This is a genomic window from Loktanella sp. M215 (assembly GCF_021735925.1).
Classification (GTDB): domain Bacteria; phylum Pseudomonadota; class Alphaproteobacteria; order Rhodobacterales; family Rhodobacteraceae; genus Loktanella.
The window spans coordinates 56,564-113,454 of the sequence record NZ_WMEA01000004.1; the positions used below are offsets into that span (position 1 = coordinate 56,564).

Annotated in this window: 57 protein-coding genes and 7 pseudogenes (2 of these 64 running past the window's edge); 32 read left to right on the forward strand and 32 right to left on the reverse strand. The window is 57.5% G+C overall.

The genetic code is table 11. The annotated features are described in order from the left end of the window. The 6 genes and pseudogenes from cydB to GLR48_RS20295 form a co-directional block, all read right to left on the reverse strand. Positions 1–610 carry the 5' portion of a cytochrome d ubiquinol oxidase subunit II gene (gene cydB, locus GLR48_RS20270; RefSeq protein ID WP_237064831.1) on the reverse strand. The gene continues 401 nt to the left of window position 1, outside the view, so the window shows 610 of its 1,011 coding nt (coding positions 1–610); the start codon lies at positions 608–610; its stop codon lies beyond the left edge, outside the window. A 6-nt stretch (positions 611–616) separates the two neighbouring features. Continuing rightward, positions 617–2,023: a cytochrome ubiquinol oxidase subunit I gene (locus tag GLR48_RS20275; RefSeq protein WP_237064833.1), complete on the reverse strand. Its 1,407-nt coding sequence runs from the start codon at positions 2,021–2,023 to the stop codon at positions 617–619. 488 nt (positions 2,024–2,511) lie between these two features. After that, positions 2,512–3,003 (reverse strand): annotated as a pseudogene (locus GLR48_RS20280) (L,D-transpeptidase family protein). A 12-nt stretch (positions 3,004–3,015) separates the two neighbouring features. Further along, a pseudogene (locus GLR48_RS20285) lies at positions 3,016–3,384 on the reverse strand (transposase); the annotation flags it as partial. A gap of 196 nt (positions 3,385–3,580) precedes the next feature. Next, positions 3,581–4,120 (reverse strand): hypothetical protein, encoded by a 540-nt coding sequence (locus tag GLR48_RS20290; protein ID WP_237064834.1) that lies wholly within the window; start codon positions 4,118–4,120, stop codon positions 3,581–3,583. 116 nt (positions 4,121–4,236) lie between these two features. After that, a complete protein-coding gene (locus GLR48_RS20295) occupies positions 4,237–4,527 on the reverse strand; it encodes a PepSY domain-containing protein (RefSeq protein WP_237064836.1) in 291 nt (96 codons plus the stop codon). A 138-nt stretch (positions 4,528–4,665) separates the two neighbouring features. On the opposite strand from GLR48_RS20295, the pseudogene GLR48_RS20300 reads away from it, so the two are divergent. Both GLR48_RS20300 and GLR48_RS20305 read left to right on the forward strand, forming a co-directional pair. Continuing rightward, positions 4,666–5,325 (forward strand): annotated as a pseudogene (locus GLR48_RS20300) (response regulator transcription factor). Further along, positions 5,322–6,692, forward strand: coding sequence for an ATP-binding protein (locus GLR48_RS20305; protein WP_237064838.1), 1,371 nt, complete (start codon positions 5,322–5,324; stop codon positions 6,690–6,692). The pseudogene GLR48_RS20300 and the gene GLR48_RS20305 overlap by 4 nt, the downstream one beginning before the upstream one ends. A 201-nt stretch (positions 6,693–6,893) precedes the next feature. On the opposite strand, the gene GLR48_RS20310 is transcribed toward GLR48_RS20305, so the two are convergent. Beyond that, positions 6,894–7,184 carry a hypothetical protein gene (locus tag GLR48_RS20310; RefSeq protein WP_237064840.1) on the reverse strand — a complete coding sequence of 97 codons (291 nt, stop codon included), beginning with the start codon at positions 7,182–7,184 and terminating at the stop codon, positions 6,894–6,896. A 62-nt stretch (positions 7,185–7,246) separates the two neighbouring features. Between GLR48_RS20310 and GLR48_RS20315 the strand changes: the two genes are divergently transcribed. From GLR48_RS20315 to GLR48_RS20325, 3 genes are read left to right on the forward strand one after another with little or no spacing between them, the layout of a single operon-like run. Next, positions 7,247–7,984 (forward strand): DUF2927 domain-containing protein, encoded by a 738-nt coding sequence (locus tag GLR48_RS20315; protein ID WP_237065803.1) that lies wholly within the window; start codon positions 7,247–7,249, stop codon positions 7,982–7,984. Positions 7,985–7,997: 13 nt separating this feature from the next. Further along, positions 7,998–8,171: a hypothetical protein gene (locus GLR48_RS20320; protein WP_237064842.1), complete on the forward strand. Its 174-nt coding sequence runs from the start codon at positions 7,998–8,000 to the stop codon at positions 8,169–8,171. Further along, a complete protein-coding gene (locus tag GLR48_RS20325) occupies positions 8,172–8,369 on the forward strand; it encodes a hypothetical protein (RefSeq protein ID WP_237065840.1) in 198 nt (65 codons plus the stop codon). It begins immediately after the preceding gene. A 55-nt stretch (positions 8,370–8,424) separates the two neighbouring features. On the opposite strand, the gene GLR48_RS20330 is transcribed toward GLR48_RS20325, so the two are convergent. From GLR48_RS20330 to GLR48_RS20345, 4 genes are all read right to left on the reverse strand, one after another. Beyond that, positions 8,425–8,958, reverse strand: a complete 534-nt coding sequence (locus GLR48_RS20330) for a L,D-transpeptidase family protein (RefSeq protein WP_237064844.1) — start codon at positions 8,956–8,958, stop codon at positions 8,425–8,427. Positions 8,959–9,144: 186 nt separating this feature from the next. Then, positions 9,145–9,591 (reverse strand): hypothetical protein, encoded by a 447-nt coding sequence (locus tag GLR48_RS20335; RefSeq protein WP_237064845.1) that lies wholly within the window; start codon positions 9,589–9,591, stop codon positions 9,145–9,147. Positions 9,592–9,640: 49 nt separating this feature from the next. Next, a complete protein-coding gene (locus tag GLR48_RS20340) occupies positions 9,641–10,585 on the reverse strand; it encodes a cation diffusion facilitator family transporter (RefSeq protein ID WP_237064847.1) in 945 nt (314 codons plus the stop codon). Between the two features lie 33 nt (positions 10,586–10,618). Next, positions 10,619–11,311, reverse strand: a complete 693-nt coding sequence (locus GLR48_RS20345) for a transporter (protein WP_237064849.1) — start codon at positions 11,309–11,311, stop codon at positions 10,619–10,621. Between the two features lie 430 nt (positions 11,312–11,741). On the opposite strand from GLR48_RS20345, the pseudogene GLR48_RS20350 reads away from it, so the two are divergent. Beyond that, positions 11,742–11,986, forward strand: a pseudogene (locus GLR48_RS20350) (transposase); the annotation flags it as partial. A gap of 19 nt (positions 11,987–12,005) precedes the next feature. Here GLR48_RS20350 and GLR48_RS20355 read toward each other — a convergent pair. From GLR48_RS20355 to GLR48_RS20370, 4 genes are all read right to left on the reverse strand, one after another. Further along, entirely contained in the window at positions 12,006–12,470 is a 465-nt protein-coding gene (locus GLR48_RS20355) for a penicillin acylase family protein (RefSeq protein WP_336886661.1), read from the reverse strand. Next, the gene (locus tag GLR48_RS20360) at positions 12,406–13,941 is read right to left on the reverse strand and encodes a penicillin acylase family protein (RefSeq protein ID WP_237064851.1); all 1,536 of its coding nucleotides are present in this window, start codon (positions 13,939–13,941) and stop codon (positions 12,406–12,408) included. Before GLR48_RS20360 ends, GLR48_RS20355 begins: the two co-directional genes overlap by 65 nt. A gap of 190 nt (positions 13,942–14,131) precedes the next feature. Then, entirely contained in the window at positions 14,132–14,479 is a 348-nt protein-coding gene (locus GLR48_RS20365; RefSeq protein WP_442915857.1) for a hypothetical protein, read from the reverse strand. A 348-nt stretch (positions 14,480–14,827) separates the two neighbouring features. Continuing rightward, positions 14,828–15,358, reverse strand: a complete 531-nt coding sequence (locus GLR48_RS20370; RefSeq protein ID WP_237064853.1) for an SH3 domain-containing protein — start codon at positions 15,356–15,358, stop codon at positions 14,828–14,830. Positions 15,359–15,856: 498 nt separating this feature from the next. On the opposite strand from GLR48_RS20370, the gene GLR48_RS20375 reads away from it, so the two are divergent. From GLR48_RS20375 to GLR48_RS20400, 6 genes are all read left to right on the forward strand, one after another. Next, positions 15,857–17,188 (forward strand): MFS transporter, encoded by a 1,332-nt coding sequence (locus GLR48_RS20375; protein WP_237064855.1) that lies wholly within the window; start codon positions 15,857–15,859, stop codon positions 17,186–17,188. 765 nt (positions 17,189–17,953) lie between these two features. Beyond that, on the forward strand, positions 17,954–18,097 hold the full coding sequence (locus GLR48_RS20380; protein ID WP_237064857.1) for a hypothetical protein: 144 nt from the start codon (positions 17,954–17,956) through the stop codon (positions 18,095–18,097). A 289-nt stretch (positions 18,098–18,386) separates the two neighbouring features. Then, positions 18,387–20,711 carry a multicopper oxidase family protein gene (locus tag GLR48_RS20385; RefSeq protein WP_237064858.1) on the forward strand — a complete coding sequence of 775 codons (2,325 nt, stop codon included), beginning with the start codon at positions 18,387–18,389 and terminating at the stop codon, positions 20,709–20,711. Between the two features lie 45 nt (positions 20,712–20,756). Then, positions 20,757–21,818, forward strand: a complete 1,062-nt coding sequence (locus GLR48_RS20390; protein WP_237064860.1) for an SCO family protein — start codon at positions 20,757–20,759, stop codon at positions 21,816–21,818. A 307-nt stretch (positions 21,819–22,125) separates the two neighbouring features. Beyond that, positions 22,126–22,329: a hypothetical protein gene (locus GLR48_RS25770; RefSeq protein ID WP_336886662.1), complete on the forward strand. Its 204-nt coding sequence runs from the start codon at positions 22,126–22,128 to the stop codon at positions 22,327–22,329. A 78-nt stretch (positions 22,330–22,407) separates the two neighbouring features. Then, positions 22,408–22,623 carry a hypothetical protein gene (locus GLR48_RS20400; protein WP_272911664.1) on the forward strand — a complete coding sequence of 72 codons (216 nt, stop codon included), beginning with the start codon at positions 22,408–22,410 and terminating at the stop codon, positions 22,621–22,623. A gap of 166 nt (positions 22,624–22,789) precedes the next feature. Here GLR48_RS20400 and GLR48_RS20405 read toward each other — a convergent pair whose 3' ends face one another. From GLR48_RS20405 to GLR48_RS20415, 3 genes are all read right to left on the reverse strand, one after another. Beyond that, entirely contained in the window at positions 22,790–24,190 is a 1,401-nt protein-coding gene (locus tag GLR48_RS20405) for a DUF4041 domain-containing protein (RefSeq protein WP_237064864.1), read from the reverse strand. Positions 24,191–24,253: 63 nt separating this feature from the next. Beyond that, positions 24,254–24,646 (reverse strand): hypothetical protein, encoded by a 393-nt coding sequence (locus GLR48_RS20410; protein ID WP_237064866.1) that lies wholly within the window; start codon positions 24,644–24,646, stop codon positions 24,254–24,256. A gap of 100 nt (positions 24,647–24,746) precedes the next feature. Next, a complete protein-coding gene (locus GLR48_RS20415; protein ID WP_237064867.1) occupies positions 24,747–25,808 on the reverse strand; it encodes a helix-turn-helix domain-containing protein in 1,062 nt (353 codons plus the stop codon). A gap of 186 nt (positions 25,809–25,994) precedes the next feature. Between GLR48_RS20415 and GLR48_RS20420 the strand changes: the two genes are divergently transcribed. Next, complete coding sequence (locus GLR48_RS20420; protein ID WP_237064869.1) at positions 25,995–26,423, forward strand: AAA family ATPase; 429 nt, start codon at positions 25,995–25,997, stop codon at positions 26,421–26,423. On the opposite strand, the pseudogene GLR48_RS20425 reads toward GLR48_RS20420, so the two are convergent. Beyond that, positions 26,424–27,676 (reverse strand): annotated as a pseudogene (locus GLR48_RS20425) (IS256 family transposase). It lies immediately after the preceding gene. A gap of 110 nt (positions 27,677–27,786) precedes the next feature. On the opposite strand from GLR48_RS20425, the gene GLR48_RS20430 reads away from it, so the two are divergent. Genes GLR48_RS20430 through GLR48_RS20450 form a run of 5 tightly spaced genes read left to right on the forward strand, consistent with a single transcriptional unit; the run spans position 27,787 to position 30,901 of the window. Continuing rightward, positions 27,787–28,287 carry an AAA family ATPase gene (locus tag GLR48_RS20430; RefSeq protein ID WP_336886669.1) on the forward strand — a complete coding sequence of 167 codons (501 nt, stop codon included), beginning with the start codon at positions 27,787–27,789 and terminating at the stop codon, positions 28,285–28,287. Continuing rightward, positions 28,287–28,757 carry a hypothetical protein gene (locus tag GLR48_RS20435; protein WP_237064871.1) on the forward strand — a complete coding sequence of 157 codons (471 nt, stop codon included), beginning with the start codon at positions 28,287–28,289 and terminating at the stop codon, positions 28,755–28,757. Before GLR48_RS20430 ends, GLR48_RS20435 begins: the two co-directional genes overlap by 1 nt. Then, entirely contained in the window at positions 28,754–29,257 is a 504-nt protein-coding gene (locus GLR48_RS20440; RefSeq protein ID WP_237064873.1) for an HORMA domain containing protein, read from the forward strand. The genes GLR48_RS20435 and GLR48_RS20440 overlap by 4 nt, the downstream gene beginning before the upstream one ends. Then, on the forward strand, positions 29,254–30,153 hold the full coding sequence (locus GLR48_RS20445) for a CBASS oligonucleotide cyclase (RefSeq protein WP_237064875.1): 900 nt from the start codon (positions 29,254–29,256) through the stop codon (positions 30,151–30,153). Before GLR48_RS20440 ends, GLR48_RS20445 begins: the two co-directional genes overlap by 4 nt. Positions 30,154–30,178: 25 nt before the next feature. After that, a complete protein-coding gene (locus GLR48_RS20450) occupies positions 30,179–30,901 on the forward strand; it encodes a DUF6602 domain-containing protein (protein ID WP_237064877.1) in 723 nt (240 codons plus the stop codon). A 204-nt stretch (positions 30,902–31,105) separates the two neighbouring features. Here the strand turns inward: GLR48_RS20450 and GLR48_RS20455 are convergent, their stop codons facing one another. Continuing rightward, the gene (locus GLR48_RS20455; RefSeq protein WP_237064879.1) at positions 31,106–31,807 is read right to left on the reverse strand and encodes a cobalamin B12-binding domain-containing protein; all 702 of its coding nucleotides are present in this window, start codon (positions 31,805–31,807) and stop codon (positions 31,106–31,108) included. Between the two features lie 226 nt (positions 31,808–32,033). Further along, positions 32,034–33,106: pseudogene (locus GLR48_RS20460) on the reverse strand (AI-2E family transporter). 336 nt (positions 33,107–33,442) lie between these two features. Here GLR48_RS20460 and GLR48_RS20465 point away from each other — a divergent pair. Beyond that, a pseudogene (locus tag GLR48_RS20465) lies at positions 33,443–33,832 on the forward strand (redoxin domain-containing protein); the annotation flags it as partial. Positions 33,833–33,892: 60 nt separating this feature from the next. On the opposite strand, the gene GLR48_RS20470 reads toward GLR48_RS20465, so the two are convergent. The 5 genes from GLR48_RS20470 to rpsU form a co-directional block, all read right to left on the reverse strand. Beyond that, positions 33,893–34,600 (reverse strand): haloacid dehalogenase type II, encoded by a 708-nt coding sequence (locus tag GLR48_RS20470; RefSeq protein ID WP_237064888.1) that lies wholly within the window; start codon positions 34,598–34,600, stop codon positions 33,893–33,895. A 91-nt stretch (positions 34,601–34,691) separates the two neighbouring features. Next, complete coding sequence (locus GLR48_RS20475) at positions 34,692–35,075, reverse strand: response regulator (RefSeq protein WP_237064890.1); 384 nt, start codon at positions 35,073–35,075, stop codon at positions 34,692–34,694. Between the two features lie 39 nt (positions 35,076–35,114). After that, the gene (locus tag GLR48_RS20480; RefSeq protein ID WP_237064892.1) at positions 35,115–36,575 is read right to left on the reverse strand and encodes a sensor histidine kinase; all 1,461 of its coding nucleotides are present in this window, start codon (positions 36,573–36,575) and stop codon (positions 35,115–35,117) included. Continuing rightward, entirely contained in the window at positions 36,572–38,089 is a 1,518-nt protein-coding gene (locus tag GLR48_RS20485; RefSeq protein ID WP_237064894.1) for an ATPase domain-containing protein, read from the reverse strand. The genes GLR48_RS20480 and GLR48_RS20485 overlap by 4 nt, the downstream gene beginning before the upstream one ends. Positions 38,090–38,316: 227 nt before the next feature. Continuing rightward, the gene (rpsU, locus tag GLR48_RS20490; RefSeq protein ID WP_237064896.1) at positions 38,317–38,523 is read right to left on the reverse strand and encodes a 30S ribosomal protein S21; all 207 of its coding nucleotides are present in this window, start codon (positions 38,521–38,523) and stop codon (positions 38,317–38,319) included. A gap of 211 nt (positions 38,524–38,734) precedes the next feature. Here rpsU and GLR48_RS20495 point away from each other — a divergent pair, with 211 nt between their 5' ends. From GLR48_RS20495 to GLR48_RS20505, 3 genes are all read left to right on the forward strand, one after another. Beyond that, complete coding sequence (locus GLR48_RS20495) at positions 38,735–39,955, forward strand: GAF domain-containing sensor histidine kinase (RefSeq protein ID WP_237064898.1); 1,221 nt, start codon at positions 38,735–38,737, stop codon at positions 39,953–39,955. Next, positions 39,952–40,191, forward strand: coding sequence for a hypothetical protein (locus GLR48_RS20500; RefSeq protein WP_237064900.1), 240 nt, complete (start codon positions 39,952–39,954; stop codon positions 40,189–40,191). Before GLR48_RS20495 ends, GLR48_RS20500 begins: the two co-directional genes overlap by 4 nt. A 372-nt stretch (positions 40,192–40,563) precedes the next feature. After that, positions 40,564–40,767: a DUF2934 domain-containing protein gene (locus GLR48_RS20505; RefSeq protein ID WP_237064902.1), complete on the forward strand. Its 204-nt coding sequence runs from the start codon at positions 40,564–40,566 to the stop codon at positions 40,765–40,767. A 90-nt stretch (positions 40,768–40,857) separates the two neighbouring features. On the opposite strand, the gene GLR48_RS20510 is transcribed toward GLR48_RS20505, so the two are convergent. Continuing rightward, the gene (locus GLR48_RS20510; protein ID WP_237064904.1) at positions 40,858–41,277 is read right to left on the reverse strand and encodes a VOC family protein; all 420 of its coding nucleotides are present in this window, start codon (positions 41,275–41,277) and stop codon (positions 40,858–40,860) included. A 66-nt stretch (positions 41,278–41,343) separates the two neighbouring features. On the opposite strand from GLR48_RS20510, the gene GLR48_RS20515 reads away from it, so the two are divergent. The 5 genes from GLR48_RS20515 (at position 41,344) to GLR48_RS20535 (ending at position 48,386) form a co-directional block, all read left to right on the forward strand. Beyond that, positions 41,344–41,826: a nucleoside deaminase gene (locus GLR48_RS20515; RefSeq protein ID WP_237064906.1), complete on the forward strand. Its 483-nt coding sequence runs from the start codon at positions 41,344–41,346 to the stop codon at positions 41,824–41,826. Positions 41,827–42,028: 202 nt separating this feature from the next. Beyond that, positions 42,029–43,182 (forward strand): IS3 family transposase gene (locus GLR48_RS20520; RefSeq protein WP_237064908.1). Its coding sequence is split into 2 segments (ribosomal slippage): positions 42,029–42,281 and positions 42,281–43,182, totalling 1,155 coding nucleotides; the frame shifts between segments, so codons are not numbered across the junction. Positions 43,183–43,350: 168 nt separating this feature from the next. Continuing rightward, positions 43,351–46,533, forward strand: a complete 3,183-nt coding sequence (locus tag GLR48_RS20525) for a CheR family methyltransferase (RefSeq protein WP_237064910.1) — start codon at positions 43,351–43,353, stop codon at positions 46,531–46,533. After that, the gene (locus tag GLR48_RS20530; RefSeq protein WP_237064912.1) at positions 46,530–46,904 is read left to right on the forward strand and encodes a response regulator; all 375 of its coding nucleotides are present in this window, start codon (positions 46,530–46,532) and stop codon (positions 46,902–46,904) included. Before GLR48_RS20525 ends, GLR48_RS20530 begins: the two co-directional genes overlap by 4 nt. A gap of 117 nt (positions 46,905–47,021) precedes the next feature. Beyond that, positions 47,022–48,386, forward strand: a complete 1,365-nt coding sequence (locus GLR48_RS20535) for an ISNCY family transposase (RefSeq protein ID WP_237064914.1) — start codon at positions 47,022–47,024, stop codon at positions 48,384–48,386. Positions 48,387–48,533: 147 nt separating this feature from the next. Here GLR48_RS20535 and GLR48_RS20540 read toward each other — a convergent pair whose 3' ends face one another. Continuing rightward, on the reverse strand, positions 48,534–49,253 hold the full coding sequence (locus GLR48_RS20540) for a putative quinol monooxygenase (RefSeq protein WP_237064916.1): 720 nt from the start codon (positions 49,251–49,253) through the stop codon (positions 48,534–48,536). A gap of 160 nt (positions 49,254–49,413) precedes the next feature. On the opposite strand from GLR48_RS20540, the gene GLR48_RS20545 reads away from it, so the two are divergent. Continuing rightward, on the forward strand, positions 49,414–50,286 hold the full coding sequence (locus tag GLR48_RS20545; RefSeq protein ID WP_237064918.1) for a LysR family transcriptional regulator: 873 nt from the start codon (positions 49,414–49,416) through the stop codon (positions 50,284–50,286). A 303-nt stretch (positions 50,287–50,589) separates the two neighbouring features. Here GLR48_RS20545 and GLR48_RS20550 read toward each other — a convergent pair whose 3' ends face one another. Beyond that, entirely contained in the window at positions 50,590–51,300 is a 711-nt protein-coding gene (locus tag GLR48_RS20550) for a FadR/GntR family transcriptional regulator (RefSeq protein WP_237064920.1), read from the reverse strand. A 131-nt stretch (positions 51,301–51,431) separates the two neighbouring features. Between GLR48_RS20550 and GLR48_RS20555 the strand changes: the two genes are divergently transcribed. From GLR48_RS20555 to GLR48_RS20570, 4 genes are all read left to right on the forward strand, one after another. After that, on the forward strand, positions 51,432–52,619 hold the full coding sequence (locus GLR48_RS20555) for an HPP family protein (protein WP_237064921.1): 1,188 nt from the start codon (positions 51,432–51,434) through the stop codon (positions 52,617–52,619). Between the two features lie 94 nt (positions 52,620–52,713). Beyond that, positions 52,714–53,148, forward strand: a complete 435-nt coding sequence (locus GLR48_RS20560) for a PACE efflux transporter (protein ID WP_237064923.1) — start codon at positions 52,714–52,716, stop codon at positions 53,146–53,148. Then, positions 53,145–53,798: a 5-formyltetrahydrofolate cyclo-ligase gene (locus tag GLR48_RS20565; RefSeq protein ID WP_237064925.1), complete on the forward strand. Its 654-nt coding sequence runs from the start codon at positions 53,145–53,147 to the stop codon at positions 53,796–53,798. Before GLR48_RS20560 ends, GLR48_RS20565 begins: the two co-directional genes overlap by 4 nt. 38 nt (positions 53,799–53,836) lie before the next feature. Further along, positions 53,837–54,070 carry a hypothetical protein gene (locus GLR48_RS20570; protein WP_237064928.1) on the forward strand — a complete coding sequence of 78 codons (234 nt, stop codon included), beginning with the start codon at positions 53,837–53,839 and terminating at the stop codon, positions 54,068–54,070. A gap of 471 nt (positions 54,071–54,541) precedes the next feature. Here the strand turns inward: GLR48_RS20570 and GLR48_RS20575 are convergent, their stop codons facing one another. The 3 genes from GLR48_RS20575 to hmpA form a co-directional block, all read right to left on the reverse strand. Next, a complete protein-coding gene (locus tag GLR48_RS20575; protein WP_237064930.1) occupies positions 54,542–55,291 on the reverse strand; it encodes a sulfite exporter TauE/SafE family protein in 750 nt (249 codons plus the stop codon). Between the two features lie 194 nt (positions 55,292–55,485). Beyond that, positions 55,486–55,737 carry a DUF6522 family protein gene (locus GLR48_RS20580; RefSeq protein WP_237064932.1) on the reverse strand — a complete coding sequence of 84 codons (252 nt, stop codon included), beginning with the start codon at positions 55,735–55,737 and terminating at the stop codon, positions 55,486–55,488. Between the two features lie 33 nt (positions 55,738–55,770). Next, a protein-coding gene (hmpA, locus tag GLR48_RS20585; protein WP_237064934.1) for an NO-inducible flavohemoprotein crosses the window boundary here: on the reverse strand, positions 55,771–56,891 show its 3' portion. Its footprint extends 79 nt past the window's final position; 1,121 of the gene's 1,200 nt are visible here — the last part of the coding sequence; the start codon falls outside the window, past its right edge — the gene reads right to left on this strand; the stop codon is at positions 55,771–55,773.

Consider the following 56,891-nt stretch of genomic DNA (forward strand, 5'->3'; position numbering starts at 1 on the left):
GCGTGGCGATCGCGAGCGGCTTTGCCAGATCGCGCATCCGGTGGTGGACCGCGCCATCCGTCTTCATCATGACCCAAGTTGCGCCCAGCAGCGCATATCCCACGACGACGGCAACGCCGGTCAGTAGTGTGAACGGCGTCAGCCAGTCCCACCAGCCGCCCGAATAGTGACGCTCGGTGACCTTGATACCCTGCACGAGAGCGCCCAAGGCGATGCCCTGACACAGGGCCGCCATGGTCGATCCGCCAAAAAACGCAATATCCCAGACGCGCTTCCAGCGCTCTGTCTTCCAGCGGTATTCGAACGCCACGCCGCGAAAGACCAGCGCCAGCAGCATCAGGATGATCGGCATGTAAAGCGCCGACATCACGACTGCATAGGCCAGCGGGAAGACGGCGAAAAGGCCGCCGCCGCCCAGCACCAGCCATGTCTCGTTCCCGTCCCAGATGGGGGCGACGGAATTCATCATCGTGTCGCGGTCCTTGCGAGAGTGGGCGAAGGGAAACAGGATGCCCACTCCCAGATCGAAACCGTCCAGCACGACGTAGGTCAGCACGGCGAAGGCGATCAGCCCGGCCCAGATGAACGAGAGTTCGAAAATGACGTCCATGATGCCTTACTCCGCCGGATGTGCGTTGTGCGTCTGCTGCACCGGCGTGATGCCCGCAGCGCGCACCGGACCTTCGCGCAGGCCCAGCCGGGACGTGCCCGGATGCTTGCCCATCATGCGCATGATGTAGAAGGTACCTGCGCCGAAGACGAAGAAGTAGACGACGATGAAGGCGATCAGCGAGGCGGCGACTGCGGGTGCAGCAACAGGACCGAGGCTATCCGAGGTCCGCAGCAGGCCGTAGACGGTGTAGGGCTGACGCCCCACCTCTGTCGTGATCCAGCCCGCCAGCACCGCGACGAAGCCCATCGGTCCCATCACGACGGTCGCCCGGTGCAGCCACGTGCTATCATACAGCCGCCCGCGCCAGCGCTGGATGCCGCCCCACAGGCCGATCCCCAGCATGGCAAAGCCGATGCCGACCATCACGCGAAAGCTGAAGAAGACGATGGCGACAGGGGGTTCCTGATCATCGGGCACCGTATCCAGCCCTTTGAGCGGCGCATTCAGGTCGTGTTCGAGGATCAGGGACGACAGCTTCGGTATCTCGATGGCGTAGTCGATGCGCTTTTCCGCCGGGTTTGGAATGCCGAACAGGATCAGCGGTGCGCCGTCCGGATGGCTTTCATAGTGGCCTTCCATCGCCATGATCTTGACCGGCTGGTGTTCCAGCGTGTTGATCCCGTGCGCATCGCCCGCACCGATCTGCAACGGCGTCACGATCAGTGCCATCCACATCGCCATGGAAAACATGGTCCGTGTGGCGGGGTTGTTGCGATCCTTCAGCAGATGCCAGCCCGCGACACCTGCCACCACGAAGGCCGTCGTCAGGTAGGCGGCCAGCACCATGTGTGTCAGCCGGTAGGGGAAGGACGGGTTGAAGATGATCGCCCACCAGTCCTCCGGCACGAACTGGCCGACGTCGTTCATGGAAAAGCCCGCGGGGGTCTGCATCCAGCTGTTCACTGACAGGATCCACGTGGCCGACATCAGCGTGCCGCCCGCGACCATCGCCGTGGCGAACATGTGCAGCCCGTTGCCCACCTTTTCGCGTCCAAAGAGCATGATGCCGAGAAAGCCCGCTTCGAGGAAGAAGGCGCTCAGCACCTCGTAGGCCATCAGGGGGCCAAGAACCGGGCCGGTCTTGTCGGCATATTCGGACCAGTTGGTGCCGAACTGGTAGGACATGACGATGCCCGAGACGACGCCCATGCCGAAGGCCACGGCAAAGATCTTTTTCCAGTAGTCGAAGACCGTGCGATAGACCGCGTCCCCGGTCCACAGCCACAGGGCATTCAAAACAGCCAGAAAGCTGGCCAGACCGATCGAGAACGCCGGAAAGATGATGTGGAACGACACGGTGAAGGCGAATTGGAAGCGCGCCAATGTCTCTGCTGCAAAGCTGCTGAGCATATCTGTTGTCCTTGGCTGTCACCCGAATGGCGGGGTTAGTCATGCAGATGTCATCTCGAGCACGGAGCTTCCATGAGGCAAACCCGCGCAGACCCTGCAACGGCAAAAAACTCTATTGTGCCTTATCAGTACTGATATCAGTGAGCAAAAAATCACGTGGCGCGGTCGGATTTGCGATGACAAGCCTGCTACCATCTCATTATGCACAGAACCGGCGGGGCCGATCGCCATCGCATTGGCTATCCCTGCGATCCCGACTTTCATGGCTGGGCTGCTGTTCATGTGGTCAGCACAGACGCAGGTTCGGTCAAAAGAGGCATCCCTTCAGCGGGCCTTGGGACTTGAATATCATCGCTATGCAGCCTCGGTACCGCGCTGGATCGGCTTGCGCCGCAAGCGTAACCGGAACGATGCGCAAGCCGGACAGTCATAAAGTCCCCAAACAGCTTAAATGTGCTGGAAGGCACAAGATCAGTTCCAACAGCTCACTACGCACGGAGCCACACCGGAGTCCCGATTTTGAGCATCGCGTAGATATCCTCGCTCTCCTCATCCGTGACCGTGATGCAGCCGGCGGTCTAATCCCACTCCGCAGGCGAGAGAGCGTTCCCCTCGGGTCCACGACCGTGGAACATGATGTCCCCACCCGCGCTGCGGCCGAATTGCGCAGCATAGGCTTTGTCGCGCTCGTTCGGATATGAAATGCCGACCGAGAGGTGATAGCGGCTGCGGGGGTTGAAACGGTCGATGTAATAGAGACCCTCGGGCGTCTTCCCATCTCCCTCGAACTGCTTGGGACCCACGGGCTGATTGCCGAGCCCGAAGTCATACGATTTCAGCACCGTGGTGCCGCTGAGAAGATGCATACGACGCTTCGCCTTGTAGAAGGCCACCTGCGTTACGGGCGGTCCGAAATATCGCTTGAACTGTGGGGCAGGCCTGGCAGGTGGTTTGGATTTTCCACAGGTGTCAAGCGACACCCACTTTTACAGCAGGTTCTCCATTCGCGAGATTGTGGACTGGGAGCACAGCGCCGCACCCGTCTCAAAATGACGTTCCAGCGCGATCTTGAACGACGGATCATGCCGCAGGTCGGCAGCGTCATCGCCATCCTCATACCCCGCCGCAATCATCATTATGCGGAACCGGATGATCTCCTCCAGGCTGTGCCTTACCTTCCCAGGGTCGCGCAGGTCCGTGAGGCAGGATGCCAACAGCCCTGCAAGATCATGGCGGCGTTCGACCTCGCGCAGGAGTGTCAGACCAGCATCAGAACTCATCTCTGCGCCGTCGAAATTGAAGAGGATCGGTTTGCCGTTCACGGGTGACAAAGGCAGACGAGAGGCTGTAAACATATCCATGGTCAGGTGTGGCTCCTGAAACTGCGTTTTTGGCTTTAGCACCATAAAAATACAGCTTTTCAGAAGGTTAAACCACCCTCACCACTTCATCACGAATTATTCGGGTTAAGCGTGTCGACTCGCAGCGGTCGACCAGTACTGACCGTGTAATTGCTGTAGCCACTGTAGGTTCAAGACTAAAATTGGTCGGCAGCTCCTACGTACAGGAACATTGTGTCGTTGAAATCTGGCGCAGCGCTGCCACGTTCACTACGGGTTTGCCGTACCGTTGGCGGTCACCTCCGCTTGAAAATCGCGCTGCCGGTCTGGCCAGGTGCTCTTGATGTAGGCCAGAACGTCCGTCGAGGCCCACGTAGAGGGCAGGGGTAGTGTCACCTGTCGGGTCATTGTCGCGAGATTCCAGTCGGCTGACGATCGTCTTTTGGTCCTTTGCCAACGCCGTGCCTGCGGGGGCCGGATTGGCGAGGCCGGAGCAGGCGGTGCCGGAGCAGGCGGTGCTGCCGTCCTCCTCCTCGCAGTCGTCGTCCTCTTCGCGGTCTCTGGACCGGATCGCGGTGTCGTCGTCATTGTCGTCGTTGCCACTGACGAGGATCAGCTTCGCCTCGCTCGTCCGCGCAGTGAGCGGGGCCGAGAGGCTGTTCGCCGGCGTGTCGGCGCGCATCGCGCTCCACGCGGGAAGGCCGATGCCGGCGGTGATGGCTGTGGTGGCGGCGAGGAACGTGAGGGTCTTTCGCATCGCGGAAACTCCATGCTGGGTGCTGTTTTAAGTCTGGGGGCGGGAGCTGAAGAGGGCCTGACGGTGAGGCAGTTCCTGCGTCAGGCTGCCGTCAGGCTGCCGTCAGGGTGAGGGGGTCAGTCGTTGTCTTCGTCATCGTGATCCTCGTATTCGATCCGGGTCACCTGCAGGGTTGCGGGGTGAAGCGTCACCTCGATCCTCCGGCCCTGCGCGTCGGTGCCGTCGATCTGATAGCAGCCATCGTCGATCTTGATCCGGCGCAGCGTCCAACTGTTCTGCTCCGCAAGCGCGATCACCGCCGCGCGGGGTTGCCACAGGGACATGGGGACAAAGCAGTCATCGCCGGCGAAGGCCGCCCCGGCGGGCAGCAGGATCAGGACGGCCAGCATTGTGAGTGTCTTCGTCATGCGCCAAACTCCGTGATGCGGCCCGTTGCGTGATCCATGCAGGGTGAAGCTGACGGGACGCTGAAGGTCGCGCGTTGATGCCGTCAGCAAGACGTCAGGATGAACCCGCAGATCGGGGTCATCAAGATCGGGGACAGCATGCGTATTCTTATTGTCGAGGACGATCAGGTGTTGGGCGCCGCCGTGCGCGACCAGATCGCCGTCGACGGGCAGTCGGTGGACTGGGTCAAGCGGCTGGACGCGGCGGGGGATGCGATGCGGGGTGCGGCCTATGATCTGGTGCTGCTGGACCTGATGCTGCCGGACGGGCAGGGCATCGGGTTTCTGAAAGCGCTGCGGGCGCGGGGCGATGTGACGCCCGTCATCATCCTGACCGCGCTGGACCAGATCTCGGACCGGATCGCCGGGCTGAACGCCGGGGCCGATGATTATCTGGTGAAGCCATTCGATCTGTCTAAAATGTCGGCGCGGATCGGGTCCGTGGCGCGGCGCTAGTCCGGCAACCCGAACCCGATCATCGTGCATGGGCCGCTGCAGATCGACACCGCGGCCCGCAGCATCCACCTGGCCGGCAAGCCGGTGCAGCTGACCGCGCGGGAATGGGCGCTGTTCGACGCCTTTCTGTCGCGGCCCGGGCAATTGTTGTCCAAGGCGCAGCTGGAAGACAAGCTTTACGCCTTCGGATCCGAGATCGAGAGCAATACGATCGAAGTTCATGTCAGCCGGCTGCGCAAGAAGCTGGGCGCCGGGGTGATCGCGACGGAGCGCGGCATGGGCTACCGGCTGGGCGCGCCATGACGTTGCCGCGCAGTTTGCAGGCGCGTCTCGGGCTGGCGATTGGCGGGCTGATCACGCTGCTGTGGATTGCCGCCGCGGTGGTGACGGCCGTGACCCTGCGGCACGAGATGGACGAGGTTTTCGACTCGGCCTTGCAGGAGGTGGCGCAGCGGCTATTGCCGCTGGCGGTCATGGATATCGTGGAGCGCGAGGAGGAAGGCATCACCCAGCGCCTGGGTGCGGTGGCGGCGCACGACGAGTTCTTTACCTTCGTGGTGCGCGATGCGCAGGGGCGGGTCTTGCTGCAGTCGCATACCGCCGATCCCGCGGTGTTTCCCGACTATGACGGGGCGGGATTCCGGCAGACGCCGCTGTACCGACTGTATAACGAGGATGCCTTGCAGGGCAGTGTGCGGATCACCGTGGCAGAGCCGCTGGCGCACCGGCGACAGGTGTCGCAGGACGCGCAGCTGGCGCTGGGATTGCCTTTGCTGATCGTGCTGCCGGTGACACTGCTGGCAATCGTGCTGGCGGTGCGGGCGGGGCTGGCGCCGCTACGGCGGTTCCGCGAACGGCTGGCCGCGCGGCATGCGCGCGATCTGTCGCAGGTTCTGGCCGATGACCTGCCGCTTGAAATCGCGCCGGTGGCCGCGACGCTAAACACGCTGCTGGGTAGCCTCGACGCGGCCTTTGCCGCAGAGCGCAGTTTTGCTGCCAATGCGGCGCACGAGCTGCGCACGCCACTGGCCGGGGCCATCGCACATGCCCAGCGGTTGCAGTCCGAGACGGCGGACCCGGCCGCCCGCGCGCGGGCTGGCGAGATCGAGGCGACGCTGAAGCGACTGACGCGGCAGTCGGAGCGGCTGATGCAACTGGCCCGCGCCGAAGGCGGGCGGCTGACGGTAGATGTGGCGCACGACCTCAGGCCGGTCGTGCGGATCGTGGTCGATGATCTGAGGCGCAGTCTGGCGCCGGGCCGGGTGACGGTGTCTCTACCAGAACAGCCGGTGATGTCGCACCTGGACCCGGATATCGTTGGTATCCTGTGCCGCAATCTGGTGGAAAACGCGTTGCGGCATGGATCGGAGGAAACGGTCACCGTTAGCATTGCGGCAGATGGACAACTGGTCGTGACGAACGCGGGGCCGGTCGTGCCGCCGGAGGTGCTGGCGGGTCTGACCGACCGCTTTGCCCGTCGCAGCACCACTGCGGCAGGCAGTGGGCTGGGACTGGCGATCGTCGCCGCTGTGATGAACCGCATCGGGTCGGCGCTGACACTGACCTCGCCGCCTGCGGGACAGGACACTGGCTTCGCGGCCAGCGTGGCGATCCCGGTCACAGTCGTGGGGTTGGCGGACACCTCAACTGTCAAAAGCCGCGACCATTGACCTCAACGCTGCTGGCCTGCGTCACATTGGGCACAAACAAAGCACGACATTGCAACCTAAATTGACCTAAGGTTTTTGGCCGTCTACAGGGCGGCAATCCTCGTCAGCGATTTGATCATCTGCGCTGTCACGGAGTCCCAACGTTTTGGAGCGCTTAAATGCCTACGCAGGTGCTGCAAACCAGTCGGCCATTGGAGGAGTTCAGAACGCCCGAAAAGGAGTGCCGAACTTAGCAATCCTTACATACAAAATAGCTTTCGTAAAAAAATAGATCACTCTTACAAATGCCACATAAAACGTGTGTTTTACGGACAGTTGCCGATAGCGCCCGATAAGCCGTCGATTTTCAGAGATGCTGCAACGGGCCGTGCCGCAGGCCGCCTGCTTTGTCGTGCCGCGCGTGCGCAACTGGTCCGAATTACTGTCGATGCGCAAGACCGATGCGGTCGACTGGACAACCCTGAAGGTACCCACCCATGCGACGATCTTCATTCGCCGCCCCGTAGGAAATCCGGGATTGCCCGCACGAGGAACTGGCCCAAGCCCTGGGACCGCTGAACGATCTTTATCGTCTCCCGGATTCCGTCTTCAACGACGACAACATCCATGCCGTGCTGACCGGCTTCGACATGCTCATGCTGCGGGCCACCTATGCGCCGGAACTGCGCAACGGGATCGGACGGGTGCAGGCCGCCGGCATGATCGGGCCGCTGCTGGCGCGCCTTGACCCCCGCGGAGAGCGTGGCGGTCAAGGCAACTTTCCCGATACGTCGCGCGACTGTATCACGGCGATGGAAACCGCGCTGACCAATGGGTCAAGTCCCGGGGCCCGGCGCCAGTCCATCGACCGCACGGTCAGGATCGCGCAGCAGTTCGGCTGGGGCGGCCCGCGCGAGGGATTTTCGTATTACGCGCTGGGACGCTTGCAGGTGGGGTACGACTCGACGGCGGCGTTCAGTCGGGCGGACGCGATCTATTCCGCCTCGCCCTTGATGAAGATTCACAGCGCCCACATCGCCGTGCAAAATGCGGCTTTCACCCTGTCCGCCGGCGACGCCATGAGCACGATCACGCTGGCCGACAAGGCAATTCCGGTGGCAGCGCGACACCAGAACGCCGCCCTCATGGCCACGCTGATGATGTTCAAGGCCGAGGCGCTGGACATGCAGGGCGACAGTGTCGCGGCAGAGGCCGTGCGGGTGGACAGTCTGGGTTGGGCGCGATACGGCTTTGGCAGTGATGCCAATGTGCGCGACCGGCTGGCAGAGATCAGTGGGTTGCGCCCCTACTAGAAGGTGCTGCCCCATGATCCTACCGCTTGGCGGCATCGTCCTTGGCGCACTGATTGGTGCCATCCGTGCCCGGATGCGCGGTGGCAAACTGTTGGACATGCTGCAATGGGGGGCGGCCTTTGCCATTATCCTCGGCATCGTCGGCCTGTTCATCCTCGTCTTCATTCAGCGTACTGCGGTGGCATAGGTGTACCTGCGGTTCTTCCACAGCCTGCGTCACCACGGCGTGCCGGTATCGATCCGCGAGTTTCTGGCCTTTCTGGGCGGGATGCGGGCGGGGCTGGCCTTGGGACTTGAATATCATCGCTATGCAGCCTCGGTACCGCGCTGGATCGGCTTGCGCCGCAAGCGTAACCGGAACGATGCGCAAGCCGGACAGTCATAAAGTCCCCAGACAGCTTAAATGTGCTGGAACGCGCAAGATCAGTTCCAACAGCTCACTACGCATGGAGCCACACCGGAGTCCCGATTTTGAGCATCGCGTAGATATCCTCGCTCTCCTCATCCGTGACCGTGATGCAGCCGGCGGTCCAATCCCACTCCGCAGGCGCGAGAACGTTCCCCTCGGGTCCACGACCGTGGAACATGATGTCCCCACCCGCGCTGCGGCCGAATTGCGCAGCATAGGCTTTGTCGCGCTCGTTCGGATATGAAATGCCGACCGAGAGGTGATAGCGGCTGCGGGGGTTGAAACGGTCGATGTAGTAGAGGCCCTCGGGCGTCTTCCCATCTCCCTCGAACTGCTTCGGACCCACGGGCTGATTGCCGAGCCCGAAGTCGTACGATTTCAGCACCGTGGTGCCGCCGAGAAGATGCATACGACGCTTCGCCTTGTAGACGGCCACCTGCGTTACGGGCGGTCCGAAATATCGCTTGAACTGTGGGGTAGGTCTAGCAGGTGGTTTGGATTTTCCACAAGCAGCCAAAGCAGCCAGTATGGAAAGAGAAGCGAAGCGGCGATCGAATGTCTGCATTTAACGAAAATTTCCTGACTAGACCTTAAAACGTTCCATACCGAACTGCGCGCCCACACCCAACTGACGGAATCGTGAGCGGGCCGCGAACGACACTTGCGGCAGGCAAATGTCGTTCACGACAGCCTCGCAAAGGTTTCTGACGCTCGAATTCAGAAATCTGAGGCACAAGCATAAGTCCATTGCTCATTCATTGCCGTTTTTTGTGACCGTTCCATCCTTATTCAAAGAGAATGCCGCCTCGCTGGCGTCCTTGGTCGCCGGCAAGGAAAGAACAGGCCCTTGCGGCGTAAACATCACCTTCCCGCGGTCGGAACAGTTGCCAAATTGCGGTGATGCTCGCAGGCCTGATTCATCTAATGTGACCCAGGTATAATGCCCTGCACATGCGTGCGTTTGGGAAGACAAAAAGATCAGGAAAGAATTGCCCGAAAATGTTTCCACTCTTGGAAAGTAGGCACTTTCCAGAACCAACTCGTCGGAATCGACCGACAAGACAAGCGGCGAACTTGCTGTCTTCTTCGACATTTGAACAGAGCCGAGCGGCAAGTGAACATCGAAAGTCTCGTCCGCGTAAGCCATTCCAGAAGCAAGCGATGCTACAATGGCAAGTGTTGCAACAGTGAAGCGCAAGATCTAAATTCCTTCATGACGGGTCAGCAAAGACTGGGCGTTTCGGTGCTCAATCTGAATGGCCGTTCTCGCTTTGCAGCGAGCCATGGCCATAAAGAGCAGCATCCCGATGTGCGCGGTCGACGTGTTCGAATTCCAGACTTGAATGAGCGATGCCGAACCGCTCTTTCAATGTCTTTTTAATCGTCGACTTGACCGCTTCGATGTCCGACCAGGCGTCTTCATTCAGAACGACATGGCATTCGAGTCCGATCTCATGCTCCTGCATCTGCCACACGTGGACATGATGAACCTCCGTAACGCCGTCGACGCCGTGCATCGCATCAATGACATCGGAGCAATCAAGGTCAGGTGGACTGCCCAGCATCAGTGTCCGGATGGGGCCGCTGATTTCGGTGAGGGCGAGATACAGGATGTAGAGCGCGATGAGGATCGTAATTGCAGGGTCCACCCAGCGAATATCGTAAAGAATGATGAGTACGCCACCCACGATCACGGCGACCGAGGCAAGGGCATCGCTGAGGTTGTGCAGGAACAGCGCGCGGATATTCACACTGCCCTTCTGCATGGAGTAGGTCATCAAAGCTGTCAGGGTATCGATGAACAATGCAATGCCGCCGAGGATCACGACCCACCATCCGCGGACTTGGGGAGGATCGATCATCCGCATGCCGCCTTCGTAGATCAGGTAAAGGCCAATGACGATGAGCGTGGTGTAGTTGATCAACGCTGCTACGATCTCGATCCGACCGTAACCGAAGGTCATGCGCGCGTCTGCAGGGCGTCGGGCAATCTTGCGGGCAGCAAAGGCAATGACCAGCGACGCCATATCGGAAAAGTTGTGCAGGGCGTCCGCGATCAGCGCGAGGCTCCCCGCAAAGATGCCGCCGGCAATTTGCGCAACGGTCAGAATTCCATTTGCCCAGATGGCAATGGCAACACGTCTGTCGCCTGAGGCCGGATCAAGATGGGCGTGGCCATGATCGTGAGACATATCTTCTCTTTCTCAGAATTTATGGTTTTTTGCTCAGGCCAAAAACTCTTCAAGTGACAAAAGCAGCAGGAAACCGGCAAAAAACATAGCGGTGACCCAGGGGCGGTCCGGTGTTTCATGCGCTTCGACCAGCAGTTCTTCTGTCACCAGATAAAGCAATGCGATCAGTCCGAAGGACAGGAACCCTGTGACGATCGCATCCGGCATCGTTGCAACCGGCGTTGCAAGGACTGCGCCGAACGGCAACAACAGCATGATGGCTGCCGTGATGCCAACGATCGGGATCCGTGTCCAATTCGCTGCGCTTAATTCGGTTACCAGGGCGAGCGCCAGGAATGCGACTTCGAGGGTCAGTGCAACGGTGAGCAGCAGACCCGCCTGTGCCCCCCCGGCGGCAAAAGCAATACCGAGAACCAAGCCATCAACCAGCACGTCGATGCCGATCATCGTCATAAGGCCGACGGGACCCTTTATCAGATTTTCGAGTTGCCGGACCATCAGCATGACAATGACGCCAACCGTGCCGCCAACAAGAGTTGCGACAGGCGACCCGCCATGCATGACGTCAGGCAGAATTTCCCCTGCTGCGGCGGCAAAGACGACACCGGCTGCAAAATGTTGAATTGCGCTGACAATGACAGGTCCAGGACGCAGATTGACTGCGACGATCGCGGCAATCACTGCCATCAGAACCGGGGCAAGGGTATAGATCCAAGCGTTCGACAAATCTGATCACCTTTATTCACGACAAAAACTTATACGTGTCGACCCGCAGCGGTCGACCAATACTGGCCTTGTAATTGCTATAGCTACTGTAGGTTCAAGACAAAAAATTGGCCTGCAGCTCCTAAGCGCCGGAACATCGTGTCGTCGAAATCTAGCGCAGCGCTGCCACGTTCACTACGGGTTTGCCGTATCGTTGACGGTGACCTCCGCTTGAAAATCACGTTGCCGGTCTGGCCAGGTGCTCTTGATGTAGGCCAGAACGTTCGTCGAGGCCCACGTAGAGGGCAGGGGTAGTGTCACCTGTCGGGTCATTGTCGCAAGATTCCAGTCGGCTGGCGATCGTCTTCTGGTCCTCTGCCAACGCCGCGCAGTCGATCGAGTCGCCGTTGCAAATCCTTCGTTAGCACCTGTCGGGCACGGGGCTGCGGCGCTGAAGCGCCGCGGATCACTGAGGATCTGGTTCGATCCCGAGATGAACTGGGATGCCGAACCTTCCGGCAAGAGGGGCAGATCGCGGACCTCCAGTGATGCCGCGATTCAGACTTGCTTGACCATGAAAGTGCTTTTCGGGATGGCGCTGCGTCAGACGACTGGGTTTGTGGAAAGCCTGCTACGGCTGACGGGGCTGAACTGGGGCCTGACTTCAGCGTCCTCTGCCGACGGCAGAGGACGCTTGCGTGGATGAGATACGTGATCATTGGCTCCTATCCTCAATCGTACTCGAGCTGTCCTCTGATTTAGGTGACAGTCGAGATGTTCCTGCAGCGCCACCGCGGGCCAACGATAGATCCGTGCTCATCATTATGTATTCACCGTGCATCCACTTCGGGAAGAGGTTTTCGTAGAACCTTGAGAGAGGGTGCCCGGACTGACCGGCGGGCGTGATAAAATACGAACCGCTTTCGTCCGAAAGCGACATGACCGCCCGAAAGTTGGTACCCGCGTTGGAGACAAATGGCCGATCATCGTCCGATGCAAATACTGTCGACATCAGAGTGAAGGGATCGCCTGGCGTCGGTGCTTCGAGAGAGAACAAGTCGCTCACCATCCCGCCCGGTCTGATCGGCGACCACTGCATGTTCAAAGTATGCGCCTCACCCCAAGGACCAGTCGGAGGGATCGGATCCGTAGCGGTCGACCAGCCAGCCGAGGGCATCATCCAGAGCCGCTCGAACCCGATCTTCGCAGGTTTCTGTGCGTGCGGAAGGGCGGATGTCGCACCAGACTGCGCTCCCGCCCCGACCGGAAAGGACCGCGTAAAGGAAATCGGGATTCGGTCTGGTCCAAACCTCGTTCGCCGCCGGAAATTCGTCCTGAAGAATACGTCGTTGTAAAGCACTAACCCATGCCCAGAACACGAGCGGCTCCTGTGAATAGCGATCCATGTCGCCATTCCATTGCGCAAGCTTGTTCAGTATTTCGCTACGAAGCCTTTCGGAGCGGGTCTCTTCGATGCCGCTTGTGGACCTCGCGAACCAAAGCTCTTTTGCCATCAGAGGCAGAAGGGCGCGTGCGGCTGCGCTGACAGTGTCGCGTTGAACCGCAATCGCGCCCTCAACCGAGAATATCAGCTGTCGATCATCAAGAGCGGCCAGACGGGCGTCTCGAAACGATGCAGGGCGCTCGACCTCCCTTTCGGGCCAGCGGGTCCGGGTTTCACGGTCGATCACTAGAACCTCCATTCCGGCCGATAACATTTCAGAGGATCCGCTAAGGGCGTTGTTCGCATCGGTGGACCTCGCGAGACGGTCAAGCATCATTAGAAAATCGCCAGCACTCTTGCCTGTAGGAGCTTCTGGCTCTTTGACGGCTGTCTGGGGAGTTGATCGGAACGCCCATGCGACGCGCTCGTTGCGGCCGATGACAACGAACGGCACGCCGGGCAATGTGGTGCCAATCGCGGCTCCAGTCGGAAGTTGAAGATCCGCCAGATACCATTCAGAGGGGAGCGACAAAGGGCCAACGATGTCCGCGGCCAGAATTGGTGCCCCTGTGGCCGTTCGGTCGCCGGACAGCGCCCAAGCATTGAGGCTGACTTCGGGAGGGGTAGCAAACAACTCGGTTGTGACGGGGCGATCTGACGGGATCCGCAAATCTGACGAGACTGACAATTCTTGTCGCCTCTTGGGTCGAAGATCGCTCAAAAAAGCATGGGCTATTCTGAGGCTATCGACAGGTCTCCAAGCCGCGATTATTCTCTCGTCAGCGATCAACAGTTCGGGTGAACCCCTGCCGCGCCCGCCTTCGGAAACCAGCCCAAGCCACGCGTTGACACCGGCGGAGTATGCTTCGAGCGCATCGGATGTCGAAGAGTCAATCTCGGTCGTTGGCTCCAGTGGCAACAGGTCTCTCGTCGCACGCCTTGCCCTCAATAACTGACCGAGCCTGTCTTGCGCGTGAACGAAGCCGATCGCGAAATAGACATCCTCGGCGGACCCCGCCGTGATGTGCGGTAAGGCTGAAGAATCCCGCAGGATATCGATCGGGCTATCTATGCCTGCAACGCTGAAGTCCTCGTCATAGTCGGGAACGGAGGCACGCAGCAGAAAGTAGGCGGTACCGGAGACGGCCAATCCCGCTGCGCAGACCGCCATGAAAGTGTAAAGCAATATGTTGAACAGTCGTTTCAATTCGGTGCCGATGCTGAAGGATTTTCAGGACGTGATGCGCAAGAGGATCATCGAGGTGAAAAGGGCGAGGAGGCCGAAGGCAATACCGAAGCTTGTCGCATATTGAAGCATATCCAGGCGGTTTCCTTACCGCCGCACGCCAGATAGCCACCCCAGATCGCACCTCCGACAAAACCCGCGAGTTCCAGCATCACCATTCCTCCATGCTTGAATGCTCCGCATCGAGACGTCGTCGGATCAAGCCGAAAGAATAGACCAGGCTCCAAGACGCAACCATAAGCACCAGTATTGTCCAGTCGCCGAAACGTGCGTAGCGCGTGGGAGCACGCGCGCCGGGCAGGCTGGCGTCAATGACGCCTGTTTCCCCGGTATCGAGACGCGCGACGACATCTCCATTGGCGTCGATGATCGCGGATATCCCGGTGTTGGCCGCGTAAAGACAGGTCCTGGACGCAGATTGACCGCGACGATCGCCGCAACCACTGTCACCAGAACCGGGGCGAGGGTATAAATCCAAGCGTTCGACAAATCTGATCACTTTTATTCACGACAATACTTGTGCATGTCGACTCGCAGCGGTCGACCAACACCGGCCTTGTAATTGCTATAGCTACTGTAGGTTCAAGACCAAAGATTGGTCGGCAGCTCCTACGTGCCGGAACATTGTGTCGTTGACATCTGGCGCAGCGCTGCCACGTTCACTACAGGTTTGCCCTATCGTTGGCGGTCACCTCCGCTTGAAAATCATGCTGCCGGTCGTGTCTCGTTGTCATAAGCAGAAAAGCGCGTCCTGCCCTGAAACAGTGCGGCTGTTCAAGTAACACCCGCACGCTGATTGGGTCCGGCCACGTACTATGTGAACGTAACCAGCACACGTCCGTAAGATTTAGTTTCCAAACGGATCTGGATCGAGACCCCAAAGTGCGGATCTGTGCGCCCAGCCGTTATAGCCGCCTGCAGTTAATTCGCACCATGCGCCTTCACAGTCGCCGAGCCGTGCGATGACATTTTGTTCCAATTCGGCCCTCACGGGCGCGGTGTCTGACGGTTTGGCGCGCAGGACAAGACGATCTTCGTCTACAATCACTGTACGCACGCCTGATAGTAAAACGTAATGCACCCAACCACCTTGGCCGTCGCGGTCGATCACGCGACGCCACTGGTCGTATTCAGCGGTGATCTGCAAAGGCATGTCACGGCGCTGGAACACCCAATCGATCCGGAAGGTCAGACTTGGGCCACGGCGTACATTCGCCTCTTTTGCCTTCAAGCTGACGTAACGGGGTAGCGGCAGGTTGCTTTCCGATCCCACATTCCCGGCTTGAAAGTTAACAGAATTTGAAAGCGCGTCCTGCGCTAACAAGGGTGTACCGACCGCAAGGATCGCCACTAGATACAGGATACGTGAAAGGGTCATGGATGCCGCCTAAATATTCATGGGTACAATGGTTCTCGCGTTCTGTGTCCCCAACGAGTGCTTTGTTACCATGAAAAGGTTGGCTCGAAACATGTCACAGGGACAGATGTTGGGGATGGAATCACTTACGATTATGACGCGGCAACGACTGCGAGGCATATGCCGAAGTGACACAGGGTGGCCAACCTCGCCAAACTGGATAAATCTCGTGGCACCGGAGCACATCTGACACTAAACCCATACCAACGTAAGCATAGCGAAATAAATATACCGCGGTCCTTTTGCATAAGCATAGCGAAATAAATATACCGCGGTCCTTTTGCAAGAGTAACCAAAACGAAAAAAGGAACCAGCGGTTGCTTCATAGCGCCTGCGACCACAATCAGCGGATCGCCTATAGTCGGCAGCCAGCTGCCTAACAGTGACCACCGGCCATAACGACGATAGAGGTGGTCGCCGAATTCAAGGCCATCGTCAAATATCTGTAAGGTCACATTGATGCTTTCCGTCCTCGCAGACCGCACCTATCGCCATCTGTTCCTGGCGCAGATCGTGGCACTGCTGGGAACAGGCATGGCAACCATCGCGCTTGGATTGCTGGCTTACGATCTGGCAGGCGACCGCGCGGCACTCATTCTGGGCACGGTGTTCACGATCAAGATGATTGCGTATGTTGGCATTGCACCCATTGCCGGGGCCTTTGCAAACCGCTGGCCGCGACGCGCCATGCTGGTCAGTCTCGATCTGGTCCGCGCGGTCGTCGCACTTTGCCTGCCGTTCGTCACCGAGATCTGGCAGGTCTATATTCTGATCTTCGTCCTGCAATCTGCCTCTGCGGCGTTCACGCCGACATTCCAGGCGACAATCCCCGACATTCTGCCGGAAGAGGACCGCTACACCCGGGCCCTGTCACTCTCACGGCTGGCCTATGATCTGGAAAACCTGATCAGTCCGACACTGGTCGCGATCCTGCTGGCCTTCGTCAGCTATCAGGTGCTGTTCTATGGCACCGTCATCGGGTTCATCGGCTCGGCACTGCTGGTCGTCTCGGTGCTGCTGCCAAGTCCGCAACCCACCGCGCCCCGCGGCATTTACGATCGGACCACGCGTGGGCTGCGCATCTATCTGGCGACGCCGCGGCTGCGCGGCCTGCTGTCGCTGAACCTCGCCGCCGCTGCCGCCGGAGCGATGGTTCTGGTGAATACGGTCATTCTGGTGAAATCCGATCTGGGGCTGGGCGACCGCCAGGTCGCCATGGCGCTGGCGGCTTTCGGTGGCGGCTCCATGTTGGCCGCCTTGATTCTGCCGCGTCTTCTCGACACCCGGCCGGATCGTCCGGTGATGATCGCTGGCTCGTCAAGTCTGGTCGTCGTGCTGCTGGCTTTGGGTTTGTGGGTTGCCGTCGCTGGTCCGGTCTGGGGCGCCTTGCTTGTAGGCTGGCTCGCCATCGGCATCGGCTATTCCGTCGTGCTGACACCGTCGGGTCGCCTTCTGAAACGATCCGCCCACTCGGAGGATCGGCCAGCGGTTTATGCGGCACAATTCGCGCTGTCGCACGCCTGTTGGCTGCTGACATATCCGCTGTCAGGCTGGCTGATCACGGCCTTCGGTCCCGTTGCCGCGTTCAGCGTTCTGGCGCTGGTAGCAGGTGTGGGGCTTCTGGGCGGAATTCTGCTTTGGTCACATGAGAAGGATGTATCTGTCACTCACACGCACGACGATCTGGCGCAGGACCACCCTCACCTGAATGGTCGTCTGACACATAGGCATCCCATTGTGATTGATGATTATCACCCGCATTGGCCTCGGGCGAATGACGCTCATGGATAAAAATCCACGTTCAAAACCAAGACGGTTGATGAATGGTTTCGGAAGGGCCGACTGCGACTGTCATGCCCACCTCCGTCCCTTCGTCGTTCTGTTGACCGAGGCTTGCCCGTCCTGAATATCGGAATGGTTCGAGATCTGAGAACATCGATCGATCGATCGTTTGCGATCCGCAATTTTTCTGAACTGAGCATGCACAAGGTCTGGATCAAAACCTGCCAGGTCGCAGACCATCCGGAAGTCCCTGCTTGGGTACGTCCCCACCCATCGTCGTGCAGAACTTCGGTTCTGGTGGACATGTTCACTGGACGATTCCAGGTCAGAAAAAACAGCGTAAAGGACGTGCCGCCATAGTTGTCGTTCCGGACTTTCTGACATGAGTGAATTCTCAATTATGGAAAACATTGACTGATCAAGCGGGGAAAATATCGACAGGTTTCCGAAGGTGCATTCGAAGCCACTATCGAACCACGGCTTGATGAAGGATGCCACCAGCTCTGCACCGCCAGCAATGACTATGGACTTGCAGTCGTAAGTGGCGCGAGAAACCGCGCATCTCAATGACCGCTGTCTCCCAGCCAGAGGCCTTGTTCTTCACGACTGACTTTTCTGGTAAAGTGCACCGTCGCAGTCAGTGCAACCGTTGAGGCCGTCGCAATCACCGAATGATGACCGAACAGCTTTACGGACAGAGTTCGAAAATCAAACAAGCGCAAAATCTTGCTATGCCGAGGCCATCCAAGTCGTACGGGGCAGGGGAGGCATGTCGTGACGGTGAACATCTGCATCTGCAACACCTGCGCACCGGCTGCATCTGTGACGGTGTCCAGGCTGCGGCTGATGGCAGCCATCGGTGCTGCAGGTCTGAACGACACCGTGAGCGTGTCGACGGCCGCCTGCCTCGGCGCGTGACCTGCTGAATTTTACCTGCGCGGGCAGCCACGGGTCCTATCCGTTCCACGACCAAAGGATAAAGAATGGTTAAGACCTTGGTCTGAATCCATCGTTCGACCTCTGAATTATCGGCTATGGCGCGGAGCTGCTAACCTTGTTGCATCGGATGATCGGTCATGTCTCGTCCCTTCTGTCGGACCAGACTTAGTGCCACGCCACTGCGTGATGTCCAGCACCCATGCGTCCGCTCATGACGGGTTACGCCCCAGCCGGATGGACCCAGCAACACCATTTGGGGAACGAAGCGATGTATCTGCCTTTCACAGAATCCAAGCGTCGCCAACATGAGGCTCAGAATGCCCGCAACAACCGAGCAGAGATCGTTAAGGCGCTGTCCACCGGTCAGGTGAGCCGCCGTGAGTTGATGAAATGGGGGATATTCACCGCCACCGGCGCGCTGGCCAACATCAACGGCCTCAGCCCCTTCGCCAGCAGTGCCTATGCGCAGACAGAGCCCACGGGCGTGCCGCGTAGTCCGACCTTCGGCGTCCTGCCCTTCACCCAACGGCTGCAGCGGCTGGACCTGCAAGAACCCATACCGCTGACCCCGATACTGCGCGGCGGCGAGATCGACGTGGCCTTTCCCGCTGGATCGGGCGAACTGGCGGGGCGCCGGATGTCCTACCACACAGATTACACGATGTCGGGCGGCCAGTTGTATGGCAACACGCTGACCGGCCGCGGCCCGCTGGAGGGGCGTCCGCCAGGGGCCTATTTCGCGCATCAGCGGTGGGCCGAGTACCTGCCGCAGAAGGCCTACATCATGTCGCTGGTGTCGACCGGTCCGAACTGGGGCTTCCACCCCGGCCTGCCACCGCAATCCGTCAACAAGGTCTGGACCTTTGCAAAGGGGCGTGCCCAAGAGGCAACCACCAAGCCGCCGCTGATCAAGGTCCGCTACGGCGAACCAGTCATGTTTCGGCACTACAACGGCCTGCCACCGGATTACGGGCAGAACGGTGGCTTCGGATCGAACAGCCAGTCCACCCATAACCACAACGCCCACAACGCCTCGGCCAGCGACGGCGCGTCGAACGCACACTTCTTTCCCGGTCAGTTCTACGACTATCACTGGAGCACGACGCTGGCGCGGGCCGACACGATCAATAAGACCATGACCGACCGGCGGGCCTCCGGCCCCGATGGCAACGGCGGTCTTGTTCATGTAAAGGGCGACTACCGCGAGTTGCAGTCCAGCCTGTGGTTCCACGATCACCGGTTCTTCTATACCGCCGAGAACGTCTACAAGGGTCACGTGGGCGCGATCAACTACTACAGCGGTCCCGACCGCGGCAACGAGGTGCTGGACGACGGCGTGAACAAACGCCTGCCCAGCGGGTCGTTGCTGGACTGGGGTAACATCGACTTCGACATAAACCTGATGATCAGCGACGGCGGAACGGACCCGGACGGTCAGTATTTCTTCGACATCTTCGACACCGACGGATTCCTGGGCGACCTGATGCTGGTCAACTTCGGCTACAAGCCCTTCATGGAAGTCCTGCCGCGCAAATACCGATTCCGGATGCTGAATGCCAGCATGTCTCGGTTCATCAAGTTGCAGTTGCGCACGGCCTTTGGCGTGGCGGTGCCAATGGTGGTCGTTGCCGCCGACGGCAACCTGTTGACCAAGCCCGTCAAGGTAACGACGATGGACACGATGGGTGTCGCGGAACGTCTAGACGTCGTCGTCGACTTCACCAACTTCCGGGCCGGCGACACGATCAACATGATCAACCTGATGGCCCATACCAGCGGCCGCGGGCCGAAGGGTGCCGTGACCTGGAAGGTGGCCGACACCACAAAAGCCGGTGACCCGGGGGCGGGATCGCTGCTGCAGTTCCGCATCGTCGACGCGGTGGAAAGCGTCGACGTGCCCGGTGTGATCCACCACTCAACCCAGCCCGATCTCAGCCGCGTGCCGACACGGCTGACTGATCCGATCCCGGTGGTCACACCGACCCGCGTCCGATTGATCGATGTGAAGCGGGGGCAGGAAAATCCGATCGATCCGCTGACCGGCGACTGCAACCCGTCCTGCCTGCGGCGCGAGGTCTATCCCTGGTCGATGCGGGTGAACGGCGACATTCTGGGCGGTTTCAACGCCAACCACATCTCGGCCCTGATCCCGCGCCCGGGCGAGGTCGAGCATTGGGTCCTGCGCAATTCGAGCAATGGCTGGGACCATCCGGTCCACCTGCACTTCGAAGAGGGCATCACCATCGACCGGGGCGGCAAGAGCATGACGGCGACGGAAAAGTTCGCCCGCAAGGATGTCTGGCGGACGGGCGAGGGTAGCCAAGTGCGGATTCAGGTCCAGTTCGGCGAATACGGCGGCGCCTACGTCAGCCATTGCCACAATACCGTCCACGAGGACTCCGCGATGATCATGCGGTTCGACATCCTGACGGATCCGAACAATCCCTATTCCTCGCGCACGCATTCCGCCGTGATGCCGACCCCGAACCCGACACCGGACGGCGTGACCTACACGACGCCGGAGTTCCTGCCCGAAGGGAATCCCTTCGACCCGAAGTTCGAGCCTTTCCCGATCATCCCGCCGCTGCCCTGAGAGCGGCGCAGGTCACACCACCTACAGTCCAAGGAGAGTTATCGCATGACGTTCTTCCCCAAGATATGGACACTCGCCGCGGCGGCGGCACTTCTGGCCCTGACGCTGCCAGCCGCCGCCGGGCCAAAGCGCGACGCAGGCTATTTCACCAACCTGCCGCTGGTCACGCAGGACGGCGCAACGGTGGCCCTTTACGACGATCTGATCGCGGGCAAGATCGTGGTCTTCACCTTCTTCTATACTGACTGCAACGACCTGTGTTCATTCACCACCGCCCGCATGGTGCAGATCGCCGACTGGCTGGGCGACCGGGTCGGGCAGGACATCTTCATCTACTCGATTTCTCTGGACCCGGTGAACGACACACCCGAAAAGCTGCGCGCCTTCGCCGCGGGTTTCGGGATCGAGCCGGGGTCGGGCTGGACCTTTCTGACGGGTGACCCCGCGGATATCGATGTGATCCGGATGAAGCTGGGAGAGCGGAGCGACACGCTTTACGACCATCGCAGCGACATGCTGATCGGCAACGACGCGCTGGACTTCTGGCGCCGGACCTCCGTGATGGGCAGCCTGAAGGTTGCGACCCAGGCGATCCTCGAGATGGACCCCGACTGGCGTGCGCCCACCGTCCCCGACATGCTGACCGAAACCGGCGAGCGCCCGGCGTCGGATTTCATCATCTCCGACCGGCGGGGCGAGGCGATGTTCATCAAGGTCTGCTCGGCCTGCCACACCATCGGGTCGGGCGTGAAATTCGGCCCCGACCTGGCCGGTGTCACCCTGCGTCGCGATCACGACTGGCTGTCCCGCTACCTGCAGGCGCCCGACATCCTGCTGAAGGACGGCGATCCCATCGCCGTCGCCCTGAACGCCCGGTTCCCCGATGTCAAAATGCCCTTCATGGGCCTGACAAAGACTGATGCGGAGGATCTGATCTTCTATCTGGGCCAGCAACTCGACGGGCTGGACAGCGTTCTGGCCAGCGAGGATGCGGACCCCGCGCAAGTGCCCCACGACCACGCCTCCGACGACCATCACAACGGTTCCCTTGATCAGGCGGCACCCATGGCCGGCGAACACGGCCACGACGACCAACCCGAACATTAACATGTCACCATGTCACTACCCGCTTCCATCGTTCAACACGCCGACCACGCCGGTCACTGAACCGCGCATCACGCGCGCATTTGAACCACTCCGCCGTGTCGGTGCCCTGTCGCCGTCGTAGATCGCCGAGATACAAGGACGGTGGATCAGAGACCTCTCTCACCGGGGCAGAGCGGCCGCGCGCGAAAGATCCCGATGATGACGTCGAGCTTGCGGACATGGTGGTCGGTAGCAGATTCGCGACTGACTCTGCTGCTTGCACCTACGTTGCTAACCAGCGCAAATGGGCGGCGACGCGGACGGACCTGTGCAGATCGTGGGTCGCGGCATGGTGATCCGTCACGATATCCTGACGGGTTTCGAAAACGTGGTGGGGTCTTTCTTTGACGACCGGATCATCGGTAACGATCAGGCGAATACCCTTTCAGGTGGCCGCGGTGATGACATCCTGACGGGCGGCGGCGGCGCCGACTACCTGATCGGCAGGTCAGGAAGCGACACAGCCGACTAAAACAATGCGACCAGCGGCGTCCGGCTCAATCTGAACAGCGGCAGATCCGAGGGAGATCGGTATACGTCAATCAAGAATCTGGCTGGGTCGGGTTTCGACGACAGAATGGCTGGTGAAAGAGGAGACAATGTCCTGACCGGTCAGGGCGACGACGACAGGTTGGTCGGCGGAAACGGGGATGACTTTCTTTACAGCGACTTTGCTGATCAGGCCGCTGCATCAGCGCAAAATGCCAAAGTTCCCGTCCTAAGAACGCCCTGGATCAATGATGCGATGTCCTCTCCGAACAGCTAAATGACTGGAATAATTGTTCGCCGTCCATCAGACGTGCGTTAAATGGACAGATGTAAAGTTGGCCCTAAAAATGCCTTCGCGACGGGTAATTGGACAACTTGATTTTTGGACGGGTTTACGGAAAGTTGGGTCTATCGGGGTCATATAACATCTGACGCTTGCTTTATCAGATTGTCGCAGGCAAATCAGACGCCACGCCTGCCTGCAGATCTGCAAGAGCATTGTTGCGTCGGGCAAGAGTCTCAAGCCACTCTTGTGCTTCGCGATCTTTGAAGAAGTTCGCATCAGGCGCGAGCCGCGCCACCGCGTCCTCTACCTCTTCCAGACCGACACGGAAAAACTCCTTGCGCATATTTGACATATTTATCCGGCGCTCGGCGAACTCTCGGTGAAGGGCAAACTCAAGTGCTGGCGCTTCGTCGCTGTAGATCATGGCGTGGGTATCGAAGCTGAACGGGACGCTTGCATCACCGAGTTCACGAACCCGATCATCCGGGTCTAGTCGCCGCGTCAGACCGATCTTGACCACATCTTCCCCGAAGGAGCCCACGTTTGAGATGATATAGACATAGCCGGACTTCGTCATTTCGGCCATGGCACGTGCTCTTTCACTTTCAGTGTGCGCGGCAGCCAAAGATGCTTCAAGTTCGGCGATCCGCTCCTGCATCGCATCGGTTCCACCATCGATGCCCGCTTCCTTGCGGGCCTTATCAAGCAGATCCTGGTATTTCTGTTCATCGCGTTCAGCAGCTTCAGCTTGGGCTAGAAGCTTCTTCTCTTCGCGTTCGGCGCGTGCCGATTCAGCACGCTCATCTTTCTCAACCTTGATCTGTTCACGATACTCGTGGTTTAAGCGTAGTTCTTTGATCCTAAGCATTACATAGGCTTCGGAGAGCGTGATTTGCATTGACGCGTTCTCCTTATTGATTGCCCCAGCAGCGGCTTGAATTCGTTTCTCCATCGCAACTGCATTGTTCCACCGGATGTTCGCGATCGCAGCTTCACATTCGTTGTTGAAGGCACGCATCGTCAAACGAGATTGACGATTGATCATGGTCTGCCCCTTGGACTTGCTACCCTCTACGGTCCATTCGGTAGGACAATGTGTGGCTCGTTTGGCCGTGATCATCGCCTTTTGCTCATCTCTCACGACCTTGATCTGTTTCTTAAATTCTTCACTGTCTCCAAAATCGAAGTGAGGCTCGTAAACACCCAGTTCAGCAAACGCGAGTCGCTCATCATAAACTGCTACTTGGGCTTCAAGGCGGTCAAGGTGGCCTCGCTTTTCAGCATAAGATTTCTGCGCGATAGTGATTTGCGTCAATAAGTCGTTAGCTTGTGATTTCAGACGGGCGACTTCATCTTCATGTGAAATGATGGATGAATATTTTTCACGTAAAGCTACGGAATTCGCCTCTTCCATCTGGAATTTGAGATTTTGCAGTTCTGTCGCTCGTGTCGCCTCAGCCTGAAATTTTCTAAATTTTCTATATGACAGGAGGAGTAAAATCAGCAGTATTGGCGATGCAACAATGCACCCCAATACAACAGCAATCATCGGCGTCATCAGTGTTCCAATCTTTCAATTTACTCATACAGATTATAAATCGGACGAAAAGCGGTGGTCGCCTCAATAGCGCGCAAGTCTGAAATTGATCTCTCGCAAGGGTAGGCGGCAGCGTGGATGGTCCCGAACTGCCTCCAAGCCGCTGCGCAATGTCGCAGCGCTGCAAACGTGATGCCGTTCCATTTCGTCGAATATCCAAAGAACGCCATGCATCTTTAACTGCTGGCGTTTGGCTTCCTTCCTTAGTGCACCATCTCCAGTAATAAGGATCCATCCGCGTTCGGCCGCCAAGCAGAAAGCAAAGACATCAGGTGTCGAGAGCATGGCTCTCTGGCGTTTTAGCTGTGTTGCTAGTGCCAGCTCATGGGCCGTTAGTTCCTCAATACGCAGCCCACGCTCTATCAGGTCTGGACCCATCCAGTCCAATAGCTCCGCTTCGAATAGCAGGTCGGGCACGACGAACTCATATGGGAGATCAAAGAGCCTCTCTGTGAGAGAGGCTCTTTCAACATCAATCAAGACAGAAGTGTCTGAAACTAGGACTTGCACCTTCCCCTTATGCCACGAAGTCGAGGCGACTTTCCAGTTCTCGCACATGAATCTCAAGAAGTTCGGCTGCACGCGACAATCCGATCAATCCTTCGGACAAAGCCCGAAAGCACAGGCGCTGAAATCGATCAGGTTCCTCTTGTTCCCAAGCGATGGAATGCGGCTCCTCGAATGGCGCGTCCCGCCAGCCACGATCTTTGTAAATCTTGAAAAGGCGGCCAAAGGTCGACGGGTTGATAATCTCCAAATCTTTACAGCGATAGGTCAACGCCTGAATGCTGACCCCGAAACGATCCTTCAGGCTGATAAGTTCACCAATGCTGATGTCTTTGCGCAGCGAACCAATCTCTTGGCGAAGCACCTCCGCTGGAATGAGAAATGCGCCGGCGAACCGGTTTGCGGCACGCTCTGGATCGCAACCCTGAGCGACATTGAGCACCATATGGCCCAGCTCGTGCGCTAAACTAAAGCGTTTACGTTCGGACCACGTTCTCCGCTTTATCATAATCACACGCGCAGAATGCCGATCCTTCCGGCGCACCTTCGCTGCCAAGCCGTCGATATTTTCTACATCAAGGGAGAGAACCTTGATCCCATGCTCCTCTAAGAGCTCTGCCAACATAGGAACCGGATCGTGTCCAAGTTGCCAGGCAGCACGCAGACTGCGCGCAGCTCCCTCTGCATCTCTGGGATCGGAAATCCAATAAGGGGCCTCGAGAGGAACATCCCAGTTCTGACTCGACAAGTTTAAAAGGCTCTCTACAGCAAGATATTTCTCAACCATATTAAGCGTCTTCGCCTCGATCATGGCTACCTCTTTGGCGGATGAGCTAGCAGATTTACGGAACTCTACCCCGTCGAGCTCTAGGTCATCGTCGCTCAGCAAGAAGTCGACGGAAACGCCAAGCGCACGGCTCAGTGCAATAAGCACACCAGACCGGGGCATATCCTCATTGCGCTCATACTTGCCGATGGCCTGTGCGGAGACCTTGTTGTTGATCGCGTCTGAAAGCGCTCGAAGCGACAGACCTGATGCAGCCCGTGCGCCCTTAATTCGTTTGCCAATCATAGCGTTCTCCCGGTGATCGGTTTACAATTCGACCATATAGTTGATATTCTGTAAACTTCACCGCTTGAAAATGCGGCTTATTGTCACTATGTTATGTCACATCGATGCCAAAATGGCAAATTTGTAAACCGCTAGATGCGTCAAAAACCGCCTAGCGCAATCGACAAGAGGTTGAAGCGAGCAGTCATGAGCAAAATGCAGTCCGCCGATCTGCCAAAGGGCATTCAGAGCGTCACGGCACTGCCTAACTCAGCGCTTTCAGATCTCTGGACCTCTATCATCATAGAGGATGATCTGAGGCAGAGGCTTGTTTCCCAAGCGGTTCTTAACTTCTCGATCCGACACAAAGTCAGCCGAACAGTCCTTCCACTCCATGGTGTTATTTTGTTGGTAGGTCCGCCAGGAACGGGCAAAACGTCGCTAGCAAAAGGTCTCGCAAACAGGACGGCGGAAGCCTTCAAAGGTGGCAATTTCCAACTGATCGAAGTCGAGCCGCACGGCCTGACCAGTTCCGCGATGGGTAAAACTCAGCGCGCAGTCGCCGACCTCTTTGCTCAAACAATATCGGAGTTGGCAAGCGCAGGGGAGATATGGGCAAAAGTTGGTGACGCTTGATCAGGCGGCGGTTTGAAGGTGACGGATACCGTCTCGGAACTCAATCCCTTGGACGATCTCAGGTAGGCGGTTTTGGCCGTCGAGTTTGCGCCATTTCTTTTGCGCTGACATCATCAGCTTGAAGGCCATGGCCAAACCGGTCTTTCGGCTCAGGCATCCCTTGGTGCGTTTCGTGCGATGCCGGACGGTGGCGAAGGTGCTCTCGATCGGGTTTGACGTCCGGATGTGTTTCCAGTGTTCCGCCGGGAAGTCGTAGAAGGTCAGAAGCGCGTCCCTGTCCTTGACCAGCTTGGCCACCGCCTTATCCCATTTCACGCCATAGGTTTCGACGAAGAAATCGAAGGCGGCGTTGGCTTCGGCTTTCGTCGCGGCCTGCCAGATATCGTGCAGATGCGCCTTCGCCTTGGCTTGGATGGAGTTCGGGAGCGCGTTCAGCACGTTCATGGTCTTGTGGACCCAGCAACGCTGCTCCCGCGTCGTCGCGAATACCTCGCGCAGGGCCGTCCAGAACCCCAGGGGCGCCGTCGCCAACAGCCAATTTGGGGTCCTGTTTCAGGCCACGGCGCTTGAGATCGAGCAGCACCTCGCGCCAGCTCTGGGTGCTTTCGCGGAAGCCATCGGTCATCGCCAGCAGCTCTTTGCGGCCGTATTCGTCCGCCCCGATGATCACCAGAACACATTGTTTTTCCTCGGCCATGCGCGGTTTGAAGTAGACCCCGTCCGCCCAGATGTAGAGAAAACGCCGGTTGCCGAGATCGCGTTTCTGCCGAGGCCTCGTAGTCTTTCCACCAGTCGGCCTTCAGCCGCGTGACGGTCTTGGCAGACAGGCCCTTGGCATTCGGGCCAAGCAGCGCCCCCAGCGCCTCGGTGAAGTCGCCCGTGGACACGCCCTTGAGGTAAAGCCACGGCAGCAGATCCTCGACCGACTTTGCCTTACGCAGATACCGCGGCAGGATGCTGGGCGTGAAGGTGACCTTGTCTTCGCCTACGCCCCGATCCCGCACGCGCGGCACCTTCACGGGCACTGGACCAATGCCGGTCATCACCTCGCGTTCCGGTAAGTGACCGTGGCGCACTAGGCGCGCCCGCCCATCTTCGAGTTTCTCCCCGGAAAAGGCGCTCATGAGCGCGGCCAGTTCCGCGTGGATCGCCTGTTCGATCAGCTTGCGCGCTCCATCGCGCAGGACGTCAGTGAACGGGTCAGATGTAAAACCCGATGGATCGGACAGTTGAGTGATGGTAGTCTCTGACATGTGGCATATCCCTTTCTCACCAGAGAATTGACGGCGACTCGACACCGCCTTGATATGCCGCCCCTCAGGGCATCACCAACTTTCGCGCGTACCTCAGCGCAGGGCCGACGATCGTCCTGTTGGACGAAGTGGAAACCTTGGCTGTTGACCGATCAAAGTTGAGCCTCGATGCAAATCCGGTCGATATTCACAGAGCAACGGACGCAGTTTTGGTGCAGCTGGATTTGCTGGCAGAGACGCACAAAAATCTCCTCTTCATCGCAACGAGCAATTTCCCTCAGGCCGTGGACAGCGCGTTCATCTCGCGGTGTGACCTTGTGTTGGATGTTCCATTGCCGAACAAGGACGCCTGCAAGACAATCCTGAAGGATTGCCTTGAGGGACTTGGTACTATCTACCCCGAAATCGGAAAGTTGGCGCAGACTAAAGGCTTCGATGCATGTGCCGACGACTTCGTTGGCCTCGATGGGAGAACGATCAGAAAAACCGTGGCCAATGCTCTTGCGACGAACACCAAGGTCGCCCTGAACCCAAGTTCAGTCTCACTTGCTCAACTGAGCTCTGCGGCGACAAGCGCGCAAACTGCCAAGGCATGGAAAGGGGGCAGGTGATGGTGACAGTCACGCGTAGGACAGTAAGAAGCTCTCCATATCGGGACTCATTGGCTACTTGGTCTGCAATCGCCGATCTTCTGACGCGCTCGAACTCCAACGCACGATCTGAGATTGACAGCGTCGCGGGCATCGCAAGCAGCATCATCACGGACAGGGCATGCCAGCAGTCTGCGATCATTGTGAGCTGCAGCGGCCCGCAGACCAGAATCTACTGCATTTACGACGACGATGCGATTGATGGGTCGGACGCAAACGAGGATATTTTGGGTTTCAATCCCCTAAACGGGGATTGGTCGATATCTCTCCCTTGCGACGCTGAAGACCTCGATTGGGTTCAGTCTGCTCTCAAACAGAAGAGCGAACGGATCACGGCCCGCGACAAGTCTGAAGCAAAAAAAGAGGATGTGGCAACGTCAGGGAATGCCGCTGTACTGCAAATCGACATCGAAGGGTTGCAAAAGCTATGACAGCCGTCATCACATATTCGCATACACAGTCAGTCACATACGTCGCTGACAATATACTGAAGAGCCTAAAAGACATCATCCGGCTGAGTGGCATGGACCCAACGAACTTCGTAAATGACACGGAAGTAAACATGCGTGGGATAAAGACCTGGCTGGACAGCGAGGACCTTGAAAAGATTACTCTCGAAATTTACAATCCATCAACGAACGGGCTGATTTTACGGTGGGACATCGAAGTTTCCTACAGCTGGACATCGGGCGATGGAAACTTTTGGACAGACACTGACCAACTTCGGTGGGCCATCAGGAAAGCCGGTGTTGCGCCCGAAAATGCAAGGTACGATCTGCTGTTGCGGACGAAGCCGGGCAGGCGGGATGTCCAAGGATGGTACACAACAACGGCGCGATCCACTGAAGGAATGGTGCGACAGAGTCTCGGATCGACCATCGAGCACAATGGCCTCGGCGCTTCTGCTTCCTACTGGAGGCAGGCGTCGTGATCACTTTTCCTGATGCCTTCAAGAAGTTCAAGAGCCGCCTGGAGCTCAATGAGAAAGAGCAGACGAACGCGTCCAAACGACAGAAGGAAGTTCGCGATCACCTAGACAAGGCATTTCAGATCGACAGGAGTTTTCTGACGGGAAGCTATGCGCGCTGGACAAAATCGAAGCCCTTGAAGGACGTCGATATCTTCTTTGTTCTTGGGAAGAGTGAGGCGCACTATCGCGACAAGCATCCAGAACAGATTCTGTCCGCTTTTCATCGTGCGCTTGCCGACCAGTATGGCGAGAACGCCGTCAAGAAGCAAAGTCGGTCCGTCGGCGTCAATTTTGGTGTGGTCGTCGATACCGAGGACAATACCGACTACCGTGTCGTTAGCGTAGATGCCGTCCCGGCATTAGTGAATGGCGGCGACTACGAAATTCCGGACAATGTTACTGGCAAATGGATGGGGACGAACCCTGAAATTCATGCAAAGAAGGCGGTTGAAGCGCACCAAGCCTATGGAAATGAATGGAAGGGGCTGGTTCGCATGGTGAAGTACTGGAACCAAAATTCTCGCCATGGCGAAAAGCCGATCAAACCCTCATTTCTGATCGAAGTTATGGCAATGCAGTGTCTTCATGGGGGTTGGGGCGGGTCTCATGACCGGGAGCTACAGGCCTTCTTCGCGACTTTACGCGACCGGATCCACGAGGATTGGCCCGATCCTGCCGGCCTCGGTTCGCCCGTTAGCGACCGAATGGATGGAGCAATGATAGTTCGTGCGCAGAACGTTCTCGATCAGGCAAACCGAGACATCGCAACAGCCATAAATTTAGCCCGTTCTGGCAAAAATATTGAAGCGCTCAAAGCCTGGCGGTCGTTCTTTGGTCCGAAATTCCCTTTGTCATAGAACGCAATTACTGGAGTGGATTTCGATGGCAGACTGGTCTTTACAGATTATTCTTTCCTCATTGCATGAGGATATACAACGACGTCTGGCTGCGGCTCGCGAAGCTCTTTCCCACCCAGTTTCAAAGGGCGACGCGAGCGAAAAAATATGGCTAGAATTACTCCAGAAATATCTTCCGGAGCGATATCAGGTCGCCAAAGCATTTGTTGTCGACAGCAAGGGATCCTTTAGTCAGCAGATTGATGTGGTTGTTTTTGATCGTCAATATTCACCATTCATCTTCAATTTTGAAGGTGAGCTTATTATACCGGCTGAAAGTGTCTATGCGGTTTTTGAAGCCAAGCAGACAGCGAACGCGAAGTTGGTGGACTATGCGCAGTCGAAAGTAGCTTCGGTAAGAAAGCTTCATCGCACGAGCTTGCCGATTCCACATGCGGGGGGAACTTATCCTGCCAAACCTCTGATACCCATAATCGGAGGTCTTCTTTCACTAGATAGCGACTGGAATCCCGCGCTCGGTAAGTCCTTCGAAAAGGCGCTTGCTACTGGTGAGCAGGACCAACAGCTCGATATCGGATGCGTTGCATCTTACGGCCACTTCGTCCACAAAAATGACGGCGCATATGAAATGGTGAATGAGGGCAAACCCGCGACCGCATTTTTGTTCAAGCTGATCTCAAGACTTCAGTTTAGCGGTACCGTTCCCATGATCGATATTGATGCTTACGCGAGATGGCTCACAAAATAGAAATTGCGTCCAAACTGGCATGGCATCTTAGATCGGCATTTCGCATACGTCAGCCACACGAATACCGAGATATCTTACCATGAGGTACATATTACATAATTTACCTTATGCGAGAAGTCAGTGATGCTGACCCATTCTGTCAACGGTGACGTTTTTGGCGCCGGATCGATATCCAAACTAGTGGGTATAGGACCCCATAAAAAATTAAGAAAAGTTAGGCGGAAGGACTGTCACAACATCAGAGTAAGTGCTTCGCGTCGGAGTAGTATCCAGCATTGTGTCGAGCAACGTCTCCGCCCGCTCGAAACAATCCGCACGTGCCGTCACACTGAGGCGCTCGATAGGGAGAGCATCGATGCCTACGAGGGCACCAGAAACGAGAATTTTTATATCGGGCCGGTGCAACTTTACCATCCGCACCGTTGTATAAAGCGCGTGCATCGATGAACTCGACCCGATTGAAAGACCCAGAATTTCCGCGGGAGAGTGCACAATTTCCGCCAGTAGGTCAGCTACGTTCGCGTTGGCCACAAGCTGAATGTCCCAACCTTTCGCGCGTTGCAGATCTGCCGCCATCTGAATGCCAAACGTATGGTCGTCGCCGGGAACGCTCGCGAAGACGGCCTGTTTCCTTTTCTTGGTGATGAGGACATCAGCTGGGTCGGCAGTCGTTTGAAGCAACGCTTCCATCCGCGAAGTCGCCACGCGAACGCTCATGAATGTTACTTCATCCCTCAGCCACATCGCCCCGAGGTGATCTGCGACTGGACGGAGGACATCCAGGCACAGCTCGCGCCGTGTCAAATTGGTTGGAAACAAGCTCGCAATGGCCGCCCGCCCGCCCGCAGCGCCTCCGAACATAAACTCTTGACCGAGCCAGTCCCGGTCTTCGGTGGAGAGTTGCAACTTATTATTCCCGCTTAGAACTGGGACCCAACATAAATTTCGACCTTCTGTTCCCAAATTGGATGCTGTTGCGTTCTCCCGATCCTCTGCGTTTAGAGCCGACGATCTAACATCTGGAGCCCACCAGAAAATTGCAGATTTCCCTCCCCCGGGATGAGATATGTTCCCACGGGGCATCGACATTCTGCTTCACGGCCGTCGGAAGCGTCGATTGATTGCGGCCACTTTAGTGCTCGTGCGGCGCAGTTTCTCCAGCACCCAGAAAATTTGCGACCACCTTCATTCCTTCGACATTGTCGGCGACGACCTTGAACACGATGAGGACCGGGACGGCGATGAGGGCACCGGGAATTCCCCATAGCCAGCCCCACGTCACCACAGTTAGGAAGACCGCAACGGTATTCAATTCCAGCCGGTGGCCGAGTAGCGCCGGGGTCACAAAACTCCCTCCAGGGCGTTCAGGATAAGGTAGGCGGCCGGCGCCAGCGCGGCGTAGGAGAGGCTGTCGAAGGTTAAAATTGACAACGCACCCACCAGGGCCACGCCGATGGGGGCGCCGACAAAGGGCAGGAAGTTCAGCAGGAAGACCGCAGTTCCCAAGATATAGGCATTAGGCATGCCGATCACGAACAGTGCGAGGCCAACACACATTCCGAGACCCGCGTTAATCAGTGCAATGGTCAGAAGATAACGTGATACGCACCTCTCAATGTCGTGGACCATCGTCAAAGCACGCTTTTTGTCGCTGAGCGTCCGGAGCGAGTGAAGGATCTTAATGTAAAACATGTGGCCAGAGGCAAGCAGGAACCCCGCCAGCACCAGCGCCACGGCGAGGGTAGCCCCGATACCGCTGACAGCACTCAGCGCGCCGCCGACCGGCGTTGGCCGCTGAATGACCACTTCCTGCACCACCGGATCGGACCCGGCTACGTCCGCGACCGCTTGGCTGGCTTCTCGCACCTGCTCCAATTGCTGGAAGACGCCGCTGAGCTTGGCTTGAAGCTCGAATCGCATTGCGTCTGCATTGTCCATCCAGCCTAGGATCGTAGCGCTGGAAAAGTAGGCCGCGGCCGCGATGCCAACTGCAGTCGCGCCGATGAGACCTATGGCGGACACCCAGTGCGGTACGCCGATCCTGGCGAAGCCACGGGATATCGGAGACAGGGTCAGGGTGATCAGAAAACCTAACAAGATCGGTAGCAGGACGTCCCGGGCCACATAGCATGTCGCCGAAAGGGCGATCAGCGTGACGACGATCAGACTGCGGCGGATCGCTTTGATATGGCTGGCTCGATTCATGGTAGACCTGACAGAGATCAGCTGACGATGAGTGACCGAAAACCTCTAAAACTTTATCGGCGCTTCTGGTTTTCGTCAACGAGACCACGAACGTTTTATGATCCTGTTTAATCAGCTTACTTCAGATCGACACATGGAACGAGCGGGCGTGCCGGGAGGTTTTACCACTAGAACTGACACTGAAAGACACCTGATATGCCAAATACTCTTGTTCCCAACGGTACGTTTCCGGACATTGCCGTACCCACGCTCACCGGTGGAGACATCAAAATTGGTAAGGCGAATGAGGCTCGCGGTGACTGGCAATTGGTCGTCGTCTAGCGCGGCAAACACTGCCCAATCTGCAAATCCTACCTGACTGAGCTGAACGGCATGTTGAGCGATTTTGCCGCGATCGATGTCGACGTGCTCGGGGTCTCTGCAGATCCGGAAGAGAAGGCAAAAGCCTCAGCGAACGACATCGGCTATGAAGGCACCATCGGCTATGATCTCAGCCTCAACCAGATGGCGCAGCTTGGTGTCTTCATCTCTGACCCACGTAGTCCGGAAGAAACAGACCGTCCCTTTGCAGAGCCGGCGACTTTCGTCGTGCGCGGTGACGGCAAACTGCAGATCGTGGATGTATCGAATGCCCCCTTTTCGCGCCCTGCCCTGAAAGGTCTGCTCGATGGGCTGACGTTCATTCGGCAGAAAGATTATCCGGTGCGCGGCACGTACACCGCCTGAGCCATAGCGACGAATGATGCTGCCAGCCATGACGGCTGGCAGCATACCCCAGTGACAACCCTATTCTGTTTGCGGGGTTGCCCAAAGCGCGATGATTTGGTCGGCTAGATGCACCATGTTCTCGGAGACGATGTCGGGCAAAGGTACACCCTCAGCATGCATCACCGCGTTGCCGGGTCGTGCGACCAGCGCACCTGCACATCCTGCCGCCTGAGCGCCGATCGTATCCCATAAGTGACAGGCCACCATGCAAAGGTCGGCCAGATCCACATTCAGCGTCTGTGCGACTGACTGATATGTCTCAGGCGCAGGCTTGAACCTGCCGACGTCGTCTACGCTGAAAGACCGTTCAAAAAACCCCGAAAGTCCTGCGCGGTCAAGCGGCTTCGGAGACGGCCCGGGCGGCGAATTTGTCAGCGTCACCAGTCGGAACCCGGCGTTGTGCAGCTTCTCCAGTGCGGGAGCGACATCGGACAAAGCCGGCATCGATCCGATGTGGTCTTTCAGATCGTCAATATCGCTGTCACGAATTTCGATCCCTTTTGTCTCACCCACCATACGCAGTGTTCCCCCCGCGAGTTCGCCGAACGGGGTATAGAGACCTGAAAGCGTCAATGCTTCTGAATAGAGGATGAGCTGGGCGAACCAGTCGCGCATAACGGCGGCATCACCAAATATGCGATCGAAGACGGGCTCCAGAGTGGTAAGGTCCAGAAGCGTCTCATTGACGTCGAACACAATGACCGAAGGGTTTCCGATGTAGGGCAAGGTTTATTCGCTTTCCGATATCGGGATAAGTTGATGGCGTGCATAGCGCCAAAACATTATTCCCGGTTGCGCGCGAAGTCGACTGGGTGGCTTACGCGATACCCGCCACTATATCGCTGAGCGCTTTTGCAATCTTGTCCGTAGGATAGGGCTTCGGAAAAATCGAAGCCCCTTTCGGCAACTCCATTTCCTTGTAATCAATTATGCCGGACGCGATGACGATGCCAACCGACGGCCAGCGATCTTTGACGCAAGTCGCAAGCTGTAAGCCGTCCATGGAGCCTGGCATGTTGATGTCGGTGAACAGGATGCCAATATCGTCATGTCGCTCCAAAAGAACGACGGCTGCGTCGGCTGATCCAACATCATACACTCGGAACCCTGCATCCTCGATCATGTCGACCGCTTCCATGCGGATTAGTGGTTCATCTTCGACAACCAGGACAGCTGGAAGCAGTTTCGTTTCGCCGGTCATGGCTGTTCTTTCGTTTCTCGGACGTCGGGTCCCACTCGGTCATGCTGTAAGGCCGGTCAAAGGTGACGTCATATTAAACAACAAACCGTCCGGGTCATAAACCAGTTCCGCTGTTCCGAGGAAATACCCGGCGAGTGCCTGCTCGATCATCCGACTGCCGAAACCGCGCCGCGTTGGTTTGGCAACCTGGGGTCCGCCGCTCTCCTGCCAGACAAATCTGAAGACTGGATCCGGGCTGCCATGATCGATTTGCCAGGTAATCCTAACCCGTCCCTCTTCGACGGAGAGCGCTCCGTACTTTGTGGCATTTGTTGCAAGTTCATGAAGCGCCATTGTAAGCGCCAACGCTTGCTTGGACCCAATTGGCAGACTTGGCCCGTCAATGCGAAAACGCCCTTCGCTAGTCTGGTGCTGAATGAGCGCCGCCTCAACGGCGTCTGCGATAAAGGTTTCCGTCCAGGTCGTCTGGATCAGTCGGTCATGTGCCTGTGACATCATGCTGATGCGGGACTGAATCGATGTCCGGGCATCGTCCAGACTGTCAGCCTGACGAAGCGTTTGTGAGACCATAGCATGCACCATCGCCAGGGTATTCTTCACCCGGTGGTTCATCTCGGCCAGCATGAGTTGACGCTGTTCCTGCGCAACCTTGATCTCATGAATGTCCGTGCAGCTGCCGTACCAGCGCTGGATCCGGCCAGCCGCATCCCGCATTGGCTGGGCTCGGCCCAGCACCCAGCGATAGTCGCCTGACCTATGCTTCAGGCGATATTCGATCGCGTATGGCTCGCCTGACGTCAAACTATGTCGCCATGCGTCCCATGCCCGTTCCTGATCGTCAGGGTGGAACAAACCGTTCCATCCTTCTCCATCAGTGGAGCCTTCGGGAACGCCGGTGAAGTCGTACCAGCGTCGATTGTAGTAATCATGGAAGCCGTCGGGCAGCGTCGACCAGATCATCTGATCGACGGAATCGGAGATCGCATGAAACTTTGCTTCACTTTCCTGCAGCTGCAGTTGCCGCAGTTCAAGTTCTTCAAGGTGCTCCCGTGCCTCGTGCTGCCGCGCACGTGCCGTAAGAGCAGATTTGACAGAGCGCACCAGTTCCTCGGCATGGAGGGGTCGGGATAAAAGCACAGCGTTTCGCAGAGCATCGATGCGCGCCGCAGATTGCTGGGACCTGCGGCGTACCCCGCCACTTGCGAGAACGATGAAGGGGATATCGGCCCATGGCGGCTGCACCGCGAGAACATCTGTGAGTCTGTCGGCGCCCTCGCCTGTTAGGGCCTCTTCCGTGACGAGGACGGCGCCGACCTGTGCGCTGACGAGATCTGCTAAATCATTCAGAGATCCCGCTATGACAGCGCTCAGCCCGGCGTTGTGCAGCAGCTGTGTCGCGACAGTGGCATCGCGGCCACGCGGTGCGAGAATGGCCACCGACGTCGTCGGATCAGTGAGAAAACCATCCGTCATGGTCGATTTTTCGAAATCCTTCGTCACGACGTTTTGGTCTCGCTCTCCACCTCCAGGGACATCAGATTGCCATTGGTTGGCGTATAGACAGGTGCCCCGGACAAAATGCCGGAGAAGTCCCGGATCGGATCGCCGACCGTGATACCGGTGCTGTCAATTTTGAACTCCCGAATGCTGCGCTCGTGGTCGGAGGTCCGGGTCTTGATGACCGCAATAGATTTGCGGACCTGACCTGCCGCCTCGAAGAACCGCAACATCATGACCGTGTCGGCAAGATAGCTGATGTCGATATCCGAGCGCAGATCACCCGTCACGCCATGCTGTCCTAAAATCATCAGGGACACGACCCCCTGTTGCGCCAGATAACTCAAGAGTTCGTGCATCTGTAGGACGAGAAATTTGTCGCTCGGCATCGCGTGCAAATACGAATTGAGGCTATCTATTATGACGAGACTGGCATCATCGACCTCTACGGCCGTTCGTACAGCATTGGCGAACTCACCAGGCGACAGCTCGGCCGGATCGATCTGACGGATATTCAGAAGTCCATCGTCGATGAATGGCTGAAGATCCATGTTCAGAGCCCTCGACCGGATCATCAAGGTGGACAGCCGCTCGTCGAACAGGAAGTACGCGGCCTTCTGACCGCGTTTCAACGCGGCCATCATGCAACGGATAGCTGTCGTCGTCTTGCCAACACCCGCCGGGCCAGCCAACAGGGTATTGGTGCCCGGGAACAACCCGTCACCGAGAAGCGCGTCCAGAGCATCGAGGCCAGTTGTGACCGGCTCGCTGGAAAAACTGCGTTTGTGATTAGCGGCGATCAGGCGAGGATAGACACGTATCCCACCGGACTCGATTGTAAAATCATGATAGCCGCCATGATATTTCAGGCCCCGCATCTTAACGATACGTAGACGCCGACGCTCCACCCCATAATCAATCGCGAGTTGTTCGAGCGAGATTACCCCGTGCGCAATGGAGTGCAGTTGCAGATCGCCAGGCTCAGCCGTTCGGTCGTCGAGCATCAGGACCGTGCATTTTCGGCGTGCGAAGAAATGCTTCAATGCCAAAATTTGGCGACGGTAACGTAAGGGGTTTTGGGCCAAAAGCCGCAACTCCGACAGACTATCCAGGACGACGCGGGATGGGTCCGTGCGCTCGACAAGTTCAATGATGCCCCGGACTGTTTCGCCCAGCTCGACGTCGCTGGAATGTAGCAGCGTCTGTTCGTGATCGGCCCCGAATTCATCCTCTGCCACCATTTCGAAAAGCTCGATGCCGTCCAGAGTCCAGCCGTGAGACCTTGCGACGGACTGCAGCTCGGCCTCAGTCTCTGAGAGGGTAATATATAGACCGCGAGTACCGTCCTCACGACCCTCCATCAGAAACTTCAGCGCAAGCGTGGTTTTGCCGGCACCTGGCGTGCCCTCTACGAGATAAAGGCGTTCTGGCGTCAAACCACCTCTGAGAACCTCGTCCAACCCGTGCGTCCCGGTCAGCAATCTTGGTTGGGGTTCACCCAAAGCGTTCTCCGACATTGATTACAGTTCCTATAAATTTACTAGCCCTGAGAGGGCCAAGGCCGACACTACATTAAAGCCAGAGACTTATAACCAGCGTTGACCGCATCCACCTGACAAAGCAGTTCGTCCCGTTCCCGTTTCCGAGCCCAAGCACGGCCTATAGCTGCCGCCGATCAATAAACGCCGTCAGCGCCATCGCACTTCCGTTGCAGACTGATAAGTACGGCAACCTTTGGCTGACCTTATAAAAGGCCTTCGCGCTCCGCCTTCTTGCGGGCCAGCTTACGCTGCCGGCGAATGGCTTCTGCCTTCTCACGCGCCTTGCGTACTGAAGGTTTCTCGAAATGTTGCTTGAGCCTCATTTCGCGGAACACGCCTTCGCCTTGAAGTTTTTTCTTCAGGACGCGCAGCGCCTGATCGACATTGTTATCGCGGACGCTGACCAGCATATTCGATGCCCCACAGAGGTAAAATCAACGAACGAAAATATGAGCTATCCGCGATTTAGCAAGTTGATTTCACTCTGATCGACGCTTTCTGACGCAGAACGACGGATGATCTGCTATAGCTAAAATCAGTTTATAGGACGATATCGTTAGGTTGAGCGAGTTTCACAAGGAAAATGGTCAATCCTCAAAGTAAAGTAAAAGCAGTTCAGTTATGCAGCACGATTTCCAAAATGACATCGATGCGATTGGCCGTAGCGCCACTGTGCCGATTTTGCTCGAAACCGTGATGCTTGCGACCGGCATGGGGTTTGCCGCCGTCGCACGCGTGACGGAGTCGCGCTGGGTGACCTGCCGGGCCGTCGACCACATATCTTTTGGTCTCAAACCAGGCGACGAGTTGGAGGTCGAAAGCACGCTGTGCAATGAGGTCAGACAGTATGACCATGAGATTGTCATCGACGACGTCGATAGCGACCCGGTGTACGTCAATCACCATTGTCCATCACGCTATGGGTTCCGCAGCTACATCTCTATCCCGATCCGCAAGGCTGATGGCTCCTTCTTCGGCACGCTCTGCGCTATCGATCCCGCACCCCACATGCTGAAGGAAGATCGTGTCCTGTCGATGTTCCGGCTTTTTGCCCAGATGGTCGGTGAAGTCCTCGATGCTGATGAAGCTCTTGCAAAGAGCCGGGATGAGCTCGATCGCGAGCGTTCACTTGCTGAAACGCAGGAACAGTTCATCGCCATTCTGGCGCACGACCTGCGCAACCCGGTGAGCGCTTTGACGGCAGGTCTGCGGATGATGGAGCGATACGAGATCGACGAAAGAGCCGTGAGCCTCGTCGGCCTGATGCGGGCCTCGGTGAATCGCATGGCCCTGCTGATCGAGAACCTTTTGGATCAGGCCCGCAAGCGCAGGGGAAGCGGGATCGTCATCGAACGGGCTCCGACACACGATCTGGGGGCATCGTTGCACCAGATCATCGGGGAACTTCAGGCCGTCGCACCCGATCAGCCCATAGAAGCCGACATTGATCTTCCTCTCCCCGTATACTGCGACACGCCCCGCGTGGCGCAGCTGTTCTCCAACCTCCTAGGAAATGCCGTGACGCACGGCCCCGAGGGCGTTCCCATCAAAGTAAAAGCCATGGTCACGGACGACGTTTTCAGCCTGTCTGTCGCAAACGGCGGAGCCAAGATACCCGATGCCATGCTACCAAACCTGTTCAAGCCATACGAACGCGGTGGCGATCGCCCCAGCCGGGAGGGCTTGGGCTTAGGACTGTTCATCGCTTCCGAGATTGCGGCCGGACATGGTGGCACGCTGACGGTCGCCTCACGCGACGACGAGACCATCTTTACACTTCAAATGCCAAACATGGACGGAGCGTCCTGCTACACCAAACATCAGAAGGAACTTGAGCGATGATCGTTCCGACAAAAATATACGTTATCCCAAAAGCGGAGCCCCGGCCCGAAACAACGATGGAGAAAACCACACGTGTCGTTCGGGAAGAACTCGATGCAGCCGCCGAAAAACGCTTGACCAAGGCCCTGGAACTCCGCGCAGCCCGTCTCGCAAAGGAGGCGGATGTCGTCGCTGGCGTTGGATCCTCACAGGGTAAAGCAGGCAGCGGTACGGCGAAAACGAAAGACAAGTTTTAATCGATCGTCCGGCCAGCCAAGAAAGTCTGAAGATACCGACCCCGATGATTAATCAGGTCGGACACGATCATCCGCTGGATGAGCAACGTCGCGCAAGCCTCTGTCTTATAATATATATATAGATAAGACCGTCTAACAGTATGGCTGCCACGTTATGATCTGCACGACGTTCGGGACGTTCATTGTGCAGTAAATGATCTCGCCTAAAAAAATCTTATTAACGTACCCCGCATCCTCCGTCCGGTGTATCACTCCCGGACACGACGATGATCGTCAGGTCTTCAGCTTCATCGAACACCAGGGCCCGAGGAACCTCGGGTCATCATCAGATGTTACCGGTCCAGACATCGTAACCCGACGGAGGACTGGACCATGAATACGGATCGACAAGACCAAATTGCCGCTCACGCCCACGCGCTTTGGGAGGCTGCCGGGCGACCCGATGGCGACGCTGACCGGTTCTGGTTCGAGGCGGAGCAGGCCCTTCAAGAGAAAGTGGTGTCCTCTGACGCGACCGCCGCGTCGGAGGAAAAACTTACATCTTCCAAACTCGGTAAAGCCGCAAAACCAGTCTGATGATGAGGAGCCGGTCAGGGACGGGATTTAAGTCTACAACCATTTCCGTTCCTGAATTTCCATGACGACCATGGTGTCGGTCCCAGATTATCAGTGCCCCGGCCAAAGCCCCGGCGATGCCGCAATTTCCAGCAGGTGGCCATCAGGGTCGCGGAAATAAATGCTTTTGCCTCCGCGCATCCAGCTTGTCCGGCTCAGGATGTCGATACCGTGCTTTTCAAGATGCGCGATCCACATATCGAGTTCATCGTGCGTCGATTCAAACGCAAAATGGATGCGTCCATCGGCGTCGTGGCCAGGAATGTCATTGTCGCCATCGGCGACAGCACCTTCCGCAGTAGCGCCGCGCAGGAACAGCAGCAGGACGCTGCGCCCGCTGACATCGAAGGCGCACAACCGATCCGTCTTCTTCAACTCTGCAAGGCCCATGACGTCTTCGTAAAATGCGCAGGATACCGACAGATCGTCGCAGTAAATCGAGGTTTCCAATATTCCGATAAGGTCTGGCACTGATATCCCCGCTTACGTGTTTCACTGTATCAATAACATTACTTAGATCCGCATCAGGAGTGGCAAATGTCGACACTGCAAAATGACTTTCACCTAACCCCGACAGAGGAGGCGGCCGTGCGCGGCGTTGTCGCGCGGGCGCTGGACGCTTCACATGATGCCGATCGGACCGGTATCGCTGCCGCGATCGTCAGTGGTGACAGCATCGTAGAGATTGCTGAAAACGAGGTGAACCTGCAGGGCGATCCAACGCAGCATGCCGAAATGGTCCTGATCTCGCGGGTGACGCAGAGCATGAATCGAAAGCAGTTGTCGGTCTGCACCCTGATCTCGTCGTTACAACCCTGCGAGATGTGTCTGTCGGCGATGCGGTTTGCCGGCATTACACGTGTCATCTTCTGTGCCCGGCAGGCCAACGTCGCCGGGAAGTATTTTGTGTTCCCTCGCCTGACCATTGATGCATTTCAAGAAGCAGGTGAACAATTCACGTTTATCGGCGGGGTGTTGGAGGAAGAGGTCGTCCATCTCTATGCAACTGGTGATGAGTGAGCACAGTCTTGCATGTTTAAACCGATACCGGTCATCCCCGCTAATTGATCTTTCGCTATGGCGGAGGGACTGCCCGACATTTTTAGCCCAGGCGGGTCGAGCTAACGGCTATCTTAATCCCCTGAGGTGACCCCCGAAAACTGGACACTGACGTAAGCTCTGAATTGCTGTCTGCTGATCTTCACCACGAAGGAGATCGAAGATGACGAAGCGAAAGCAACATGCCCCTGAGTTCAAGGCGAAGGTGGCGCTGGAGGCGCTGAAAGGCGAGGCGACGGTCTCGGAGCTGGCGAGCCGGTTCGGTGTGCATCCGACGATGATCAATCAATGGAAACGTGCGCTGCTGGATGGCGCGTCCGGTGTCTTCGAACGTGGCGGCCGCAAGGCACCCGTCATTGATGAAGACCAGGTCAGGGATCTGCATGCCAAGATCGGAGAGCTGGCTGTGGCCAACTCTTTTTTGGAACGAAAGCTCAAGCCCTGGGGCGGGAAGTGAGGCGCGCCATGATCGAACGCGACCATCCTGACCTGTCGATCGGCCAGCAGTGTGCGCTTCTGTCGATACCGCGGTCGTCGTTCTACTACACGCCGCAGGGCGAAACCGAGCAGAACCTCGCGCTGATGCAGCTGATCGACGTGCAGTTTCTCGAGACACCGTTCTTCGGCGTCCGCCAGATGACATGGCACCTGCGCAACGAAGGCCATGCAGTGAACGAGAAGCGCGTCCGTCGGCTCATGCGGCTGATGGGATTGATGCCGATCTATCAGAAACCCAACACCAGCAGGCCGGCGAAGGGGCACAAGACCTACCCCTATCTGCTGCGGGGGCTGCGGGTAGACAGGCCAAACCAGGTCTGGTGCGTAGACATTACCTATCTGCCGATGCGCCGCGGGTTCCTCTATCTGGTGGCGATCATGGACTGGCATACCCGGATGGTTCTGTCGTGGCGGATCTCGAACACGCTGGACGCCGACTTCTGCGTCGAGGCGCTGAACGAGGCCATCTATCGGTTCAGGCCACCTGACATCATGAACAGCGATCAGGGATCGCAGTTCACCTCGTTTGCGTGGACAGACCGCTTGCGCCGCTCGGGCGTCAGCATATCGATGGACGGCAAGGGCCGTTATCTGGACAACATCTTCATCGAACGACTGTGGCGGACGCTAAAATACGAGTGCGTCTACCTCCACGCCTGGGAAAGCGGGTCCCAGGCCCGCGCGGGTGTCCGCAACTGGGTGGAATTCTACAATCACCGCCGCCCGCACAAAGCCCTTGGCGGACAGCCACCGGCAGTGATCTACTCGCTGCAAATCCAAGCAACGCAACCCGATCAGCAGGAGCAGATCAGAGCTTAAAAAGCGCCAGATCCTGTCCAAGAGATGGGGAGCACCTCACCCTTCGTCCCGAGCCGACGTGCAATCCTGACCGTAAAGCGTGTGAAGAACCGCTTTCAAAGCTGGCATCCTACGCTACGTTCAACTTCATCAGTTTGCCTCCAGCCCAATGAATGTGGTAAAACGACCATGACGGAACGAACACGAGACGCTCGTCATGAAGAAATCAGCGTACGGGTAGTCGCGATCGGTGCCTCAGCTGGCGGTATCGAGGCATTCCGACTGTTCTTCAGCACGATGTCCGATGAAAGTGGCATGGCTTTCGTGGTGGTGCTGCATCTCGCATCCGACCGCAAAAGCATGCTGACAGACATCATTTCCCGATGGACGCAGATGCCTGTGTGCGAAGCGACCGATGATGTCGTGTTGTTGGCCAACCAGGTTTACGTCATCCCGCCTGGCGTCATCGCCACACTTGCTGGTGGCAAGCTCCATCTGCGGCAGCTCGCCGTTGACGTGCCGCGGGAGGCGACACCGATTGACACGTTCTTCGACAGTGTGGCCGCTGACCTTGGCGACGCTGCGATCGGCGTAATCCTCTCCGGTACAGGTCATGATGGATCGCTTGGCATGAAGGCGATCAAGGCGCAGGGTGGTTTTACACTCGCGCAGGGCAGCGATGGCACGGCCCCTCAGCATACCGGGATGCCAAGCAGCGCAATTGCCACCGGGGCCGTGGATATCGTCGCGTCGGTCGAAAACATGGCGCAGCATATCATGGCCATGCGCAACACCCCTGCCCCGGATCCGAAGCGCCGCCCCTCGCCCAGCCAGATCAATGACGCCCGGTTGCAGATTTGCGAAACGCTGCGCGCCCGTGTCGGCCACGATTTTAGCCAATACAAGGACAAGACCTTCCTGCGCCGGGTAGAGCGCAGAATGCAGGTTCTCGGAATCGGAAGCATTGCCGCCTATGTCACCCGCATTGACGCTGACCATGCCGAAGCATTGCTTTTATTTCGCGATCTGCTGATCGGCGTCACGCAGTTCTTCCGGGACGAAGCCGCCTTCCGGGCCGTGGAAAAAACTGTCATTCCGCGTCTGTTCGCTGGGAAGGGCGCGTCCGATACGGTACGTGTCTGGGTTCCTGGCTGTGCCACCGGCGAGGAAGCTTACTCTCTGGCGATCCTGCTGCGTGAACACATGGATGCGCTCGATGCGGTTCCCAAAGTCCAGCTGTTCGCGACGGACATCGATGAACCTGCAATAGCGACAGCCCGCGCAGGACGTTATCCGGCAACCTTGCTCGAAGGGCTCTCAACTGCGCGACGCGACCGCTACTTCATGCGTCAGGAAAGCAGTTACATCATTACGAAAGAAGTGCGCGACCTTTGCACCTTCTCTGCGCACAGTCTCGTACGCGACCCGCCATTTTCTCGCATGGACCTGGTTTCCTGCCGCAACCTGCTGATCTATCTCGACGTCGATTTGCAGGCCTCGGTCATTCCGGCGTTTCATTATTCGTTGGTCCCGGACGGGGTCCTGTTGCTGGGTAATTCAGAATCCGTGGCACGTCATGACGACCTCTTTGCGCCGATTGACAAGGAGCACCGGATTTTCGCGCGTCGTGCTGGCCCAAGCCCTCAGCGACACGTCCCTGCACGAACAATCGACCATTCCTTGTCGGACGTGGCACAAAAAGCGGATGGCGCGACGGCGACGCGCACGGATGGCGCCAAATCGGACTGGTCCCGGGCGTTGAACCAGGCAAGCGCACGGGTATTGGAACGTTTCGCATTGCCCTATGTCGTCGTAACAGCAGACGGCAATCTGATCCACTACTCCAGCCACGTCGGAGGTTACCTGCAGCCTGCCCTCGGCCCACCGAGCCAGAGCGTGTTCGATCTGGCCCGCCGCGGGTTGCAACTCAGTCTGCGGGCGGCATTGCGAAGTGCAGTGCAATCCGGGCGACCCATCAATCAGGCCGCTACCATAGAGACCGATGACGGTGCACAGGTTGCCCTGACACTGATCGTTGAACCCCTGCCCGGACCGCAGGACACGCGACCGTATCTGATCGTCTCCAAGGACACGGGCGTCAAGCGTCCAAGCACCGCCGCAATCAGTGCTGACGATGATGCTTTGGGTCTGGTGTCGCAGATGGAACGCGAGATGTGCGACGCGCAGGAACAATTCCAGTCGCTGAACGAAGAACATGAAACCGCCCTTGAAGAATTGCGCAGCTCGAACGAAGAGCTTCATTCTGTCAACGAAGAATTGCAGTCCAGTAACGAGGAGCTGGAAACCTCCAAGGAAGAGATCCAGTCGATCAACGAGGAAATGCAGACCATCAATGCTCAGCTTTCGACAAAGGTCGATGAGCTTGACCGTGCAAACAGCGACCTGCGCAACCTGTTCGAGAGTACGCGTGTCGCGACCGTGTTTCTGGACCAGGACATGATCATCCGCGGGTTCACACCGGATGTCGCCAAAATTTACAGTCTGATCCCCACTGACAGAGGACGTCCGCTGACGAATATCGTCAGTCGCCTCGACTATCCCGGGTTACGCGATGACGTGGCAGAAGTCGTGCAAACGCTGGAGCCGATCGAGCGCCGCGTCACCCGGGACGATGGACAGGCCCATTACCTCGTGCGCATCCTGCCCTATCGTGCGCCCGACAGCAGCGTCGACGGTTCAGTGATCACATTTGTCGACGTCACGATGATCGTCGAAGCCGAGGCGCACCAACGGTTGCTGGTCGATGAACTGAATCATCGCGTCAAAAACATGTTGGCCGTCGTAGTCTCCCTTGCGACAAAAACCTTGCGACGTGCGGGCACGCTGGAAGAATTTTCCGAGGTGTTCCTCGGGCGGGTCCATGCCTTGACCGCTGCGTACACGTTACTGAGCGAAGAAAGCTGGTCCGAAGTCCGCCTGAGCGATGTCATTGAGGAGGAGCTGAAGCCGTTCGTGTCAACTGACAAGCCGAACGTGATTTTGGACGGGCCACCCATCCCACTTGATCCACGCGGTGCACTTGCGATTGGGATGGCCATCCATGAGCTGGCCACCAACGCTGTAAAATATGGTGCACTTTCGGTTCAGGACGGCAGTGTTCTAGTGACGTGGGCTGTAGAAACCGGAACCGACAGCGATGAACTGGTCATGGAGTGGGTTGAGCGCGATGGCCCCCAAGTAACCGTGCCAACACAACGCGGTTTCGGTACAACGCTGATCGAACGCGGTCTGGCCCATGATCTGTCTGGTACGGTCGATCTGGAGTTTGCTCCCTCCGGCCTTCGCGCACGCTTACGGGCACCTCTGAAGTCTGGCGCGATCAAGGCCCCGTCCAAGAAAGATGAACAATGACCAATCCACATTTGGACGGTAAGCGCGTCTTGGTTGTCGAAGACGAATTCCTGCTGGCAATGATGATGGAAGACTTGCTGCTGGACGAAGGCTGTATCGTCGTGGGACCGTTCTCACGCGTAGCTGAAGCACTCGTAGCCGCCAGAAACGAAGAGATCGATCTGGCCGTGCTTGATGTCAATGTTGCAGAAGAAAAGGTATTTCCGGTTGCCACGCAGTTGGAAGCGCGCGGCGTCCCGTTCATTCTGCTGACCGGCTACGGCCAAAAGGCCATCCCGGATGACTGTCCTCATTGGGAAGCTCACAGCAAGCCGTACGATCCTCAAACGCTCATTGATGTCTTGGCCGCTAAAGTTAACCAGCGATACTGATTCACATAATTATAATTATCGGCAACAGACGTTGAAGCCGCAAAGCTAAAATGTCACCCGTGTGCAATTCAGGAATGTCACTCTCCCTGCCGAAGATTGCAAGCAGAGAGAACGGACATGAGATGGGTGATGATGATCGAGCGCGACTTCCACCGGATCGAGGTGTTGGCGCAGGTCGATGATGGACGGCTGAGCGTTCAGAACGGCGCGAACCTGTTGGACGTGACCAGGCGGCAGATGTTTCGGTTGCTCAAGACGTACCGCACCGAAGGCGGCGCCGGGATCCGGCACAAGGCGCGCGGCAAGGCGCCTAACAATCAGATCCATGACGCCAAGCGCGACTATGCTGTGGCCTTGGTCAAAGAAAAGTATGAGGATTTCGGACCGACACTGGCGGCCGAGATGCTGGCGGAACATCACGGGTTCAAGGTCTTGCATGAGACATTGCGCAAATGGATGCAGGACGCAGGTCTGTGGTTGTCACGCAAGCAGCGCCGCACGTTCCATCAGCCCAGATCACGCCGGGAATGCTTTGGCGAGCTGATCCAGATCGACGGGTCGGATCATCGGTGGTTCGAGGATCGCGCCGATCCCTGCACCCTGCTCGTCTTCATTGACGATGCGACCAGCATGTTGATGGAATTGCGGTTCGTGCCCTCCGAAAGCACGTTCAGTTATTTCGAGGCCTTGGAAAGCTACCTGCTCAAATACGGCCGCCCCGTGGCGTTCTACAGCGACAAACACACGGCCTTTCGGGTTGCAAAGCCGAACCAGCACATGACGGGAATGACCCAGTTCGGTCGCGCGCTGGCCGAGCTGAACATCGAGATACCGTGCGCCAACAGCTCTCAGGCCAAGGGCCGTGTAGAACGCGCCAACCGCACTTTGCAGGATCGGCTGGTCAAGGAGCTGCGTCTCGCCGACATATCCTCAATCGAAGACGGAAACCTGTTTCTTCCGGGCTTCATCGAGCGCTACAACGCCAAATTCGCAAAGGCCCCGGCCCGGTCGGACAACCTGCACCGGGCTTTGAACATCGCACCGGACCGGTTGAGCGAAGTCTTCTGCCTGCGCGACAAACGCCATGTGACCAAGGATCTGATGCTCAAATACGACCGCAAACGGATCAAGCTGACGGTGAACGATCTGACACGCGACCTTGCCGGGACATATGTCGATGTCTACGAACTGGCCGACGGACGCGTCCAGGTCCGCGCCAAAGGTGTCGCCCTGCCCTACACGATCATGAACCCCGAGCGCCGGATCACCCATGCGGCGATTACCGAGAACAAGCACCTCAGCGCCGTCCTGGCCCATATCAAGGAGGAGCAGGACAAGGCTGCACCAAAGCCGAAGGTCAAACCTGTCAGTGCCAAGAACGGCTACGTCAAGAATGGTCGCTCACCCGGCCGACCGTCCAAGCTGGAGTTGTATTACGCGGCAAAGCGCGCAGCTGCGGCACAGACCGGGTCCGAAAGCTGACGTTAGATAATCTAGCCAAAGGTCGGCTATGCGGACAAAACGCCAGTTCGCTGCGGTTACTCGAACGGCCGCTTTGGCGTGAATCTAAATTTAAACAGCAAAGCGCCCGATGGATTGCACCGGGCACTTCTTTCTCAAGTCACAAGATTACTTGGTAGCGAGGATGTCGAAATTGTGGACGTTTGCCAACACACCGTCGTCCCATCCGCCAGAGACCAATTCTGCAGCCTTTTCATTCAGGAGACCGGCGACTTGTCCGGCAAAGTGCGCTTCGCGGCCAGTGTTGTCGGCAAAGATGTCGAAGATGGCGAAGTTGTTTTCGTCAATCTGTAGCGCCGCCCAGAACAATGTCTTGTGTTCAGTATCTGCGACGATGGGGCCGGCGGCGGTCAGCAAGGCTGCCAATTCGGGGCCTTTGCCTTGAGCAGCTTCGAGCTTGATGTAAGTTGCGGTCGTTGCTGTATAGAGATCAACCGGCGCCTTTACCGACAAGACATCGGAGTTGTTGATATTCGCGACAACACCGTCGTCCCATCCTCCGTCGACCAGCGTGGCGGCGTTTTGGTTCAAAGCCGCAGCAACTGCTCCCGAGAAGTGAGCGTCGCGTGCTTCTCCATCTTCGAAGATGTCAAAGATTGCGAGCGTATCGTTGGCTTGCAGAGCAAACCAAAGGACCGTGCCCGGCTCTGTTTCTCCCACGATAGGTGCGGCACCAGCCAGAAATTCCGCGAAGGCTCCGGTCTGGCCTTCGGCGGCGGGCATGGCGATGTAGCTGGCAGTATGATTTTCCATTGGGTTGTCCTGTGCAGTTGCGGAAGTTGTGAGCAAAGCCAGTGCGGCGCATGTCTGAACGATCTGCGTTTTCATGGTCGTCTCCTGTTTTGAAGTGCATCCAGTTCGGTCTCGATGCCCACTTTTACCATGCCGGATGCCTCGGACTCCAATTCCAAAATCCTATTCTTCGATAGACAGGAGCTATCGAAATTGCTTTGATGATCAGAACTGAGATGTGGCGGAGGATGCGGCGATGGAAATGAACCAGATCAGGTATTTTCTCGCTGTCTGCGAGCACCGAAACTTCACCCATGCTGCCGGTGCCTCAAATGTCGCCCAACCGTCCTTGACGACGGCGATCAAGAAGCTTGAAGACGAGCTTGGAGGTGACCTGTTTGTCAGGGACCGTGCTGGATGCAGGCTTACGGCCCTCGGAAAACTCATGCAACCAAGATTGCAGAGGGTTCATGATGAGACGCGACAGGCGAAGGCCGAGGCGGTCCGTCATGTGCGCCTCGAGCGTGTTCCAATCTCTGTCGGTGTCGGTGAAACGATTGGCCACAATAGGATTTCGGCAGCTGTGGAGCATACGCGGAGGCGATTGCCGCAAGCCGAAATTGAATTGATCGTTGCGTCATCCTCCGAGCTTCTTGCCGGGTTGCGCGATGGTAAATTTGACGTTGTTGTCACAGCGGAAAAGGTCAGCGAAGACCTCTATCGTATAGACCATCTCTATGAAGAGGACTACAAGATCGTGGTGGCAAAGTCGCATCCTTTATCTGAACTAAATGCAATTTCTCTTTCGACACTTGCTAAAACTGACATGCTTGACCGACTAAACTGCGAAATGCGGGATGCTTTGCATGGGATATGCGCGGATCAGGGTTACGAACTCTACGCGGCCTATCGGTCAAATCGCGTGGATTGGTTAGTTGAGCTTGCTCGACAAGGGTCAGGTGCGGTGATCCTGCCAGCCACCGCTATTCCTTCGGACATGGGCCTGGTGTCGAAACCCATCGATGGCCTTGAAATATCAAGAACTGTTTTTGCCCTTCGATATCGGCACCAAACGACGAGACCAGAGACAAATGATCTGATCCGTGAGATGGCGCGCACGCCGACGTAGTGAGGTCGGTAACCGACATTTGCCCATCGCGCAGCATTAGTGACTCCGGGCTCTTTCCAGACCTTCGCCGCGTCTCGCCCGAACGTCCGCTGAGCGATCCCGCAAGGCTTATCATCCCTGCGATATTTGAGGTCTCCGGGCTGCTAAGCCTTGCTACCGCCGGCGCTCTTGGTGACATTCCTGCTTTGCGCAGCGGGTGACATTTCTGGATGGTTGCAACATCAGTAATGCTGCCATTTCACCTCTTGCCGTCGTTTAATATCTCTGCTGAATGACCATCCGGCCGGACTAGGTGCGCAAGATTTAAGGATACTGTATGATTGAATCTACCTCGGTCGTTGAGCCCATCGCCTGTCGCACCGAATGAAGATGCTGCGCCATTTCGCGATATGCGGCAGGTCCGTCACCACGTACGATCGCCTCCACGATGGCATGATGCTGGTCGGAATGTAACTGCCGGAACTCATCCACGCCAACCCGGCGATACGTGCGGTCCCATTCGCGCTGCCAGACAGCCCGGCATCGCGTGTTGGAGAAATGGCGCAGCAAAGCAATGAGAACGGGATTCCGCGTGACTTGCGCAACAGCTTGATGAAATGCATCGTCAGCCCGCTCACATGCAGCACGGTCACGCGCCGCGCGCCCTTCGAGAACGCGACGACGGAGATGATCGATATCATCCTTCTCGCAACGATTGGCGGCGGCGGCCGCAACCTGCGGCTCCAGAAGGCAGCGGGCATCCATGAGATCGACCGGTGTCGTCGCCTCCAGCAGTATCGTATCGCGCACAGATTGACCGATAGGAGCCCGGCCGCGAAATGTCCCTTGTCCAACACGGCGCCAGATATCGCCTTCGGATTCCAACGTGGCCAACGCTGTCCGCAACGTCTCTCGACTGCAACCAATCATGTCAGCCAGACGTCGTTCCGTCGGTAGTCGATCCCCAGGAGCAGGTGCCTCGACCTCCATGAGGCTCCGCAACGATGCCAGGGCCACCGTTTTTCCAATTTGCATTCAATTCTCCGGTTCAGACCAACAAACTGGACCCACCCGAGACACGTGAAAGCTCATCCAATCATCCCCACACTTCAAATGCCGGCTCGAGTTGCCGCAGATTTTACGATGCACGGCCTGCCTTACGTTATATGTTTCCGTTCCGCCTTAAAATAAGGCAAACACCCCTAAAAGGTGCGCAGAACTTCCGCGCCAGCAAAACGACAAGGCTGATCAAGATGCACGCGCTGCACCACCTCTATCCTGCTCTCCCGGCCTTTCAGCGTCGCGAGCAGCTTCGCGCAGGTCTCGGAGCCTTGGTTGGGATCAGCCTCTGCGCGCTGGTGGTGCGCATCGACGCGGTCATGGGCGGATCGGCGCTTTTTCTGGTCGCGCCGCTGGGGGCGACGGCGGTACTGGTCTTCTGCGTACCTAACAGCCCATTGGCACAGCCGTGGTCTGCGATCGTCGGTAACGTGGTCGCTGCAGTCGTCGCCATGTTCGCGATCAACTTCGTGCCTGCACCCTGGACGGTCGGGGTGGCCGTCGGCGGCGCGATCACAGCAATGATGTTCCTCCGTGCGCTCCACCCGCCGGGCGGGGCGGTCGCCCTTCTGACGGCACTCGACCCCTCCTCGGCCCAAGACGCAGGTCTCCTCTTCCCCGTGATGCCGATCGGTGTGCTGACAGCGATCCTCGTCGTGGCAGCAATATTCTATAATCACCTCACCGGTCGGGTTTATCCGTTCCGACAACCCAAGCCTGACGATGTACAGGATCACGCCCATCGGCTCGGTCTCTCCAATGCGCAGTTGGGTGCACTGCTGGCGCGTTTCAACCAATCCACAAACGTGGGCGTTGCGGACCTTGGCCGTTTGCTCGCTGCCGCCGAGGCAGAAGCCGTTGAACATCGGTTCGACGGCACGCTCTGTGCAGACATCATGACAACAGATCTCATCACCGTGCGACCAGACACGCCCCTGCCGGAGATCCTGAAACGCTTTCGGCAGCACGCGATAAAAAGCCTGCCAGTGGTCGGCAAAGACATGACCCTGCAGGGCATCGTGCTGCAGGCAGACCTTCTGGCTGCGGTTGCGACGAGTGGTCTCACTGCGACGGGGCGACAACGACAAACTGCGCAGTTTGCTGCAGATGTCATGCGTCCTGCGGAGCGCGCAGTCCCTCACGATTTGCCAGTCGGTGTTTTGCTGAATCGTCTGGCCGCCCATGGCAGCGAAGTGGTCCCCGTCTTACGTGAGGATCGGCTCGCAGGGATCCTGACCCGGTCGGACATCATCCGGCTCCTGCTGCGTGGAGCAGAAGAGCGAACCGCAGCCTGACAAGACCCTCCAACTTCTCATTCCGTGCCCGCTGCGGGAACAAATCTCCCCCGGGAAATATCCCTCGAACCCGCCATCAAAAGAGGACTATCCGATGCGCAATACCGCCGATCGCATACGTCAGGCCATTAGCTTTGAGGTTCTCGGCATTGTTATTGTCACGCCATTGTTTGCGTGGATTTTTGACCGCTCGCTGGGCGAGATGGGCGGGTTGACCGTCTTGGGTGCCACGGCAGCAACCCTATGGAATTATCTGTTCAACCTGGGCTTCGATCGTGTCCTTCAAAGAACGCGCGGTGGCGACGCCCACAAAACCGTGCCCTTGCGAATTGCCCATGCAGTGCTGTTCGAGGTGACGCTGCTCGCGCTCCTATTTCCGCTTTTTGCGTGGTGGCTCCACATTTCACTGGTCGCTGCATTCGGCATGGAGATCTCGTTTGCTGCCTTCTACATGGCTTACACGTTCGTGTTCACCTGGGGCTATGATACGGTGTATCCACCACAACGATCCCAGTGGAGGCCAGCGTGACTGACGACGATGCAGCGGATGGCGGCTCGGCGCCCTGCTTCGCGCACCTGCTGGTCGATGGTCATCCTGTCGATCTTGAAACGGTGCGCGACGTTGCCCGATTCCGTCGCGCTGAACGATCACGCCTCATCGCCGCCCGCGCTCTTTCCGCCGATAAACGTCAGGGCGAGACTGATGCTTTAATCGAAACCCTTGGCAGGGCAGTGGAACCAATGCCGGGAATGAGCATTGCGGTCTACTGGCCCATCCGTGGCGAACCGGATCTTCGCGGTTGGATGTTGCAAGCACATAATGCCGGAGCCCAAATCCTTCTGCCTGTGGTCGTGGAAGAAAACACGCCGCTCGACTTTCGGATCTGGTCACCGGACTGCCGCATGATGCGGGGATTCTGGAACATTCTCGTGCCAGCTGACAGTGAGACGGCACAACCTGATACCGTCATCGCGCCACTCGTGGGGGTTGACGAGGACTGCTATCGCCTGGGTAATGGCGGCGGCTACTACGATCGCACTCTGGCGCACATGCACCCACGCCCGCGGCTCGTCGGCGTCGGCTTTTCCAACTGCCGCACGAAAACAATATTTCCGATGCCATGGGATATTCCGATGGATACTGTCATTCTGTCAGACGGTACAACTATCCAACGATAAGGCAAATGATTTAAATACCCCAACAGATTACCACATCAATGCAAAATGAAATGCAGGCCGTATTCGAGAAAATTATTTCCAGTGTTTCAGATGTGGTGGCAATGTCTCAACCTCCTGAATATGTGTGGAGTTTATCGCAAGATCTTGCGGTTCTCCCAATTTCAGGGTCGGGGCTAAACCACCAGCGTCGCGATATGTTATCACATCAGGCCAATCAATATGCGGCGAGACTTTCCGTGCGAATACTGTCTCGCGCCTCCACCAACGATTGAAGACTTCTGCACTTTCGCCAGTGTCATGACTTTCTGAAAATCGCTTGTTCCGAAATTTCAAACCCTTGTGGTAAATGAAATTTACGTAGCAAACAGGAGATAGGCTTGCCAAGTGGGTTTGTCCTGAAGGCTCCAAGGTTGTGACGAATCCGAGCCAAATCTGTCTTTCCCTTGAGACCAACCGCACCTCTTTTTCAAATAAGACGTCGCTCAAGCTGTTGCAACAACCCAAGGACTGAAGCACGTTTCGTCGCTGGTATTTCACTTTCCCGAGACAGAGGTATAGGAAAGGATTTGATCGGCACTCTAGATTTCTCCCGGCATTTTTTAGGTCGAGCACGTTATACCAGTCTACGGTAATTCTAATTTTCGATTGCGCCATCGATTGTCCAGTCAAGATAGACGCGACAAATGTCGCAATTCCGGTTATCGCGCCTTACTGTTGAGGTCTTCACGAACTTTTGCGCCACATTATTTGACAAAGAAGACCACCGTCAAAACGGCACCCACTGCGATGATCGCTACGCGCAACGGCTCGGTCCGCTTAATCCGCCGCGCATACTTGGCACCGATGTAGCCTCCTACGGTTGTTGAAACCGCAAGCACGGCTGCTGACTCCCAAGCAATCAGTCCCGCGGTTGCATAGGTTGTCACTGACACGACTGACAAGACTGCGGCGAGCAGGTTCTTCAGGCCATTCATGCCGTGCAAATCCCGGAAACCGATCAATCCGAACACAGCCAGAAACATGATGCCGAGGCCGCCGTTGAAATAGCCGCCGTAGGCCGCCACGATGCCAATACCGAGCGCCGAAAGAACCGGTCCGGCAACACCGTTGCCCTTGGATCGCATATGCGCCACCAGTTTAGGTCCAATGGCAAACAGCGTCGTTGCCATGAGCAGAAGCCATGGCACAATGCCGATGAACGCATCCCCCGGCGTCGCCAGAAGAAGCCCCGCACCGATCAGCCCGCCACATGCCGCGACCGTCACAATGGTCCGAAGACGCAACGCTCCCTCTGCTTTGATGTCATCCCGGTATGCCCAAGCACTTCCGATGTAACCAGGCAACGCCGTCAGCGTCGCCGTCGCGTTGGCCATGATTGGCGGTACGCCAAGCCAGACCAAAGCCGGAAAGCTGAGCAACGTTCCGCCGCCAGCGACAGCATTCACACCGCCGGCTAATAGACCGGCGATCACAAGCACGAAAGCGGAGAACATCCAAAGGACCTTTATGTCGCAAAAACGCTTGTCATTCAAAAGTTTGATTGGTCTGCAACTTGGTACGTTTTAGGCGAAAGTTGCGTGAAGGTCGCCCTGCAACGCAGGTGCGATAGGGACAAACGACCGGCCACTGCGGTTTGATACGTCTTTCGCCGATCCATGCTCGAAAACCTTTCGGACCTCTGCCTCAGTCATGGACCGATCCGGGCGCGGGACTGCTTCACGACAACGCCCTCTGCATCACAGGTCAGTCGCACCCGCCACTGCTTTGTCCAGAAGGTAACACGCTGCCGGCCGGCATCGTCTCCCTCTCCGGTTTCAGACAGGATGCGCACGTCGCCGTCCCGCATTTGGGTGCGCAGAACGTCAGGTTCCATCTCAAGCAGTGGCGCCAAATCGGCGGCATCGACCGTGACCTGACCGTTTGCTAAACTGAGTTTCATTTTTCTGGTTGGCCTCTCGTGAACCTCGTAATTTCAGGCTGCCATCAGGTCGGCGCCCGGACCGAAATACTCGTAATGAATGCGGTCCTTTGCGACCCCTGCGCCACGAAGGCCCGTCACAAAGCAGTGCAGAAAAGCTGTCGGCCCGCAGATGAAATAGTCTGCTTCGCGGATTGGCGTATTCTCTAGCAACCACGTCACGGGGATACGACCCTCGGCGTCATAATTCCGATCCGTCAGCCGCGGTGTCTCGTAGAAGATCTGCAGGTGTGCACCGGTTTGCTGGCCCAGGCTGCGCACGTGATCCGCCATCGCATGAACCGATCCGTCCAGCGCCCCGTGAATGAAATGGACCGGTGTTGCCGGTGATCGCTTTGCCAGCGATTCAAGCATGGCAACCATCGGTGTCAAACCCACGCCGCCACTCAGCAGGACGACGGGCCGCGTCTGATCGACCGGAAGGAAAAACTCACCCGCTGGCGGCGCAACCTTGAGGATCGTGCCGGGCACAGCCTTCTCGTGCAGCCACCCCGATACGGCGCCGCCCGGCTCCCGCTTGACCGAAATCCGGTAGCTTTCGCCATTTGGTGCGGCCGAGATGCTGTAGTTGCGTCGCTGGGACATGTCCCCCGGTCGCTCGATCAGGAAGGTCAGATATTGACCGGGCTTATGCGCGGCAATCGGTTTGCCATCGACCGGTCGCAGCAGGAAGGACGTGATGACATCGCTTTCGATGTGCCGGTCCGCCACGACAAAGTCCCGCCATCCGCTCCACCCGCCGTTCGCGGTTGCAGCATTGCGATAAAGCGTTTGTTCGCGGCCCATCAGGATCCCGGCCAGCGACCAGTACGCGTCACCCCATGCCGTCATGATCTCGTCCGTTGCGGCATCGCCCAAGACATCTGCGATCGCAGCCAGCAAAGCGTCCGCAACAAAGGGATAGTGTTCGGGCAGAATTTGCAGCCCCACGTGTTTTTGCGCGATCTTTTCGACGGCAGACCCAAGGTGTCCCAAATTGTCGATGTTGCGTGCGTAGGCCAACACGGCTCCGGCCAGCGCCTTGGGTTGTGCTCCTGTCGCGCCGTGGTGGGTTTGATTGAACAGCGCCTTGATTGTGTCATCGCGAAACAGCCGCTCGTACATGTTTCGGGTGA

Coding starts and splice junctions, on each gene's coding strand:
- GLR48_RS20310 (WP_237064840.1), bottom strand. CDS start 7,184: ATGAAGATCGTCGCATGGGTGGGTACCTTCAGGGTTGTCCAGTCGACC.
- GLR48_RS20560 (WP_237064923.1), top strand. CDS start 52,714: ATGCGCAATACCGCCGATCGCATACGTCAGGCCATTAGCTTTGAGGTT.
- GLR48_RS20320 (WP_237064842.1), top strand. CDS start 7,998: ATGATCCTACCGCTTGGCGGCATCGTCCTTGGCGCACTGATTGGTGCC.
- GLR48_RS20390 (WP_237064860.1), top strand. CDS start 20,757: ATGACGTTCTTCCCCAAGATATGGACACTCGCCGCGGCGGCGGCACTT.
- GLR48_RS20505 (WP_237064902.1), top strand. CDS start 40,564: ATGAATACGGATCGACAAGACCAAATTGCCGCTCACGCCCACGCGCTT.
- GLR48_RS20275 (WP_237064833.1), bottom strand. CDS start 2,023: ATGCTCAGCAGCTTTGCAGCAGAGACATTGGCGCGCTTCCAATTCGCC.
- GLR48_RS20485 (WP_237064894.1), bottom strand. CDS start 38,089: ATGTCGGAGAACGCTTTGGGTGAACCCCAACCAAGATTGCTGACCGGG.
- GLR48_RS20295 (WP_237064836.1), bottom strand. CDS start 4,527: ATGACGAAGACACTCACAATGCTGGCCGTCCTGATCCTGCTGCCCGCC.
- GLR48_RS20305 (WP_237064838.1), top strand. CDS start 5,322: ATGACGTTGCCGCGCAGTTTGCAGGCGCGTCTCGGGCTGGCGATTGGC.
- GLR48_RS20385 (WP_237064858.1), top strand. CDS start 18,387: ATGTATCTGCCTTTCACAGAATCCAAGCGTCGCCAACATGAGGCTCAG.
- GLR48_RS20330 (WP_237064844.1), bottom strand. CDS start 8,958: ATGCAGACATTCGATCGCCGCTTCGCTTCTCTTTCCATACTGGCTGCT.
- GLR48_RS20545 (WP_237064918.1), top strand. CDS start 49,414: ATGGAAATGAACCAGATCAGGTATTTTCTCGCTGTCTGCGAGCACCGA.
- GLR48_RS20535 (WP_237064914.1), top strand. CDS start 47,022: ATGAGATGGGTGATGATGATCGAGCGCGACTTCCACCGGATCGAGGTG.
- GLR48_RS20580 (WP_237064932.1), bottom strand. CDS start 55,737: ATGAAACTCAGTTTAGCAAACGGTCAGGTCACGGTCGATGCCGCCGAT.
- GLR48_RS20570 (WP_237064928.1), top strand. CDS start 53,837: ATGCAAAATGAAATGCAGGCCGTATTCGAGAAAATTATTTCCAGTGTT.
- GLR48_RS20375 (WP_237064855.1), top strand. CDS start 15,857: ATGCTTTCCGTCCTCGCAGACCGCACCTATCGCCATCTGTTCCTGGCG.
- GLR48_RS20415 (WP_237064867.1), bottom strand. CDS start 25,808: ATGATTGGCAAACGAATTAAGGGCGCACGGGCTGCATCAGGTCTGTCG.
- GLR48_RS20355 (WP_336886661.1), bottom strand. CDS start 12,470: ATGATGCCCTCGGCTGGCTGGTCGACCGCTACGGATCCGATCCCTCCG.
- GLR48_RS20405 (WP_237064864.1), bottom strand. CDS start 24,190: ATGACGCCGATGATTGCTGTTGTATTGGGGTGCATTGTTGCATCGCCA.
- GLR48_RS20530 (WP_237064912.1), top strand. CDS start 46,530: ATGACCAATCCACATTTGGACGGTAAGCGCGTCTTGGTTGTCGAAGAC.
- GLR48_RS20500 (WP_237064900.1), top strand. CDS start 39,952: ATGATCGTTCCGACAAAAATATACGTTATCCCAAAAGCGGAGCCCCGG.
- GLR48_RS20435 (WP_237064871.1), top strand. CDS start 28,287: ATGGTGACAGTCACGCGTAGGACAGTAAGAAGCTCTCCATATCGGGAC.
- GLR48_RS20475 (WP_237064890.1), bottom strand. CDS start 35,075: ATGACCGGCGAAACGAAACTGCTTCCAGCTGTCCTGGTTGTCGAAGAT.
- GLR48_RS20440 (WP_237064873.1), top strand. CDS start 28,754: ATGACAGCCGTCATCACATATTCGCATACACAGTCAGTCACATACGTC.
- GLR48_RS20515 (WP_237064906.1), top strand. CDS start 41,344: ATGTCGACACTGCAAAATGACTTTCACCTAACCCCGACAGAGGAGGCG.
- GLR48_RS20575 (WP_237064930.1), bottom strand. CDS start 55,291: ATGTTCTCCGCTTTCGTGCTTGTGATCGCCGGTCTATTAGCCGGCGGT.
- GLR48_RS20450 (WP_237064877.1), top strand. CDS start 30,179: ATGGCAGACTGGTCTTTACAGATTATTCTTTCCTCATTGCATGAGGAT.
- GLR48_RS20495 (WP_237064898.1), top strand. CDS start 38,735: ATGCAGCACGATTTCCAAAATGACATCGATGCGATTGGCCGTAGCGCC.
- GLR48_RS20550 (WP_237064920.1), bottom strand. CDS start 51,300: ATGCAAATTGGAAAAACGGTGGCCCTGGCATCGTTGCGGAGCCTCATG.
- GLR48_RS20340 (WP_237064847.1), bottom strand. CDS start 10,585: ATGTCTCACGATCATGGCCACGCCCATCTTGATCCGGCCTCAGGCGAC.
- GLR48_RS20290 (WP_237064834.1), bottom strand. CDS start 4,120: ATGCGAAAGACCCTCACGTTCCTCGCCGCCACCACAGCCATCACCGCC.
- GLR48_RS20370 (WP_237064853.1), bottom strand. CDS start 15,358: ATGACCCTTTCACGTATCCTGTATCTAGTGGCGATCCTTGCGGTCGGT.
- rpsU (WP_237064896.1), bottom strand. CDS start 38,523: ATGCTGGTCAGCGTCCGCGATAACAATGTCGATCAGGCGCTGCGCGTC.
- GLR48_RS20540 (WP_237064916.1), bottom strand. CDS start 49,253: ATGAAAACGCAGATCGTTCAGACATGCGCCGCACTGGCTTTGCTCACA.
- GLR48_RS20420 (WP_237064869.1), top strand. CDS start 25,995: ATGAGCAAAATGCAGTCCGCCGATCTGCCAAAGGGCATTCAGAGCGTC.
- GLR48_RS20555 (WP_237064921.1), top strand. CDS start 51,432: ATGTTTCCGTTCCGCCTTAAAATAAGGCAAACACCCCTAAAAGGTGCG.
- GLR48_RS20525 (WP_237064910.1), top strand. CDS start 43,351: ATGACGGAACGAACACGAGACGCTCGTCATGAAGAAATCAGCGTACGG.